The sequence below is a fragment of the Novosphingobium nitrogenifigens DSM 19370 genome (assembly GCF_000192575.1).
Classification (GTDB): Bacteria; Pseudomonadota; Alphaproteobacteria; order Sphingomonadales; family Sphingomonadaceae; genus Novosphingobium; species Novosphingobium nitrogenifigens.
The window spans coordinates 1,096,051-1,153,721 of sequence record NZ_GL876926.1 but is presented as its reverse complement, the minus strand read 5'-3'; the positions used below and the strand labels follow the sequence as shown (position 1 = coordinate 1,153,721).

General features: G+C 64.0%; 49 protein-coding genes and 1 tRNA gene (1 of these 50 running past the window's edge). 32 read left to right on the top strand and 18 right to left on the bottom strand.

What is annotated here, in order from left to right; all coding sequences use genetic code 11:
• Together Y88_RS05490 and Y88_RS05485 are read left to right on the top strand one after the other, a co-directional pair.
• Positions 1-732: the final stretch of an ABC transporter permease gene (locus Y88_RS05490; RefSeq protein ID WP_008067024.1), read on the top strand. It extends 1,014 nt beyond the left edge of the window; the window shows 732 of its 1,746 coding nt (coding positions 1,015-1,746); its start codon lies beyond the left edge, outside the window; its stop codon occupies positions 730-732.
• A gap of 44 nt (positions 733-776) precedes the next feature.
• Positions 777-2,078 carry an ABC transporter ATP-binding protein gene (locus Y88_RS05485; protein ID WP_008067022.1) on the top strand — a complete coding sequence of 434 codons (1,302 nt, stop codon included), beginning with the start codon at positions 777-779 and terminating at the stop codon, positions 2,076-2,078.
• Here Y88_RS05485 and Y88_RS05480 read toward each other — a convergent pair.
• Positions 2,056-2,640: a methyltransferase family protein gene (locus Y88_RS05480; protein WP_008067015.1), complete on the bottom strand. Its 585-nt coding sequence runs from the start codon at positions 2,638-2,640 to the stop codon at positions 2,056-2,058. The two genes, Y88_RS05485 and Y88_RS05480, sit on opposite strands and share 23 nt — an antisense overlap.
• A gap of 106 nt (positions 2,641-2,746) precedes the next feature.
• Here Y88_RS05480 and Y88_RS05475 point away from each other — a divergent pair, with 106 nt between their 5' ends.
• The gene (locus Y88_RS05475) at positions 2,747-2,989 is read left to right on the top strand and encodes a hypothetical protein (protein WP_008067013.1); all 243 of its coding nucleotides are present in this window, start codon (positions 2,747-2,749) and stop codon (positions 2,987-2,989) included.
• A 7-nt stretch (positions 2,990-2,996) separates the two neighbouring features.
• Here the strand turns inward: Y88_RS05475 and Y88_RS05470 are convergent, their stop codons facing one another.
• From Y88_RS05470 to kdpF, 6 genes are all read right to left on the bottom strand, one after another.
• On the bottom strand, positions 2,997-3,689 hold the full coding sequence (locus Y88_RS05470; protein ID WP_008067012.1) for a response regulator: 693 nt from the start codon (positions 3,687-3,689) through the stop codon (positions 2,997-2,999).
• Entirely contained in the window at positions 3,686-6,394 is a 2,709-nt protein-coding gene (locus Y88_RS05465) for a sensor histidine kinase (RefSeq protein ID WP_008067011.1), read from the bottom strand. The genes Y88_RS05470 and Y88_RS05465 overlap by 4 nt, the downstream gene beginning before the upstream one ends.
• On the bottom strand, positions 6,391-6,972 hold the full coding sequence (kdpC, locus tag Y88_RS05460; protein WP_008067009.1) for a potassium-transporting ATPase subunit KdpC: 582 nt from the start codon (positions 6,970-6,972) through the stop codon (positions 6,391-6,393). Before kdpC ends, Y88_RS05465 begins: the two co-directional genes overlap by 4 nt.
• A gap of 35 nt (positions 6,973-7,007) precedes the next feature.
• The gene (gene kdpB / locus Y88_RS05455; RefSeq protein WP_008067007.1) at positions 7,008-9,014 is read right to left on the bottom strand and encodes a potassium-transporting ATPase subunit KdpB; all 2,007 of its coding nucleotides are present in this window, start codon (positions 9,012-9,014) and stop codon (positions 7,008-7,010) included.
• Positions 9,015-9,077: 63 nt separating this feature from the next.
• On the bottom strand, positions 9,078-10,781 hold the full coding sequence (kdpA, locus tag Y88_RS05450) for a potassium-transporting ATPase subunit KdpA (protein ID WP_026167017.1): 1,704 nt from the start codon (positions 10,779-10,781) through the stop codon (positions 9,078-9,080).
• A gap of 28 nt (positions 10,782-10,809) precedes the next feature.
• Complete coding sequence (gene kdpF / locus Y88_RS05445; RefSeq protein ID WP_018075953.1) at positions 10,810-10,899, bottom strand: K(+)-transporting ATPase subunit F; 90 nt, start codon at positions 10,897-10,899, stop codon at positions 10,810-10,812.
• A gap of 421 nt (positions 10,900-11,320) precedes the next feature.
• Between kdpF and Y88_RS05440 the strand changes: the two genes are divergently transcribed.
• Genes Y88_RS05440 through Y88_RS05425 form a run of 4 tightly spaced genes read left to right on the top strand, consistent with a single transcriptional unit; the run spans position 11,321 to position 15,742 of the window.
• The gene (locus Y88_RS05440; RefSeq protein WP_008067005.1) at positions 11,321-12,259 is read left to right on the top strand and encodes a 5'-methylthioadenosine/S-adenosylhomocysteine nucleosidase; all 939 of its coding nucleotides are present in this window, start codon (positions 11,321-11,323) and stop codon (positions 12,257-12,259) included.
• Between the two features lie 17 nt (positions 12,260-12,276).
• Positions 12,277-13,590: a guanine deaminase gene (gene guaD / locus Y88_RS05435; protein ID WP_008067004.1), complete on the top strand. Its 1,314-nt coding sequence runs from the start codon at positions 12,277-12,279 to the stop codon at positions 13,588-13,590.
• Between the two features lie 3 nt (positions 13,591-13,593).
• Positions 13,594-14,610 carry an adenosine deaminase gene (locus Y88_RS05430; RefSeq protein ID WP_008067003.1) on the top strand — a complete coding sequence of 339 codons (1,017 nt, stop codon included), beginning with the start codon at positions 13,594-13,596 and terminating at the stop codon, positions 14,608-14,610.
• The gene (locus tag Y88_RS05425; RefSeq protein ID WP_008067002.1) at positions 14,597-15,742 is read left to right on the top strand and encodes a nucleoside hydrolase; all 1,146 of its coding nucleotides are present in this window, start codon (positions 14,597-14,599) and stop codon (positions 15,740-15,742) included. The genes Y88_RS05430 and Y88_RS05425 overlap by 14 nt, the downstream gene beginning before the upstream one ends.
• Here the strand turns inward: Y88_RS05425 and Y88_RS05420 are convergent.
• Positions 15,739-16,662, bottom strand: coding sequence for a LysR family transcriptional regulator (locus Y88_RS05420; protein WP_008067001.1), 924 nt, complete (start codon positions 16,660-16,662; stop codon positions 15,739-15,741). The genes Y88_RS05425 and Y88_RS05420 overlap by 4 nt on opposite strands.
• A gap of 190 nt (positions 16,663-16,852) precedes the next feature.
• Between Y88_RS05420 and Y88_RS05415 the strand changes: the two genes are divergently transcribed.
• The 5 genes from Y88_RS05415 to Y88_RS05395 all read left to right on the top strand — a co-directional run bounded on the left by Y88_RS05415 (position 16,853) and on the right by Y88_RS05395 (position 23,508).
• Entirely contained in the window at positions 16,853-17,950 is a 1,098-nt protein-coding gene (locus Y88_RS05415) for a purine nucleoside permease (protein ID WP_232280926.1), read from the top strand.
• The gene (locus Y88_RS05410) at positions 17,947-19,347 is read left to right on the top strand and encodes an 8-oxoguanine deaminase (RefSeq protein WP_018075954.1); all 1,401 of its coding nucleotides are present in this window, start codon (positions 17,947-17,949) and stop codon (positions 19,345-19,347) included. The genes Y88_RS05415 and Y88_RS05410 overlap by 4 nt, the downstream gene beginning before the upstream one ends.
• A 52-nt stretch (positions 19,348-19,399) precedes the next feature.
• Positions 19,400-21,292: an ABC-F family ATP-binding cassette domain-containing protein gene (locus Y88_RS05405; RefSeq protein ID WP_008066997.1), complete on the top strand. Its 1,893-nt coding sequence runs from the start codon at positions 19,400-19,402 to the stop codon at positions 21,290-21,292.
• Positions 21,293-21,356: 64 nt separating this feature from the next.
• A complete protein-coding gene (locus Y88_RS05400; RefSeq protein WP_008066996.1) occupies positions 21,357-22,289 on the top strand; it encodes a hydroxymethylglutaryl-CoA lyase in 933 nt (310 codons plus the stop codon).
• Positions 22,290-22,305: 16 nt separating this feature from the next.
• Positions 22,306-23,508, top strand: a complete 1,203-nt coding sequence (locus tag Y88_RS05395; protein WP_026167019.1) for a CaiB/BaiF CoA transferase family protein — start codon at positions 22,306-22,308, stop codon at positions 23,506-23,508.
• Between the two features lie 10 nt (positions 23,509-23,518).
• Here the strand turns inward: Y88_RS05395 and Y88_RS05390 are convergent, their stop codons facing one another.
• Together Y88_RS05390 and Y88_RS05385 are read right to left on the bottom strand one after the other, a co-directional pair.
• On the bottom strand, positions 23,519-23,944 hold the full coding sequence (locus Y88_RS05390; RefSeq protein WP_232280925.1) for a MarR family winged helix-turn-helix transcriptional regulator: 426 nt from the start codon (positions 23,942-23,944) through the stop codon (positions 23,519-23,521).
• A gap of 190 nt (positions 23,945-24,134) precedes the next feature.
• Positions 24,135-25,856 (bottom strand): monovalent cation:proton antiporter-2 (CPA2) family protein, encoded by a 1,722-nt coding sequence (locus Y88_RS05385; protein ID WP_008066991.1) that lies wholly within the window; start codon positions 25,854-25,856, stop codon positions 24,135-24,137.
• Between the two features lie 271 nt (positions 25,857-26,127).
• Here Y88_RS05385 and Y88_RS05380 point away from each other — a divergent pair, with 271 nt between their 5' ends.
• The 7 genes from Y88_RS05380 (at position 26,128) to trhO (ending at position 37,452) form a co-directional block, all read left to right on the top strand.
• Entirely contained in the window at positions 26,128-26,427 is a 300-nt protein-coding gene (locus tag Y88_RS05380) for a hypothetical protein (RefSeq protein WP_008066989.1), read from the top strand.
• A gap of 98 nt (positions 26,428-26,525) precedes the next feature.
• On the top strand, positions 26,526-27,266 hold the full coding sequence (locus tag Y88_RS05375; protein WP_018075956.1) for a hypothetical protein: 741 nt from the start codon (positions 26,526-26,528) through the stop codon (positions 27,264-27,266).
• A gap of 252 nt (positions 27,267-27,518) precedes the next feature.
• Complete coding sequence (locus Y88_RS05370) at positions 27,519-28,727, top strand: efflux RND transporter periplasmic adaptor subunit (protein ID WP_008066981.1); 1,209 nt, start codon at positions 27,519-27,521, stop codon at positions 28,725-28,727.
• A complete protein-coding gene (locus tag Y88_RS05365) occupies positions 28,724-31,870 on the top strand; it encodes an efflux RND transporter permease subunit (protein ID WP_008066980.1) in 3,147 nt (1,048 codons plus the stop codon). Before Y88_RS05370 ends, Y88_RS05365 begins: the two co-directional genes overlap by 4 nt.
• Positions 31,867-35,085 carry an efflux RND transporter permease subunit gene (locus Y88_RS05360; RefSeq protein ID WP_008066979.1) on the top strand — a complete coding sequence of 1,073 codons (3,219 nt, stop codon included), beginning with the start codon at positions 31,867-31,869 and terminating at the stop codon, positions 35,083-35,085. The genes Y88_RS05365 and Y88_RS05360 overlap by 4 nt, the downstream gene beginning before the upstream one ends.
• A 41-nt stretch (positions 35,086-35,126) precedes the next feature.
• The gene (locus tag Y88_RS05355; RefSeq protein ID WP_018075957.1) at positions 35,127-36,569 is read left to right on the top strand and encodes an efflux transporter outer membrane subunit; all 1,443 of its coding nucleotides are present in this window, start codon (positions 35,127-35,129) and stop codon (positions 36,567-36,569) included.
• 46 nt (positions 36,570-36,615) lie between these two features.
• Entirely contained in the window at positions 36,616-37,452 is an 837-nt protein-coding gene (gene trhO / locus Y88_RS05350) for an oxygen-dependent tRNA uridine(34) hydroxylase TrhO (protein ID WP_008066977.1), read from the top strand.
• Positions 37,453-37,500: 48 nt separating this feature from the next.
• On the opposite strand, the gene Y88_RS05345 is transcribed toward trhO, so the two are convergent.
• Positions 37,501-37,577: transfer RNA gene (locus Y88_RS05345), tRNA-Arg, on the bottom strand.
• Between the two features lie 155 nt (positions 37,578-37,732).
• Here Y88_RS05345 and ggt point away from each other — a divergent pair.
• On the top strand, positions 37,733-39,502 hold the full coding sequence (gene ggt, locus Y88_RS05340; protein ID WP_157132585.1) for a gamma-glutamyltransferase: 1,770 nt from the start codon (positions 37,733-37,735) through the stop codon (positions 39,500-39,502).
• Positions 39,503-39,508: 6 nt separating this feature from the next.
• Here the strand turns inward: ggt and Y88_RS05335 are convergent, their stop codons facing one another.
• From Y88_RS05335 to Y88_RS05325, 3 genes are read right to left on the bottom strand one after another with little or no spacing between them, the layout of a single operon-like run.
• Positions 39,509-40,429, bottom strand: coding sequence for a LysR substrate-binding domain-containing protein (locus Y88_RS05335; RefSeq protein WP_008066973.1), 921 nt, complete (start codon positions 40,427-40,429; stop codon positions 39,509-39,511).
• Between the two features lie 16 nt (positions 40,430-40,445).
• Positions 40,446-41,216, bottom strand: coding sequence for a class II aldolase/adducin family protein (locus Y88_RS05330; RefSeq protein WP_008066972.1), 771 nt, complete (start codon positions 41,214-41,216; stop codon positions 40,446-40,448).
• The gene (locus Y88_RS05325) at positions 41,213-42,349 is read right to left on the bottom strand and encodes a TauD/TfdA family dioxygenase (RefSeq protein WP_008066971.1); all 1,137 of its coding nucleotides are present in this window, start codon (positions 42,347-42,349) and stop codon (positions 41,213-41,215) included. Before Y88_RS05325 ends, Y88_RS05330 begins: the two co-directional genes overlap by 4 nt.
• A gap of 164 nt (positions 42,350-42,513) precedes the next feature.
• Here Y88_RS05325 and Y88_RS05320 point away from each other — a divergent pair, with 164 nt between their 5' ends.
• Entirely contained in the window at positions 42,514-43,317 is an 804-nt protein-coding gene (locus Y88_RS05320) for a queuosine precursor transporter (protein ID WP_008066967.1), read from the top strand.
• A 28-nt stretch (positions 43,318-43,345) separates the two neighbouring features.
• Here Y88_RS05320 and Y88_RS05315 read toward each other — a convergent pair whose 3' ends face one another.
• The gene (locus Y88_RS05315) at positions 43,346-43,525 is read right to left on the bottom strand and encodes a PspC domain-containing protein (protein ID WP_018075959.1); all 180 of its coding nucleotides are present in this window, start codon (positions 43,523-43,525) and stop codon (positions 43,346-43,348) included.
• 32 nt (positions 43,526-43,557) lie between these two features.
• Entirely contained in the window at positions 43,558-43,683 is a 126-nt protein-coding gene (locus Y88_RS19705; RefSeq protein ID WP_008066964.1) for a hypothetical protein, read from the bottom strand.
• Between the two features lie 358 nt (positions 43,684-44,041).
• Between Y88_RS19705 and rimP the strand changes: the two genes are divergently transcribed.
• The 11 genes from rimP to pnp all read left to right on the top strand — a co-directional run bounded on the left by rimP (position 44,042) and on the right by pnp (position 55,799).
• Entirely contained in the window at positions 44,042-44,602 is a 561-nt protein-coding gene (gene rimP / locus Y88_RS05310) for a ribosome maturation protein RimP (protein WP_018075960.1), read from the top strand.
• Positions 44,603-44,605: 3 nt separating this feature from the next.
• On the top strand, positions 44,606-46,261 hold the full coding sequence (gene nusA / locus Y88_RS05305) for a transcription termination factor NusA (RefSeq protein WP_008066960.1): 1,656 nt from the start codon (positions 44,606-44,608) through the stop codon (positions 46,259-46,261).
• A gap of 40 nt (positions 46,262-46,301) precedes the next feature.
• Positions 46,302-47,033, top strand: a complete 732-nt coding sequence (locus Y88_RS05300) for a DUF448 domain-containing protein (protein ID WP_018075961.1) — start codon at positions 46,302-46,304, stop codon at positions 47,031-47,033.
• Positions 47,034-47,038: 5 nt separating this feature from the next.
• Positions 47,039-49,678 (top strand): translation initiation factor IF-2, encoded by a 2,640-nt coding sequence (gene infB / locus Y88_RS05295; RefSeq protein WP_026167021.1) that lies wholly within the window; start codon positions 47,039-47,041, stop codon positions 49,676-49,678.
• A gap of 121 nt (positions 49,679-49,799) precedes the next feature.
• Complete coding sequence (gene rbfA / locus Y88_RS05290) at positions 49,800-50,201, top strand: 30S ribosome-binding factor RbfA (protein WP_008066953.1); 402 nt, start codon at positions 49,800-49,802, stop codon at positions 50,199-50,201.
• A 15-nt stretch (positions 50,202-50,216) separates the two neighbouring features.
• Positions 50,217-50,834, top strand: a complete 618-nt coding sequence (locus Y88_RS05285) for a thymidine kinase (RefSeq protein ID WP_008066950.1) — start codon at positions 50,217-50,219, stop codon at positions 50,832-50,834.
• Entirely contained in the window at positions 50,831-51,385 is a 555-nt protein-coding gene (locus Y88_RS05280) for a GNAT family N-acetyltransferase (RefSeq protein ID WP_008066949.1), read from the top strand. The genes Y88_RS05285 and Y88_RS05280 overlap by 4 nt, the downstream gene beginning before the upstream one ends.
• Positions 51,382-52,098: a site-2 protease family protein gene (locus Y88_RS05275; RefSeq protein WP_008066946.1), complete on the top strand. Its 717-nt coding sequence runs from the start codon at positions 51,382-51,384 to the stop codon at positions 52,096-52,098. The genes Y88_RS05280 and Y88_RS05275 overlap by 4 nt, the downstream gene beginning before the upstream one ends.
• 4 nt (positions 52,099-52,102) lie before the next feature.
• Entirely contained in the window at positions 52,103-53,017 is a 915-nt protein-coding gene (gene truB / locus Y88_RS05270) for a tRNA pseudouridine(55) synthase TruB (RefSeq protein ID WP_008066943.1), read from the top strand.
• Positions 53,018-53,022: 5 nt separating this feature from the next.
• Entirely contained in the window at positions 53,023-53,292 is a 270-nt protein-coding gene (gene rpsO / locus Y88_RS05265; protein WP_008066941.1) for a 30S ribosomal protein S15, read from the top strand.
• A 215-nt stretch (positions 53,293-53,507) separates the two neighbouring features.
• Positions 53,508-55,799, top strand: a complete 2,292-nt coding sequence (gene pnp, locus Y88_RS05260) for a polyribonucleotide nucleotidyltransferase (protein WP_008066937.1) — start codon at positions 53,508-53,510, stop codon at positions 55,797-55,799.
• 127 nt (positions 55,800-55,926) lie between these two features.
• Here pnp and Y88_RS05255 read toward each other — a convergent pair whose 3' ends face one another.
• Both Y88_RS05255 and Y88_RS05250 read right to left on the bottom strand, forming a co-directional pair.
• Complete coding sequence (locus tag Y88_RS05255; RefSeq protein WP_008066936.1) at positions 55,927-57,105, bottom strand: GGDEF domain-containing protein; 1,179 nt, start codon at positions 57,103-57,105, stop codon at positions 55,927-55,929.
• Positions 57,106-57,197: 92 nt separating this feature from the next.
• On the bottom strand, positions 57,198-57,671 hold a 474-nt coding region (locus tag Y88_RS05250), incomplete at its 5' end, for a GcrA family cell cycle regulator (protein WP_232280924.1).

Below are 57,671 nucleotides of genomic sequence, written 5' to 3'. Positions count from 1 at the left end.
AAGGTGTGGCAGGCTCTGGTCATCGTCGCCGCGACCGCCGCGCTGGTCCTGCTGTCGCGCTATATCATGCGTTCGCTGATGTGGGGTGACGTGCTGACGGCGGTCCTGCTGGCGGGGCTCACCATGATCCGCGTCATGGTCCTGATCGCGCTGGCAAGCCTTGTCTGGGTGCCGGTCGGGGTGTGGATCGGCCTGCGTCCGGTCTGGGCCGAACGGTTGCAGCCGCTGGCGCAGTTCCTTGCCGCGTTCCCCGCCAACGTCCTGTTCCCCTTTGCGGTCATGGCGATCGTTCGGTTCGATCTGGCGCCCGATGTCTGGTTGTCGCCGCTGATGATCCTTGGCACCCAATGGTACATCCTGTTCAACGTCATTGCCGGGGCAAGCGCCATTCCGACCGACTTGCGCGAGGCGGCGTGGATGTTCCGGGTGCGCGGCTGGCAATGGTGGCGTCAGGTCGCCTTGCCGGGCATTTTCCCCTATTACGTGACCGGGGCCCTGACCGCGAGCGGGGGATCGTGGAATGCCTCGATCGTCGCCGAAGCGGTGGACTGGGGGAACCGCCATCTCGTCGCGCGTGGTCTCGGCAGCTTTATTGCCGAGGCGACGACGGCGGGCGACTATCCCCGCGTCGCGCTGGGCATCGGGGTGATGAGCCTGTTCGTGCTGGGGTTCAACCGGCTGCTCTGGCGTCCGCTCTATGCCTATGCCGACCGGCGCCTGCGTCTGTCGTGATCCCCTCCTTTCTCCTTTCGCATTCCGACCGAGGATAAATCGCCATGGCCGAAGCCGCCAAGCCCATGCTGGTCGAAGTCAAGGGACTGCGCCACTATTACTCAGGCCAGGACCATCTCGTGCTCGACGATGTGAACCTGACGCTGGCGCAGGACGAGATCGTCGGCCTGCTCGGTCGTTCGGGCTCTGGCAAGTCCACGTTGCTGCGTTCGATCGCCGGGCTGATCCGACCGAGCGAAGGCATCGCGCGGCTGGTGCCGGGGCCGGATGTGCCCGATCCGACAGTGGCGATGGTGTTCCAGACCTTTGCCCTGTTCCCTTGGCTGACTGTACTCGAAAACGTGGAGATCGGGCTCGAAGCCTTGCGCGTTCCCGCCGATGAGGCGCGCAGCCGGTCGCTGGCGGCGATCGACCTTATCGGGCTCGACGGCTTTGAAAACGCCTATCCCAAGGAGCTTTCGGGCGGGATGCGCCAGCGGGTCGGGCTGGCGCGCGCGCTGGTGGTCAATCCTTCGCTCCTGCTGATGGACGAGCCATTCTCTGCGCTCGACGTGCTGACTGCCGAAACGCTGCGCACCGACTTGCTCGATCTGTGGTCGGAGGGGCGTGTCGCGATCAAGTCGATCCTGATCGTCACGCACAATATCGAGGAAGCGGTGCTGATGTGCGACCGCATCCTGGTGTTCTCGTCCAATCCGGGGCGGGTCGTCGCCGAGATCAAGGTCGATCTGCCCCAGCCGCGCGACCGGCTCGATCCCGCGTTCCGCGCCTTGGTCGACGACATCTATGCCCGCATGACTGCGCGGACCGAAATCACCGCGCCGATGCGGGCCGACGGACTGTTCCCCGGCACCGGCATCGCGATGGTCCTGCCGCGCGTTTCGACCAACTCGATCGCGGGGCTGATCGAGGAAGTCGACGGCACGCCGTTCGAAGGCAAGGCGAGCATGGCCGATCTTGCCGACTCGCTTCAGCTGGAGGCGGACGAATTGTTCCCGATGGCCGAAACGCTGCAATTGTTGCGCTTTGCCGAATTGCGTGGAGCCGAACTGGTCCTGACGCCGACGGCCCGCCGTTATGCGCAGAGCGACGTCGACCAGCGCAAGGCTCTCTTCGCGCAAGCCCTGACGCAGCATGTGCCGCTGGTCCAGCATATCCGCCGCGTGCTCGACGAACGCGCCAGCCACGAGGCGCCCGCGCGCCGGTTCCGCGACGAACTCGAAGATTACATGAGCGAGGACTACGCCGACGAGACCTTGCGCACGGTCACGCTCTGGGGCCGTTATGCCGAGATTTTCAGTTTCGACGAGGAAGCCGACCGCTTCAGCCTCGAAGACGCGGAATGAAGGCAGGCGTCGTCGTGCGATAGCGGCGATAGGCTTCGCCATAGCGGGCGAGAAGGCGGCCTTCCTCAATCCGGCTGCCGATCACGAGATAAAGGCTGCCCCATAGCGCGGTGGCCAGTGACAGTTCGTCGATGACCCGGCCCCACAGCAGCAGCAGGGCAGCGCTGTAGAGCGGGTGGCGGATATAGCGATGAAGCCCGGCGATGACGAGCGGCTGGTCCTCGTCCTCTTCGCCGCGCAACTGGGCCCAGCCAAGGAAAGGCCCGATGCGATAGGCCGCAAGGCCGGAGAGGAGCAGCACTGCGCCAAGGACGGTCATGCCAAGTTGAACGGCATGGACCGGCGCGGGCAGGGGCAGCATGTGGGCTCCGCGCCCGAGCCATGCCCCCAGTCCCATGACAGCTGCGACCTCGACAAGGGCGAGAGCATTGAAGACAAGGCGATGGGCCCGCCCGAACAGGCGCCCGAGACCCGTCCTGACCCCTGCGCCTGCCGTCCCGCTGTGCAGAACGGCAAAGAGCAGCCAGGCGGCCGCATAGGCAAGGTGGGCAAGGATCGACATGACCTGAGACTATCCGTTTCGAGTGTTGTCGGCAAAAGGATCCGCGCTCAAAAGGAAGATGCGCACCACTGGCCGCGCCTGCGTGCTTGGGATAGCATCGCCTGCGATGGTGGGTCTCGTTCTTATCGCCTTGTTCTGGCTGATGCGCCTTGCCGCGCTGGTCATTGCTCTCATGACGGGTGTTGCCTTGGCGCGCGGCCATGCGCGGCGGACCGCTCTTTTGGGAACGCTCGCGACGTTTCTGGTGCTCGGCTACGGGGTTTATCGCGCACACATGGCCTTGACCGACTGGTACTGCGCAACCGACCGCCATCCCGACGCCTGCCGCAGTTTGCTGGGCCGGGACTAGCCGACCTTCACTTCTCGGTCTGGCCTTCGAGGCGGTAACCGACACCGGGTTCGTTGCGCAGCAATTTGGGCACCGCGGGGTCGGCTTCCAGTTTTCGGCGGATACCTCGGGCCGTGACGCGCAGGTATTCGACGTCGTGTTCGTGGCCGGGGCCCCAGACGGCGCGCAAGAGTTGTGCATGGGTGATGACGCGGCCGGGATGGCGCGCCAGTTCGACCAGCATCGCGTATTCCTTGGGCGTCAGGTGGACGTCCTCTCCGGCGCGGGTGATCCGCCGGGCAGAGAGGTCGATTTCGACGTCGCCCAGAACGACCTTTTCCGAAAGGCTGGTCGCGGCAAGGCGATGGCGCAGCGCGGTGCGAAGGCGCGCGCGCAGTTCCTCGCTGTCGAAGGGTTTCATGACATAGTCGTCGGCGCCAAGGTCGAGCGCGGTGACTTTCTGGTCGGTGTCCTCGCGCGCGGACACGATGATGAGAGCCGCGCCCGTGGCCTTGATCAGGGGAACGAGTTCCAGTCCGTCGCGGTCGGGCAGGCCCAGGTCGAGGAGGACCGCATCGGGCTTGTCGATGGATAGCGCCGCCATGGCCGCGCGTGCATCGGCGGCCTCGATCACCGCATGACCGGCGCGGACAAGGGCCGTCTGGAGCAGGCGGCGGATGGCCGCATCGTCCTCGACCACCAGAACGCGGGTCGGGCTCATTGGGGATCTCCGGTTATCAGATGCGCTTCGTCGAAGCGGATGGTGAAGCAGGCGCCGGGATGATCGGCGCGATTGGCGGCGCTGATCCTGAGGCCCATCGCCATGCAGAACCCGCGCACGATGGCAAGGCCAAGGCCGGTGCCGCCCTTGCGGTCGGACCCTTCGATCCGGGCGAACGTCTCGAAAATCCGGTCCTCGCTTCCGGGGGGAAGGCCGGGACCTTCGTCCATGACCATCAGGGCAAGGGCGCCGGGTTCGCGGCGGGCGGCAATGGTGATGGGGCTGTCGGGATTGCCGTATTTGGCGGCATTGTCGATGAGGTTGATCAGGCACTGGTGAAAGAGCTGCGGATCGACCACGACGAACGGCAGGTCGGGCGAGACTTCCATGCGGATCGGATGGCGCACGAGTTGCCCGCGCAAGTCGTGGACCGCGCCGGTGATGGCATCGGCCAGATCGACCGGCTCATGCGTTCCGGTCAGCGCGCCTGCCTCGATCCGGGCCATGTCGAGCAGATTGGCGACGAAACGGCGCAGGCGATCGGCTTCGGCGCGGGCAGAGCCGAGCTGTTCGGCCTGTGTCGCATCGGCCGGGGCAATTGCGGCCAGGTTGCCGATGATCGCGGTCAGCGGCGTGCGCAAGTCATGGCTGACCGAGGACAGCAGCGCGGTCCGCAGCCGATCCTGTTCGCGCAGCTTGGCAACGCTGGTCATTTCGGTTTCGAGCGCGATGCGTTCGAGGGCAAGCCCTGCCTGATCGAGCAGGCTGGAGAGCAGTGGCATCTGATCGGTGCGGACGGGGGCACCGGTATCCTCGCGCGCGACGCCAAGCACGCCGAGCACGCGCCCACCGGCAGAAATGGGTGAGAACATCCATTCGCAGGCGGTCAGGGTATCGGACCCGCGTCCCGCCCGGCGGTCGTTGTCATAGGCCCATCGCGCGGCCGCCCGGTCGAGCGTTTCCAGGCGGTCGTCGGGGGGATTGGCGGCCCGCACGACCAGTGCCGCTTCTTCGGGCAGCATGAACACGGCGCGCACGTCGAGCAGGCGCGCGACTTCGGCGCAGAGCACTTGCCCGAGTTCGGTTTCGTCCGCGATTCCCGTTACTTGCCGGGCGAAACCCGCAAGCGCGCTGTTTTGTGCGGCGCTGAGACGCGCGAGCAAGGCATGGTCGCGCACGCGCGAGGCCATCTGGCTGACGAGAACGGCGATCCCGAGCAGGACCATGACCGTGATCAGGTTTTGGGGATCGGAGATGGTGAAGGTGTAGAGCGGCGGGATGAAAAAGAAATTGTAGGCAAGCGAAGAGGCAAGGCCGGTGACGAGCCCAGTGCGCAAGCCGAAACGGGTCGCCGCGACCAGCACCGGCAAGAGATAGAGCAGCGCGATATTGGTGATGTTGCCGAGCCCGGCGATCGAATGGCCGACCATGGTGACGAGCGCGACCAGAACCAGCGAAACGGCATAACCGGTCGGAGATCCCCACCGGTTGGGGCCGATCCGTTGCGCGGAGGCTTGTCGTGCCAGCGGCGGTTCTTCCTCCAGCGCAAGGACCTGAATCGCGACGTTCGAGCTGTTGCGCACCATGTAGTCGACGACCGAGCCGTGGCGCCATTCATGCCAGCGCGAGCGCGGTGCCTTGCCGAGGATAAGCTGGGTTGCGCGGGCTTCGTCGAGAAAGGTGACAAGGCCATCATAGACGGTCTCGGCGGGAATGGCGGCGGTCTGTCCGCCCAGATGCTGTGCCAGTTCGAGCGTCCCGGCAAGCTGGCGCGCCTCGGCGTCGGAATAGGCAAGATCGCGCGCGGTCTCGACATGGACTGCGCTCCACGGCGCGCCGAGGGCGTCGGCCATGCGCTTGGCCGCGCGCACGAGCTGGATCGCGCCGGGATGTTCGGAGACGGCGACCACCAGTCGTTCTCCCGCAGCCCATTTCCCGGCAAGGGCATGGGCGCGGACGTGATCGAGCATTTGCGCGTCGATGGCCTGTGCCGCCCGGCGCAGGGCCAGTTCGCGTAAAGCCGACAGATTGGATTTGGAAAAGAAATGCGCGAGCGCCCGGCTGGCTTCCTCGGGCACATAGACTTTGCCGTCGCGCAGCCGCTCGATCAACTCGTCGGGGGGAAGATCGACGATTTCGATCTCGGCCTGTTCGAGCACGCGGTCGGGCAGGGTTTCGCGCACACGAACCCGCGTGAACGAGGCAACGACATCGTTCAGGCTTTCCAGATGCTGGATATTGAGAGTCGAGTGGACGTCGATCCCGGCATCGAGGATTTCCTCGACATCCTGATACCGTTTGTCATGGCGGCTGCCGGGGGCATTGGTGTGCGCGAGTTCGTCGACCAGGACCAGCGCGGGACGACGCGCGAGCACGGCGTCGATGTCGAGTTCCTCGAGATGGCGGCCATGATGGACGATCATCTTGCGCGGGATCATCTCGAACCCGGCGGTGCGGGCGACAGTGTCCATTCGGCCATGGGTTTCGACAAGGCCGATGACGACATCGATGCCCGACTGGCGCAGGGCGACCGCGTCGTCGAGCATTTCGCAAGTCTTGCCGACCCCCGGCGCGGCGCCGAGAAAGACTTTCAGTCTTCCGCGACGGCCTTCGCCGGGGCCTTTGTCGGCGCCGTCCGTGGTTCCGTTGCCGAGCGCGAGCGTGCGCAGCAGCGCGTCGGGGTCGGGGCGGGGCGGTTCGTTCATCGCGCGCTATTTGCGCCTTTGCCCGTGGCCCTGTCGAGCGCGAGATTGAGGCTGAGTACGTTGACGTGCGGTTCGCCCAGAAATCCGGCAAGCGGCAACTGCGTCGCGCGATCGACCATGGCCGAGACTTGCGCTGCGGGCAGGTGACGGGCCGCGGCGACGCGATCGACCTGCCAATGCGCGGCCTGCGGGCTGATGTCGGGGTCGAGCCCGGAGGCCGAGGTCGTGAGCATGTCGACCGGGGCGCCGGGATTGGCTTTCACATCGGCGGCGACGCGATCGACCAGAGCCTTGGCCGTGGGCGCAAGGTTCGATCCGCTCGACGCGGTCGGATCATAGCCCTTGCCAGCGGCCGACGGGCGGGGGTGGAAATAGCCGTCCCCGCCAAAGCCCTGCGCGATCAGTTCGGACCCGATCACGGCATGGCCCTGATGGACGAGCGAGCCGTTGGCCTGATGCGGGAACAGCGCCTGGGCGATGCCGGTGACGGCGGCCGGATAGGCAAGGCCGGTCAGGGCAAAGAAGAGCCCGGTCATGACGATGGCGGGGCGGGTGGAGGAAAGAACATCGTTGAGCATGGGAGAAAATCCCCGAATTCGGTCAGATGCGTTTGTCAGGCGAGGTGAAGACCCGACACGACAAGGTCGATGGCCTTGATCCCGATGAAGGGAGCAAGAAGGCCGCCTGCGCCATAGATCGCGAGATTGCGGGCAAGCAGCGCGCCTGCGCCGATCGGACGGAAGGTGACGCCCCGCAAGGCAAGCGGGACCAGCACGGGAATGATCAGCGCGTTGAAGATGATCGCCGACAGGATCGCGCTTTGCGGGCTGGCGAGGTGCATGACGTTGAGCGCGGCAAGGCCGGGATAGAGCACCACGAACATGGCCGGGATGATCGCGAAGTATTTGGCAACGTCGTTGGCGACCGAGAACGTGGTGAGCGCGCCGCGTGTCATCAGCAACTGCTTGCCCAGACCCACGATCTCGATCAGCTTGGTCGGATCGCTGTCGAGATCGACCATGTTGCCCGCTTCGCGTGCGGCCTGCGTCCCGGTGTTCATGGCAACGCCGACGTCGGCTTGCGCCAGGGCAGGGGCGTCGTTGGTGCCATCGCCGCACATCGCGACGAGGCGGCCGCCCTGTTGCTCGGCGCGGATCAGGGCGAGCTTGTCTTCAGGCGTGGCTTCAGCAAGGAAGTCATCGACCCCCGCCTCGGCAGCGATCGCAGCGGCAGTCAGCGGATTGTCGCCGGTGATCATGACCGTACGGATGCCCATGCGGCGCAGTTCGACGAAGCGTTCGCGCACCCCGGCCTTGATCACGTCCTTCAACGCGACGACGCCGAGCAGGCGACCGTTTTCGGCAACGCCGAGCGGGGTTTGCCCGAGCCGTGCGATTTCCTCGGCATTGCGGCGCAGTTCGGCCTTGGCGGCTTCGGTCGCGCCGGGATTGGCGCGAATGATGGAATCGATGGCGCCTTTCTGGATCAGGCGATCGGCGGTCTGGAGGCCGGAAAGGCGCGTCTGTGCGGTGAAGGGGATGATTTCGGCCCCTTCGGGAAGCGCGGCGGAAAGGCCGTGGCGTTCGCGGGCAAGCGTCACGATGCTGCGGCCTTCGGGCGTTTCGTCGGCAAGGCTGGCATGAAGCGCGGCATTGGCAAGGTCGGTCGTCGTGACCCCGAGCAGGGGACGGAACTCGCAGGCGGCGCGGTCGCCGACCGTGATCGTGCCGGTCTTGTCGAGCAGGAGGACGTCGACGTCGCCTGCCGCTTCGACGGCACGCCCCGATTTGGCGAGCACGTTGAAGCGCACGAGGCGATCCATCCCGGCAATGCCGATGGCTGAGAGAAGGGCCGCGATGGTCGTCGGGATCAGCGTGATGAGCAGCGCGGCAAGGACCGCGACGGCAATCCCGCCCCCGGCATAGGCGGCAAAGGCCGGGATCGTCGAAACCGCGATCAGGAAAATGATGGTGAGACCCACGAGCAGGATGGTGAGCGCGATCTCGTTCGGGGTCTTTTGCCGCTGCGCCCCTTCGACAAGGGCGATCATGCGGTCGAGGAAGCCCTGGCCCGGTTCCTGGGTCACGCGGACCCGGATCTGGTCGGAAATGACCCGCGTCCCGGCGGTGACGGCGCTGCGGTCGCCGCCGGCCTCGCGAATGACGGGCGCCGATTCCCCGGTAATGGCCGCTTCGTTGACCGAGGCGACCCCGGCGACGACTTCCCCGTCGGCGGGGATGAGGTCCCCGGTTTCAACAAGGACTTCGTCGTCCTTTTGCAGGCTGCTTGCCGGGACGAGTTCATAGGAACCGCCCGTGCCCTGAAGCCGCTTGCCGGTCAGTTCGCTGCGCGTTGCGCGCAGGCTGGCGGCCTGTGCCCGCCCGCGCCCTTCGGCAAGGGCTTCGGCAAAAGTGCCGAACAGCACGGTCAGCCAGAGCCAGACGATAAGCTGAAGCTGGAAGCCGATCGAGAGATGGCCTTCCCCGAGGAACAGCAGCAGGGTCAGCAGCACCGCGACGGTGGCGGTGGTGAACATGACCGGATTGCGGATCAACTCGCGCGGGTCGAGCTTGCGGAAAGCCTCGCCGATCGCCGGGACGACCAGCGTCGGCGAAAACATCGAGGTGGGAGATGACGCGGAAGACATGAGGTTCGTGCCCCTGAAATGTCTGATGTGCGAATGTCAGAAAGTGGTTCCGGCCAGCATCGCGACCTGTTCGGCGATCGGGCCGAGCGCGAGAGCGGGCAGGAACGTGAGGCCTCCGACGATCAGGATGATCCCGACGAGCAGGCCGATCCACAGCGCCCCGGTGGTGGGGAACGATCCGGCGGTTTCGGGCGTGTATTTCTTCTGTGCGAGAGAGCCCGCAATGGCGAGGACGGGCACCATCATGAAGAACCGCCCGACCCACATCGCAATGGCCAGCAAGCCGTTGTAGAAGGGCGTATTGGCCGAGATCCCGCCGAAGGCCGAACCATTGTTTCCGGTCGCGGAGGTGAAGGCGTAGAGGATTTCGGAAAATCCGTGCGGCCCCTTGTTGAGCGGTCCGGCGAGCCCTGCGGGAAGGACGGCGGCAAGCGCGGTGCCGCCAAGGATGCACAGCGGGAGGACGACGATCGCCAGAACGGCGAGCTTGACTTCGCGACCCTCGATTTTCTTGCCCACGTATTCAGGCGTGCGCCCGACCATCAGGCCGGCGATGAAGACCGCAAGCAGGGCGAAGAGGAGGAAGCCGTAGATCCCCGAGCCGACTCCGCCGACGACGATTTCGCCCAATTCGATGTTGAACATCGGGATCATCCCCCCCAGCGGCATGAAGCTGTCGTGCATGGCATTGACTGCGCCGCAACTGGCCGCCGTGGTGACGACGGCAAAGAGCGCGCTTGCCGCCGTGCCGAAACGGGTTTCCTTGCCCTCCATGTTGGCGCCGGGAAGACCGGCGTGGTGGAGCAGGGGATTGCCTGCCGCTTCCTGCCAATAGGTCACCGCGACCCCGGCAAGGAACAGGACCATCATGGCCGAAAGGATCGCCCAACCCTGTCGCGTGTCGCCCACGGCCTTGCCGAAGCACCAGGTGAGACCGACCCCGATGGCGAAGATCGAGAGCATTTCGAGCAGGTTGACGATTGCCGTCGGGTTTTCGAAAGGATGCGCGGAATTGACGTTGAAGAAGCCGCCACCGTTGGTGCCGAGCATCTTGATCGCTTCCTGGCTGGCGACCGGACCGACGACGAGCGTCTGGTGCGCGCCTTCCAGCGTGGTCGCGTCGATGGTGCTGGCAAAAGTCTGGGGAACGCCCCCGGCGACAAGGACCAGCGCATAGACGGCGGCGATCGGCAAGAGCAGGTAAAGCGTCACGCGCGTCAGGTCGGCCCAGAAATTGCCGACGAACTGCGTCTGGCGCCGTGCGAAACCGCGAAAGAGCGCAAAGGCGACGGCAATGCCGGTCGCTGCCGACAGGAAGTTGTGTGGCACCAGCGCCAGCATCTGCGACAGGTTCGACAGCGTGCTTTCCCCGGCATAGGCCTGCCAGTTGGTATTGGTGACGAAGCTGACCGCCGTGTTCATGGCAAGATCGCCTGACAGGCCGGGGAGACCGCGCGGATTGAGCGGCAGCACGGCCTGAAGGCGCAGGATGGCGTATGTCGCAAGCGCGGTCGCCACCTGGAACAGCAGCATGGCGACGGCATATTGCCGCCATGTCTGTTCGCGCGTCGGATCGATTCCCGACAGGCGGTAAAAGGCGCGCTCGACCGGGCCGAGCACGCGGTGGAGCGGTGTCCGGCGACCTTCGTAAAGCGCGAAGAGCCAGAGGCCGATGGGTTTGGCGAGCGCAAGAGTGATCGCCGTGAAGACGAGGATCAGCGCCCAGCCGGACAAGGTCATGCCCGCAGTCATGAGTGGTTCCTTTCGATCAGAACTTTTCAGGCCGCATGAGCACGGCGACGAGGTAGCCGAGCAGGGCAAGAGCAGTCAGCCCGGCGAGCACGAGGGAGGGAGACATCAAGGCACTCTCCTGTCACGACGCGTCGCACAGACGCATGAAGCCCAAAGTCAGGAACGAAAGGCCGGCAAGCATGGCCAGCCATACAAGGTCTATCATGGCAACGGGTTCTCTCGCATATGCGAATTGGTCCGGTGACCCGCCGTCGCAACGGGCAGGACGAGTGCGCGACGACGACGGGTCGAAAAGTGCCCTGCGTCCTTTGGGCGTAAAGGTTCCACGGCGAAGGTGGCAGCCTGCATAAGGGAAGCGTAAAGTCGGCCTGCGCGAGCGCCTGTCCGACCACATTGCCGGGTGCTCGATTTTTTGCGACAAAGCGTTCACTTCATTGCATTGGATCGAACGGTCCGGTGCGGGCATGGTGGCCGGGCGGACATATCCGCCAATGGCCAGGCGGCCGTCCATAGAGGGGAAATCGTCGATGATCCGTCGTCTGGCCTGCGTGTTTGCAGGCCTTGTTCTGACCGTGCCGGGCACGGCGTCGGCTGCCGATGCAAAGCTCGATAAGATCGCGCGGACGGTCGTGATGACTGCGTTTTCGCCCGAATATGCCGCACTCGAAGGCAGTGTGGAGGATCGCCGCTCTTGGACGATCAACGGCATGACGCTGCTGACCGGGAAACTCGCCGGAAAGCCGGTGGTGCTGATGCAGAGCGGCGTCAGCGAGGTCAACGCGGCCATGAACACGCAAATGGTGGTCGATCGTTTTGCAGTGCGGCGTATCGTCTTTTCGGGCATCGCCGGGGGTGTCGATCCGTCGCTGTCGATCGGCGACGTCGTGGTGCCCGAGCAATGGGGCCAGTATCTCGAGGCCTCGTTCGCCCGTGCGACGTCCAAGGGGTGGCAGCCTCCCGAGACGTTTCCCGGGGCGCCCGCCAATTGGCAGTTCATCTATCCGCGCGGGACCACGGTGACGCGCGCCGATGCCCCGCCGCAGCGGTTCTTCACGATGGCCGCCGACCCCGCGCTGGTCGCGCTTGCGCGCAAGGTGGTTCCCGCGATCAAGCTTTCTGCCTGTGCGGAAGCGGTCGATCGGGAGGCAAAGGCATCCCCATTGTGCCTGCCCGCCGCGCCGCGCGTGGTCGTGGGCGGGACCGGGGTTACGGCGGGGATCTATGCCGACAACGCCGAATTCCGGCAGTATCTGGCGTCAGCATGGCATGCCCGCGTGCTCGACATGGAAAGCGCGGCAGTCATTCAGGTCGCCTATGCCAATTCGGTTCCGGCCATCGTTTTTCGCAGCCTGTCCGATCTTGCCGGAGGCGATGCCGACGCCAACCGCATGAACACGTTCATGCACCTTGCCTCGATCAATTCGGCCAAAGTGGTGCGCGCCTATCTGGCCGCGTTGCCGGACTGAAAACGGATATTTCATACGTGACGATTCAAGTTTTTCGCGGGGAAATCCTCTCGGTCGCGCGCGATCCCGCGCTTGATCCGGAGGCTGCCCTCCATCATGCCGACGGCCTGCTGGTGGTCGAGGACGGGATCATCGTCGACCGGGGCGATCATGCCGATCTTGCCGAACGTTACGCCGGGGTGCCGGTCGAGCGGATCGAGGGGCTGATCGTCCCCGGTTTCATCGATGCCCATGTCCATTATCCGCAGATGGACCGCATCGCGGCCCATGGCGAACAACTGCTCGACTGGCTCGAACGCCACATCTTTCCGGCCGAGGCTGCTTTTGCCGATCCGGGCCATGCCCATGCGGTGGCCGGGCCCTTTCTCGACGAATTGCTCCGCCACGGCACGACCAGTGCGCTGGTCTTTGCGACGGTTCATGCCCATTCGGTCGATGCCCTCTTCGAAGCGGCCCTTGCCCGCAACATGCGCATCCATGCGGGCAAGGTGCTGATGGATCTCGGCCCGCCGGACCTTTGCGACACGGCGCAGGCCGCACGCGAGGAAAGCGAGGCCCTGATCCGGGCGTGGCGCGGGCGAGGGCGGCTTGGCTATGCAGTCACGCCCCGGTTCGCGCTGACGTCTTCGGACGAGCAACTGGCGGTTGCGGGCGACTTGCTCGCACGGCACCCCGATGTGCTGCTGCACACGCATCTTTCCGAAAACGTTCGCGAATGCGCCGAAGTCGCGGCGCGCTTTCCCGAGGCGAGCGATTATCTCGATGCTTACGACCGTTTCGGCCTGGTCGGCGCCCGATCGGTCTTTGCGCACGGCATCCACTTGTCCGACCGTGAATGCGCGCGCCTTGCCGAGACCGGCGCAGGCATCGCGGTTTGCCCGTCGTCCAATCTGTTCCTGGGATCGGGGTTCTTCGATTTTGCGCGCGCCGGGGCCCATGGCGTGCGGTTGGGGCTGGGGAGCGACATTGGCGCTGGAACGTCGTTCTCGGTGCTTCATACCTCCGGCCTTGCCTATCAGGCGGGACTTGCGGGTGGTTATCGGCTCGATCCTTTCCGCGCCTTGTGGCTGGCAACCGCAGGCGGGGCAGAACTCCTGCATGTCGGGGACAAGGTCGGGGCGCTGGCGATCGGTCAGGAAGCCGATTTCGTCGTTCTCGATTCCGGGGCAACGTCCCTGCTCGCGCGGCGCACGGCGGGGGCGCCTCTTGCCGAACGCCTTTTCGCGCTGCAGGTGCTGGGCGACGACCGGGCGGTGTCACGGACTTATGTCATGGGACGCCGCGCGTGGGATCGCGACAGTGCGCGGTTCGAATTCTTTGGGGGAGCATGACGCATGGGCGTTGACCTGGATGCCTTCATCACCGGCCTGCCCAAGGCCGAACTTCATCTGCATATCGAAGGCAGTCTTGAACCCGAACTGATGTTCGCGCTGGCCGGGCGCAATGGCCTGTCGCTGCCTTATGCCGATGTCGAGGCCGTGCGTGCGGCCTATGCCTTTTCCAATCTTCAGGATTTCCTCGACATCTATTACGCCGGGGCGGCGGTGCTGTTGACCCGGCAGGATTTCCACGATCTTGCCATGGCCTATTTCGACCGGGCGGTTGCCGATGGCGTCGTCCATGCCGAAATCATGTTCGATCCGCAGACCCATACCGCGCGTGGCGTGCCGTTTGCTTTCGTCATCGAAGGGCTGCTTTCGGCGATGGCCGAGGCACAGGAACGGCATGGCATCACCAGTGCCCTCATCATGAGTTTCCTGCGCCATCTCTCCGAGGAAGAGGCTTTCGCGACGCTCGCCGAGGCCGAATCCTGGCTCGACCGGATCGCGGCCGTGGGCCTTGATTCCTCCGAAGTTGGCCATCCACCCGAAAAGTTCGCTCGGGTCTTTGCCGCTGCCGCCGCCAAGGGGTTGAAGCGCGTCGCCCATGCCGGAGAGGAAGGCCCGCCCGCCTATGTCCATGCGGCGCTCGATGTCCTTCATGTCGATCGCATCGACCACGGCAACCGCGCACTGGAAGACGCGGATCTCGTCGAGCGGCTGGTCGGGGAAGGGATGACGCTGACCGTCTGCCCGCTTTCCAACCTGAAGCTCTGTGTCGTCGATACGCTGGATCATCATCCGATCGACCGGATGCTCGCGCTCGGCCTGCATGCCACGGTCAATTCCGACGATCCTGCGTATTTCGGCGGCTATGTCGCGGACAATTATCGTGCGATTGCCCGCGCACGCGGGCTTTCGCGCGCGGACCTTGCCCAATTGGCGCGCAACAGCCTGACCGGATCGTTCCTTCCGGCCGATGCGGTTGCGGCCCATCTCGATCGACTGGAGGCTTTCGTTGCCACGCATTGACCGCCTGTTTTCCGTTGCCGCGCTGACCGTCGGACTGTTGCTCGGCACGACGGCCCATGCAGAAACGGGGCACGCTACCGCAACCCATGCCGCAGCGGCCAAGCGCAAGGTCATCATCGACGACGACGGCTTTGCCCTGATGCAGGCGATGCTGGTCGAATCCGGGGATGTCGACGTGCTCGGCCTGACCAGCGTTTCGGGCGATCTCTGGGCCAATCGCGTGACCGCCATGGATCTGCGCGGGCTCGAACTTGCGGGACGGTCGGACATTCCGGTCAGTGCGGGCGCGACGTTCCCGCTCGTCAATACCGAGGCGCAGACCGAACGCTGGGAAGCGCTTTACGGTAAGCTGACATGGAAAGGCGCGTGGATGAAGAACTGGGTCGAGCCGACCCAGCAGGCGACGCCGCCCTATTACGGCCCCAACGATCCGGTCACGCTGGCCTGGGGCGATCCCGCGCACAAGCCGACCGGGGAACTGGCGGCCAATTTCCTCATCCGCATGGTGCACAAGTATCCGGGCGAAGTGACGATCGTCGCCTGTGGTCCGATGACCAATCTGGCGCTCGCCCAACGGCTCGACCCGCAGTTTGCCTCACTGGCGAAAGAGCTGGTCTACATGGGCGGCAGCTTTAACCCCCGGCAAGTGCTCGACAATCGCTCGGCCGCTGATTTCGCGCGCGAATTCACCAATTCCCCGCGTCGTGAATTCAACATCCGCTTCGATCCCGAGGCGGCGAGCATCGTCTCTCGCGCGCCGTGGCGCCATATCACCGTCGTTCCGGCCGACCCCTCGACCGCCACGCAGCAGACGCCCGAACTCATCGAGCGGCTGGCAAAGGTCGCGAGCCCGGATCTTGCCCGGCTGATCCGCAGCCTGCCGACCGGCTTTCCGATGTGGGACGAAATCGCCGCCGCGGTTTTCCTCGACCCCACATTGGTCAAGCAGCACGAGCGGCTTTACGTCGATTACGAGACTCAGTTCGGGCCGAGTTATGGCGACACGCTGTCCTGGCGCGAGCATTATCAGCCTGGCTTGGGCGAACAGCCTGCCGATGTCATCGAAACGGTCGATGTGCCCCGGATGGAAGCCCTGATCGAACGCCTGATGGCACGCAGCCGGAAACCTTAATTTTCCAGCGAAGCGGGGAAGCCCAGTGCGGGAAACCCCGCTTCCAGTTCGCCGAGCACGATTGCTGCGGCATAGGACGGGGTGCGGGCCGATGCCGTGCACAACGCCAGCGTCATCGGGCGCAGCACGGAATCGGTAATCCGGGTGAATTGCAAAAGTCCCTGCTGGACTTCGCTGGCAACGTCGAGAGACGTCAGCACGCCGACGCCGATCCCCTGCTGCACCAGCGAAGCGATCATCTGGATATTGTCCGACGTGGCCTTGCGGTCGAGTGTGATGCCGCAGGCGCCTTCGAGAATCTCGATCTGCTGACTGACCGCAAGCGGGCGGCTGGGGACGACCACCGGCGAACCGGCGCAGACGGAAAAGCGCGCTTCACTCATGCGGCCGATCGAATGCCCGGGCGGCGTCACGAAACCCAGCACGACATCGACGAAGGACCGCACGGTCAGGTCGCGGAACGACTGCGGCTCGAACATGATGCCGAGATCAACTTCGCCATCGGCGACGAGACGGCGGACGGTATCGTTGCCTTGCACGCGCAAGCCGACAGTGATCCCGGGATAGCGTGTCTGGATCGCGTGGATGACGGCCGGGATCTGTCCCTTGGCCAGCGCATCGATGACCGCGATCTCGACATGACCGCGTTTCAACCCACGCAAGTCCTCAATCTGGGCCATGACATCGGCAAGGTTCTTTTGCCAGCGCCCCCCGGCCGCCATCAGCACTTCACCCGCCGCCGTCAGCCGCAGGCCCGTCGGCAGGCGTTCGAACAGCGGCATTCCGAGATCGGCTTCGACGTTCAGGATCTGGCGGTCGATCGCGGAGGCCGAGACATTGAGTTCGTCGGCGGCGCGCCGGATCGAACCGTGGCGGCCGACGGCAATAAAGTACCTCAGGAAACGGGAAAACGCCGGCATCGACTGCTCACATTTTTCGAACGGACTGTATAGTTCATTGCGTTTGCTCGCTCTGCGTCAACCCCTTAGCTTCGGTAAACAGGAAATTGGCAGAAGGGGGCTTCAGCAGATTTTCGTGATCCCGGCTTTCCGGCGGGGCGGTTTATCCCCTCTCCCGTCCCACCGGAAATCTGTCTATCGACCGGATATAATGGTATTCTTCTCTCGCTCCGCACTTGTCGCTGCTGCCGCTTCGCTCTCCCTCGTCTTTGCGGCACTATCCCTTGCAGCGCAGGCGGACGATTGCGCACCCGCCGGGCCGTGTTCACACCCACTGCCTGTGCGGGTCGTAATCGTCACCATGTTCGAGATCGGCAAGGACAGCGGTGATACCGCAGGCGAGTTCCAGACGTGGAAGGAACGACGCCACCTCGACACCCGCATTCCTTTCCCGCAAGGTTATCACGACCTTTTCTATAATCCCGACAGCGGGATACTCGGCATTGTTACCGGCGTCGGATCGATCCGGTCGTCGGCGGCGATCATGGCTTTGGGGCTCGATCCCCGCTTTGATCTTCGCCATGCCTATTGGCTGGTGGCCGGGATTGCCGGGATCGATCCCCAAAACGCCTCGATCGGTTCTGCCGCATGGGCGCGCTATGCGGTCGACGGCGATCTGGCGCACGAAATCGACGCGCGCGAAATTCCCTCCGACTGGCCCGACGGGCTCTTTCCCCTCGACAGCAAGGGGCCGCTTGATGGCACGTCGCGTACGCCCGACCATGGCGAGGTCTTTGCGCTCAATCCCGCTCTTGCCGACTGGGCGTTCCGGCTGACCCGCAATGTCGTGCTCGACGACAATGCCGCTGTTGCCGCCGTGCGGGCCCGTTACGTCGGTTTCCCGGCGGCGCAGCGCCCGCCGTTCGTGCTCGAAGGCGATAATCTGTCAGCGATGCGGTTCTGGCACGGCAGCTTGATGAACCGTTGGGCCAACGACTGGGTGCGCCGGTGGACCGGGGGCAAGGGTGAATTCGTGACCTCGGCCATGGAGGAAAGCGGCACCATGCAGGCGCTGGACTATCTGACCCATGCCGGGAAAGCGGACCGGGATCGCGTCATGGTCCTGCGCGCGGGCAGCAATTACACGCTGCCGCCGCCCGGAACCGATGCCGCGCACAGTCTGGCGCAGGAAAACCTCGGCTATTCGGGCCTCGGGGTGGGAATCGAAAATCTCTATCGCGTCGGATCGGTAGTGATCGACCGCCTGCTGGCCGATTGGCCCCATACCGAAAAGGAAATTCCGCGATGAATGTTCGGCAGGGGAGCGCCCAGCCAGCCGGTGCCCCGCCTCTGACGCTTGTCGTCAATGTGCGTGTCCTGGTCACCATGGACGATGCGCGTCGCGAGATTGCCGAAGGCGCGTTCGCTTTTTCCGCCGGTGAAGTGACGGCGGTCGGAACGAGCGCGGACCTGTCGCCTCTGCGTGAAGGGGCTGCATCGGTGATCGATGCGCGCGGCTGCGTGGTGACGCCCGGCCTCGTCAACACGCATCACCATTTGTACCAGACTTTGACTCGGGCCTTGCCGGGGGCGACCGATGTGTCGCTGTTCGGCTGGCTCAAGCGGCTCTATCCGATCTGGGCGCGCTATCGTCCCGAAGACGTCTTCGCCGCCACCCAGTTGGGGCTGGCGGAACTTGCCCTGTCGGGATGCACGCTCAGCTCCGATCATCTTTATCTCTTTCCCAACGGCGTCGTGCTGGAAGACACGATCGCTGCGGCCGAGGCGGTCGGCATGCGTTTCCATCCGACGCGCGGGGCGATGTCGGTCGGGGAAAGCGCAGGGGGATTGCCGCCCGATAGCCTGGTCGAGCGCGAGGAGGCGATCCTTGCCGATTGCGTCCGGGTGATCGACCGTTTTCACGATCCCCGTCCGGGCGCCATGGTCCGGGTCGGGGTGGCGCCGTGTTCGCCCTTTTCGGTCAGTGAAGGGCTGATGCGCGATGCTGCCTTGCTGGCACGGGACAAGGGCGTGATGTTGCACACCCACCTTGCCGAAGACCGTGACGATGTTGCCTACAGCCTCGAACGCTTCGGTTGCCGTCCGGGCGAATATGCCGAGCGGCTGGGGTGGACCGGCACCGATGTCTGGCATGCCCATTGCGTTCAGCTCGATGCGGCGGAAATCGCCTTGTTCGCGCGGACCGGCACGGGCATTGCCCATTGCCCCTGTTCGAATTGCCGTCTCGGTTCGGGGGTCGCGCCGGTGCGTGCGATGCTCGACGGTGGCGCTCGGGTCGGGCTGGGTGTCGACGGGTCCGCATCGAGCGATGCCGGACACATTCTCCATGAAGCGCGGCAGGCGATGCTGTTGCAACGTGTCGTCGGCGGGGCCGAGGCGATGGATACCCGCACAGCGCTGTATCTTGCCACGCGCGGGGGCGCCGAAATCCTCGGGCGGCCCGATTGTGGGCAAATTTCGGTCGGGAAACGCGCCGATTTCGCGATCTGGGACGTCGAAACGATCGCTTCGCTCGGGTCGTGGGATCCTGTCGCGGCCCTGGTTCTGGCGCCGCCCGCCGGAGTTCGCGATCTTTATGTCGAAGGCCGTGCGGTCGTGCGGGAAGGGCATCTGGCGCGTGTGAGCGGAGATACGGTTCGCCATGCGGCGCGCAAATCCCTCTCGCGCCTGATGGCCGAAAGCTGAAAGGGGCGTGCAAGGCATTGGGTTTCGCTCGTCCGCCTGCTAGGCGGCACCCATGCTGACGATTTCGGATCTTACCGTGCGCCTTGGCGGGCGCGACATCATCTCGGGCGCGAGTGCGGCCATTCCCCCGCGCGGCAAGGTCGGGCTGGTCGGGCGCAACGGCGCGGGCAAGTCGACGCTGGTCAAGACCATAATCGGCGAACTCGAACCCGATACCGGCAGCGTGGACATGCCGCGTGGATGTCGTCTGGGCTATATCGCGCAGGAAGCGCCCAACGGTAGCGCGACGCCGTTCGAGACGGTGCTTGCCGCCGATGTCGAACGGACCCGGTTGATGGCGGAGGCCGAAACCGAGACCGATCCTCACCGGCTCGGTGACATTCATGAGCGCCTGATCGCGATCGATGCTTATGCGGCGCCGTCGCGGGCGGCGCGCATTCTGGTCGGGCTCGGTTTCGATGAAACGATGCAGGGGCAGCCGCTCGATTCCTTTTCCGGTGGCTGGAAAATGCGCGTGGCATTGGCCTCGCTGCTGTTTTCCCAGCCTGACGTCCTGCTGCTCGACGAACCGTCGAACCACTTGGACCTCGAAGCGACACTGTGGCTGGAAAACTTCCTCAAGTCCTATCCGGCCACGCTGATCGTCATCAGCCACGAACGTGACCTCCTCAACAATGTGGTCGATCACATCCTGCATCTTCAGGGTGGCAAGCTGACGCTCTATCCGGGCGGCTATGACGCGTTCGAGCGCCAGCGGGCCGAACGCGCGGCACAGGCCGCTGCCTTTGCCGCCGCGCAGGAAGCGCAACGGGCAAAGCTTGCCGAATATGTCGCCCGCAACAGCGCGCGTGCCTCGACCGCCCGACAGGCGCAATCGCGCGCCAAGATGCTGGCGAAAATGCAGCCGATTGCCGCTGTCAGCGAAGACCCCAGCCTGAGCTTTGCTTTCCCCGATCCGGAAGAATTGCGTCCGCCGCTCATCACACTCGACATGGCGGCGGTCGGGTATGGCGACAAGCCGGTGCTGCGGCGGCTGAACTTGCGCATCGATCCCGATGACCGGCTCGCGCTGCTCGGTCGCAACGGCAACGGCAAGACGACGCTCGCGCGCTTGCTCGCCGCGCAACTGCCGGTGATGGAAGGGGCGATGAACACCAGCCCCAAGATGCGCATCGGCTATTTCACGCAGTATCAGGTGGAAGAGTTGTCGGGCGATGCGAGCCCCCTCGAACACATGACGCGCGCCATGCCGGGCGCCACTCCGCAGGCTGTACGCGGGCAATTGGGCCGCTTCGGATTTTCCGGGGAACGCGCCACCGCCGAAATCCGCACTTTGTCGGGGGGCGAACGCGCGCGTCTGGCGCTGGCCCTGGTGACGCGCGATGCGCCGCATCTGCTGATCCTCGACGAACCGACCAACCACCTCGACGTCGATGCGCGCGAGGCGCTGGTTCAGGCGCTCGCGACCTGGAGCGGAACGGTCATCCTGATCAGCCACGACCGGCACATGGTGGAACTGGCGGCCGACCGGCTTGTCCTTGTCGATGAAGGCACTGCGCGGCCTTTCGATGGTGCGATCGAGGATTACATCGATTTCGTGCTGGGGCGGAATCAGCCCAAGGACGAGAACTCGGCCAAGGCGAAAGGCGGGGCCAAGGCCGACCGGCGCGCCAGTGCCCAACTGCGCGAGCAATTGCGCGGGCTGAAGAAGAAAGTGACCGATGCCGAGGCCAAGATGGCCCGGCTTCAGGCCGAGATCAGCGCGTTCGATCAGGCCATGTTCGAACCGTCGAGCGCCAAGGGCGATCTTGCCAAGCTGACCATGGGCGAACTCTCGCGCCGTCGGGGCATGGCTTCGACCGCTCTTGAAGAGACCGAGGCGCTCTGGCTCGAAGCCAGCGAGGCTTACGAAACCGCGATGGAAACCGGGCAGATGCCCGGATAACCTCGGGTCAAAAGGTGAAATGGCGTCTGGGCAAGGCGTGCGAGCGACTTTATGGACCGCGTCCATGACGGCCACGGCTTCCCCATTCGCCCCCGCGCGCATCGAAATCGTCGAGGTATCCCCGCGCGACGGTCTGCAGAATGAAAAGACGCCGGTTTCGACCGCCGACAAGCTGGCCTTGATCGATCGGGCGCTGGCCGCGGGGGTGCGCCGGATCGAGGCGACCAGCTTCGTCAATCCGCGTGCCGTGCCGCAGATGGCCGATGCCGACGCGGTGGCAGCGGGCCTGCCCGAGCGGGATGACGTCACTTACATCGGTCTCGTCCTCAATCTGCGGGGCGCCGAACGGGCGCTGGCAACCGGACGCATCGACCAGCTGGGCGCGGTTGCGGTTGCAAGCGATGCTTTCGGGATCGCCAATCAGGGGATGTCGAGCGCGGATTCTGTCGCATCGGCCCGCGCGATCATCGACGCCGCCAAGGCTGCGGGAAAATCGGCGCAGGCAACGATCGCCGTCGCCTTTGGCTGTCCGTTCAGCGGCGAAGTGTCCGACGACATCGTGCTGGAAGCCGTGGCGGGACTGATCGCGGCCTCACCGTGCGAGATTGCTCTCGCCGACACCATCGGCGTTGCCGATCCCGCGCGGGTGGCGCGCCTTGTCGCGGCGACGCGTGCTCTTGCGGGCGCGATACCGGTGCGGGTGCATTTCCACAACACGCGCGGAACCGGGCTTGCCAATGTCTGGGCAGCGATCGGAGCGGGGGCCAGTGTGGTCGACGCTGCGATTGGTGGTCTTGGCGGATGTCCGTTCGCACCGGGGGCAGCGGGAAATGTCGCAACCGAGGACGTCGTCTACATGCTCGAACGGGCGGGCGTGCGCACGGGGCTCGATCTCGACGCGCTGATCGCGGCCAATCGCTGGCTGGCGCCGGTGGTGGACAAGGCCTTGCCCGCGATGGTCGCGCGCGCTCCGCACTTTCCACGCGATAAAGCGTAAGTAAGGGATTGATTGTGTGACGGAATCTTCCATTCCCCAAACCGCTTTGGGTGACTTGCGCGTCGTCGAGATGGGGCAGTTGATCGCGGGCCCTTTCTGCGGGCAGCTCTTGGGCGATATGGGCGCCGATATCATCAAGATCGAGCCGCCCGGCGCAGGTGATCCCATGCGCGAATGGGGCAGCGGCACCGACAAGGTGTGGTGGGAAGTGATCGCGCGCAACAAGCGGTCGGTCAGCGTCAATCTGCGCGTGCCCGAAGGACAGGCACTCGCCCGGCGCCTGATTGCGCAAGCCGATGTTCTGATCGAGAATTTCCGTCCCGGAACGCTCGAGAAATGGGGGCTCGGGCCCGATCGCCTGCTTGCCGAACAGCCTGGCCTCATCATCGCGCGCATGTCGGGATATGGGCAGACGGGCCCTTATGCCGATCGCGCCGGGTTCGGCGGCATCGGCGAAGCGATGGGCGGTTGGCGCTATATTGTCGGTGAGCCGGATCGTCCGCCCAGCCGCATGGGCGTGTCGATCGGCGACACATTGACCGCGACGTATGGCTGCATGGGCATTCTGGCCGCGCTGCACGTTCGCAACCGCACCGGGCAGGGGCAGGTGATCGACGCTGCGCTTTATGAAAGCGTGCTTCAGGTCATGGAATCGCTGGTGCCCGAATACGACCGTGCCGGGATCATCCGCGAACGCGCGGGATCGATTCTGAAAGGCATTGCGCCCTCGAATGTCTATCGCTGCAAGGACGGCGAATTCATGATCGGCGCGAACAAGGATTCGCTCTGGCAGCGGCTGGCCGAAGCGATGGGGCGGCCCGAGCTGGCGCAGGACCCGCGTTTTGCGACCCATGTCGCGCGCGGAACCAACCAGGCCGAGATCGACGCCTTGATCGAGGATTGGACCAGGACGCTGACCATTGCCGAAGTCGAGGCGAAAATGATCGAGGCGGCCATTCCCGCCGGGCGAGTCTATCGCGCGCCCGACATGCTGGAAGATCCGCATTTCGCCGCGCGCGAGGCGATCGTCACGGTTCCGACCGAGCGTTTCGGTGATCTGCGCATGCAGGGGACGTTCCCGAAATTCTCCGTCACACCGGGCAGCGTCCGCCGCCCGGCGCCCGCGCGTCCCGGACAGGACAATGCGCAAGTGCTGGGCGAGTTGCTGGGCCTTGGCGCTCAGGAACTCGCGGAACTGGAAAAGGCGGGGGTGATCTGACGGCACGGGATCAGGCGACCTTTTCCAGCATTCCGGCAAGCTGGATGCGTTCGTCGCTGTCGAGGCGGGATTCCATCGTGTGGTGGATGGCGGTGGAATAGGCCGGCCACATCGCTGCGCGCTGTTCGCGTCCGGCAGGGGTGAGATCGACGATCTGCCCGCGCGCATCGCCGGGGCACGGCATGATCGTGACCAGGCCTGCGCGTTCCATGCGTGAGAGCAGGCGGGACAGATTGTACTGTTCGATGCCGAGATAGGCTTGAAGATCGCGTGGGCGACCCGGGCCGCGCCGGTCGATGGCGGCGAGGATGTCGTACCATTCGAGCGGGGGAAGCCCGGCGCGCTTCAACTCGCGGCGTGCCGCGCGCATGGCGCGAGCACCTGCGTCGAGCAGGCGGTCCCAGGCAAGCAGAGTGATGGCGGCGGGCTTTGTCATGCCCATGATGATGCGTCGGGAGGGCGCAGGCAGCAATTCCGGCCGATGCCGGTGCATGCGTTAACCATTCGGCAGGAAGGCGTATCGATGCCGCGGCATGGTTCCGATCCATGTCGGTGCATCGAAAATTCATGCAGGGACATCCATTTTTGAATGCTCCTGCATGAACTTTTGATGCCGTTGCATTGGGTTATGCGCCGATGCCTTCCTCGATCTCGGTGAAAATGCGGTCGTACGCGGCCAGAATGTCACCCGTTTCAATCTGCGCGTCGAGGCGTTCGCGATCACGGCTGCGGAACCGCGCTTCGGCGCGCTTGATCGCTTCCTGGCTCATGCCCGAGCTTTCGAGCGCGCAGCGGGCAAGGGCGATGGCCGATTCCATCGTTTCGCGGATGACTTTGGTGGCGGGCGTCGGCTTCAGCTGGATCAACGCGCGGCGATCAAAGACGCGGACGTGGATGGCGGCCTTGGGAAAGGCGGCGTGGACCGCATGGATAAGATCGCTGTCGATCTGATCCCCGTCGAGGCAGAACACGATCAGTTCGGCGTCCGCGGCCCCTGCCTGACGCAGCACGTCGAGCCGGGTTCCGTCTCCGAAATAGACTTTCGCGCCAAAGGTTGCCGCCGTGTCGATCATGCCGATATCGCGATCGATCAGCGTGACGGCAATTCCCCCGGCGAGCAGCATCTGGCCCACGGCCTGTCCGAACCGGCCATACCCCACGATCAGTGCATTGGCGCAATCGCCGCTCGGACCTTCGCGCTCCTGTGCGGGGCCGGCGGGGACTTCGCGGAACCGGCGGGTCGCCTTCATCAGGAAAGGCGTCGTTGCCATCGACAGTGTGACCACCGCACCGAACAGGCTTGCGGCCTGAGGCGCGATCAGCATGGCCTGAGAGGCCTGCGCAAAGAGCACGAAGCCGAATTCGCCCCCTTGGCTGAGCAGAAGACCAAGCGCGAGGGCATTGCGCCAACCCATCCCGGCGAGTTTCCCGACCAGAAAGATGACACAGGCTTTCACCGCGATCACCAGCAGGGCCATGGCGATGACGAAAAGCGGATCGCGCTCGATGGCGGTGAGATCGAGCATCATGCCGACCGAGAGGAAGAACAGGCCGAGCAGAATCGATCGGAAAGGTTCCACATCGGCTTCGAGTTCGTGGCGATAAGGCGTGTCGGCCAGCATCACCCCGGCAATGAAGGCGCCCAGTGCACTCGAAAGCCCGAGCATTTCCATCATTGCGGCCGCAGCCAGAACAGTGAACAGCGCCGCGACCACGAACATCTCGCGCTCGGCGAGATTGCCGATCAGACGGAACAGCGGCCGAATGAGGTAGCGTCCGGCCAGGACCAGCGTCACGATCGCGCCGACGGTCTCGAGGCCCCGGATCCAGCCGGGCTCTCCACCTGCTGTCGTCGGATTGCGGCTCAAGGTCGCAATGATCGTGATCATCGGGATGATCGACAGATCCTGAAACAGCAGGATGGCAAAGGCGCGCTCGCCAAAGCGGGTCTTCATTCGCCCCGACGATTGCAGCATCGGCAGGACCTGCGCGGTCGAGGACAAGGCAAGCGGCAATCCCAGCGCAAGCGCGGCAGCCGTTGAAAAATCGGTGGTGAAGTGGAGCGCGGCGGCAAGGGCAAGGCCGCAGAGCGCCACTTGCGCAAGGCCCACGGCAAAGATGTCCTTGCGCATGCGCCACAACCGCGTGGGATCGAGTTCCAGCCCGACCAGGAACAGCAGCAGGGTGATGCCGAGTTCGGCGATCCCCATTTTCTGTTCCGCTTCGCCGACAAGGTCGAGAACCTGCGGCCCGACGACAACGCCCGCGAGCAGATAGCCCAGCGTCGCCCCGAGGCCGAGACGACGGAAAACCAGCACGAAGGCAAGCGCAAAGCCCAAAAGCAGCACGCCGTCATGAAGAAGCGGTGTGGGCTGGCTGGCGTGCAGGGTCTCTCTCCTCTGTTATGGTTTCGCGTTGTGCCGGGGCTGGATGGTTTCGTGCGGCGTTCAATCCCTTATGCGGATTTCGTGCTGCCTGATTTGTCCCTGTCGAGGGCGATCGCGTCAAGTTGACGCGCGGGTCAACCCGGCAGATTGCTTACAATATTGACATCGTTGTAGGTAGGCGCGAAGCAAGGGGACGGCTCGCCATGGCAGAGCCATGATACGGGAGAATTCGATGTCGGTTGCAGGAACCTATGAAATCGTCACCAAGACCCCGATGGGGGATCAGAAATCGGTTCTGACCATCGAGGCCAGCGGTGACAGCTTTACCGGCAGCAATGTGGGGCAGATGGGCTCGATGGATATTTCTGACGGCAAGATCGACGGAAATGTCCTCACCTGGTCGAGCCAGCTGACAGTTCCCATGCCGATGAAGCTCGATTGCAAGGCGACCGTCGATGGCGATGCCATTGCCGGGGCGGTGACGGCGGGCATGTTCGGCAGCTTTGCGCTGAGCGGCACGCGTATCGGCTGAAATACGGACCTCGCGGCAAGAGTCCCTTAACCGTAATTTCGACCTGTCATGCGGCTCGGGCTGCGCCTTTGCGCGAATCAGGGGGATTCGCGCAGGGCATGACCGGGGTTGGCATGATGACGGGGGATGCGGGCATTTCGACAAAGGGCGGATCGCGTCGTCTTGTCGGTCGGATTGCGATCGATGCGATCAAGTTTGCCTCGGTTCTTGTCGGTGCGGGCCTCCTGCTGCGTACGGGTGCTGCGGTGCAGGCTGTTTCGGCGATCAGCGGACCTCCTGTTCACGATGCGGTTCCAGCGATGCCTTCACGCCGGATTTCCATGCCGATTGTGGAGCGCATTGCGGGGCCGGTGCCTGCGCGCCTGCGGATGATCGCGAGTGGTGCGCATGTCGGTGAAAATCGGGCAGGACGGCGTCACAGGGCGTTCGGCACGGAAACAGGTGGCGCGGCTCCTGTTTTGCCCGAGGGGCAGGCGTCGCTGGCGTCCGTTCCTATCCTCGCCGGAACCACGGGGTTCGGCCATGAGGCTCCGATTGCCAGTGTTCCCGGCCTGATCGTTTCAGGGCAGGCTGTTCCCGTTCCTACCGCTCCGGCAACTGCCGGGCTGGCTGCCGCGTCGGTTGCGCCGATGGCGGGCCTGCATGCGCGAGCTGTGACCCATACCGATGTCGCCGAGGCGATGCGCCAGCCCGCGTCGGCCTGGGATTATTACGAGCCGCTGCCCAACGAGGTCGAGCCGGCGGCGGGGCGAGGGGCTCCTCCGGCGTCTTCGGCTCCGGTTGCAGGCGCGGAATCGCAGGCAGACATCGACACGGTCTTGCCCAAACCGGCCTTCTGATACGATTTGATGCAAACCTGACGGCAGAGAACGGCTTCGGCGACAATTTAGTATTTTCGTTGCGACCGCTTTGCGCGCTAGGAGAGCATGGCGGTCGTTCTCCCGTGCCGCTCTTTGGATCGTCCTTGTCGGGGATGGGCTGAAGAGCCTCGCACCCGGCGCGGCCAGTGCTCTGGCTGGTGCACGTGGGGGACGCCATCGCCGTGTTCATGGAGGTTTGCCCTGTCGAGTTTCGTCGAAGCTGAAGGCGGTGTGCGCCGATCGCGGCCGCGCTGGCTGGTCTATGTGCTGGTGATTGCCGGGCTGCTTGCTGTCGCTCTGGTTGCGCGCTGGCTGGCGACCGGAGGGGCGGCCAAGAATGCGAAGGCCGGGCGCCCGCCCGCTGCCGTTGCGGTCGCGAGCGTGGAAGTGGGCGACATGCCCGAAACGGTGAACGAGATCGGCACGGTCACACCGATCGATACCGCCACCGTCCACAGCCAGCTTTCGGGCTACGTCATGGGCATCCTGTTCAAGGAAGGCCAGATGGTGACGCAAGGACAGCCGATCGTGCAGGTCGATCAGCGGCCTTATGATCTGGCACTGGCGCAGGCTCAGGGCACTCTCGCCAAGGATTCCTCGACGCTGGTTTCGGCCAAGCTCGACCTCAAGCGGTATCAAACGCTTTCGCTGCAGGATTCGGTCGCGCGCCAGACGCTCGACACCCAGCGCGCCACCGTCGGGCAGCTCGAAGGCACGATCGCGGCCGATCGCGCGGCCGTCGGTACCGCACGCCTCAATATCCAGTACAGCACGATCAAGGCTCCGTTCACCGGCCGCATCGGTTTGAAGCAAGTGAGCGTGGGCAGTTATGTCACGCCCAGCGATACCAGCGGCGTTGCAGTCGTCACGCGTATCGATCCCATCGACGTGGTCTTTTCACTGCCCCAGGCCGACCTTGCCAGCGTCCAGCGCAAGGCGGGAACCGCGCAAGGGCTTCCGGTCACCATTCTCGATCAGGATAACAAGACTGTCCTTGCCCACGGCAAGTTTTCGACTTTCGACAACCAGATCGACACGACCACCGGCACCGTCAAGGCCAAGGCGCGGGTCGCCAATCCCGCGACTGCCGGAGCCACGGGCGAGAAAGCGCCGCTCTTGTTCCCCAACCAGTTCGTCAACGTGACGATGCTGGTCGATACGCTGCATCAGGTGACGATCGTGCCGGTTTCGGCCTTGCGTCACGGTGCGCAAGGGGACTTTGTCTTCGTCGTGCAGCCGGACAAGACCGTGAAGATCCGCGTTGTCCGCATGGGGCCGAGCGATGGCGTCCACACCGCGATCCTGTCGGGGCTGAGCAAGGGGGAAACGGTCGTTTCCGAAGGCGCGGACGGTCTCGATGACGGATCGGCCGTTCGCCTGCCCGAAGGAAAGGGCAAGGGCGGCAGCCATCGCAAGCAGGGCGGAGCCGACGCGCAGTGAGCGACAGCGAGATCGCGGGCGAAAGTCCGGCGGAAGGGGCTCTGCCGGGCGGACCGTCCCGTCCTTTCATCCTGCGACCGGTGGCGACCACGCTGCTGATGGTAGCCCTGTTGTTGGCGGGACTGATCGCCTGGGGCCAATTGCCGCTCTCGGCTCTGCCGCAAGTCGATTATCCGACGATTCAGGTCCGGACCGTCTATCCCGGCGCCAGCCCTGACGTCATTGCGCTGACCGTCACCAGTCCGCTCGAACGGCAGTTCGGGCAGATGCCGGGGCTGGCGCGGATGACGTCGAATTCCTCGTCGGGGGCATCGGTCGTCACGTTGCAGTTCACGCTCGGCGTCTCGCTCGATGTTGCCGAACAGGAAGTGCAGCAGTCGATCAATGCCGCCAACTCGCTGTTGCCGTCCGACCTGCCGACCCCGCCGGTCTATGCCAAGGTCAATCCGGCTGACGCGCCGATCATCACCATCGGCGTCAGTTCGAAGACGCGTTCGCTCGGTGAAGTCGAAGGCATTGTCGAGCGCCAGTTTTCCAACAAGATCGCGCAGGTTTCCGGTGTCGGCCTCGTCACCCTGTCGGGTGGTCAGCGTCCCGCCGTGCGGATCGTCGCCAATGTCCAGGCGCTCGCCAATCACGGGCTGAGCCTCGAGACCATTCGCAACGCGATCAGCAATGCCAATTCCAACATGGCCAAGGGCAGCTTCGACGGCGAAACCAAGAGCTGGACCATCGATGCCAACGATCAGCTCGGCAGCGCGACCGATTACCGCTCGCTGGTCGTCGCCTGGAGCAACAATGCGCCCGTTCACCTCTCCGACATTGCCAGTGTCGAGGACGGGGTCGAAAACGTGCGTACCGGCAGCTGGATGAACCGCCAGCCCGCCGTCATCATCGATGTTCAGCGTCAGCCCGGCGCCAATGTCATCTCGACAGTGGATTCGATCAAGGGGACGCTGCCCGATCTCGAGGCGCAGCTGCCTGCCGACATCAAGGTCACTGTCCTGACTGACCGGACCGAAGGCATTCGTGCCTCGGTCTCGGACGTGCAGTTCGAACTGGTGCTGGCGGTCCTGCTGGTCGTTCTGGTGATTTTCCTGTTCCTGGGATCGATGCGCGCAACGATGATCGCGGCGATCTCGGTTCCGCTCAGCCTCGTCGGGGCCTTCGCCGCAATGTGGGCGCTGGGCTTCTCGATCAACAACCTGACGCTGATGGCCTTGACGATCGCCTCGGGTTTCGTGGTCGATGATGCCATCGTCGTGATCGAGAACATCGCGCGCCATATCGAGACGGGGATGAAACCCTTCGACGCCGCGCTCAAAGGCGCAAGCGAGATCGGTTTCACGATCATCTCCCTGACCGTCAGCCTTGTCGCGGTGTTGATCCCGCTCTTGTTCATGGGCGACGTCGTCGGGCGCCTGTTCCGCGAATTCGCGATCAGCCTTGCGGTGACCATCGTCCTGTCGGCGGTGGTGGCCCTGACTGTCGTGCCGATGCTGGCTGCGCGCATGTTGCGTCCCGAGCATGAGGAACGACGCTTCGCCGTCGTCGATGGCGTGATGCATGGTTTCGACAAGCTCGCCCATGCCTATGGCCGGGCGCTCGGCTGGGTCATGCAACGCTCGCGCCTGACGCTCACGGTCTTTGCCGCGAGCCTCGTTCTGGCCGGCGTGCTGTTCTGGGTGATCCCCAAGAACCTGTTCCCGGTTCAGGATACCGGACAGATCCGTGCCACCGTCGTCGCCAGCCCCGATGTCAGCTATACCCATATGGCCGCCTTGCAGCAGCAGGTCGCGGATGCCCTGTTGCAAAGCTCGGCCGTCGCGTCGCTGTCGTCGAATGTCGGGGTCGATGGCGTCAATACCGCGCTCAATCAGGGGCGCATGGTCATCAATCTCAAGCCGATCGAGGAGCGCGCGACACAGGCAAAGGTGATTGCCGACCTGACCGAACGGGCCGCCAAAATCGCCGGGGTCCGGCTCTATTTCCAGCCGGTGCAGGACCTGACCATCGATACCGAAACCGGGCTCACGCCTTACCGGTTCGCCTTGCAGGGCGCCGATCAGGATGTCGTCGATCAATGGGCGCGGCGCCTTGCCGATCAATTGAAATCCGATGCCACGCTGGCCGACGTCAACACCGCTGGTCTGGGGCAGGGGCGGGCGGTCATCGTCGATATCGACCGCGATGCCGCCGCACGTCTGGGCATTTCCGCGCTGACTGTCGACAATGCTTTGTACGACGCTTTTGGTCAGCGCATCATTTCGACAATATATACGCAGTCGAGCCAGAACCGCGTCATCCTCTCGGCCTCGCCGAAAATGCTCGCCGATCCTTCGGCCCTCAGCCAGCTTTACATTCCCCTGCCTTCAGGGTCGCAGGTTCCGCTCGGAACCGTGGCGCGGGTACGGGAAGGCTGGGTTCCGCTCGTGCTTGCGCGGCAGAACCAGTTCCCGGCGGCCTCGATCGGTTTCGATCTGGCTTCCGGCGTTTCGCTCGGGCGCGCGGTGACGTCGATCGAGACGGCGGAAAAGGCCATTGGCCTGCCTACGTCGGTCACGACTGACTTTTCGGGGGCGGCATCGGCCTTCCGTTCGGCGCTGTCGAACGAGGCCGTGCTCGTGCTTGCTGCGATCATCGTCGTCTACATCGTGCTGGGCGTTCTTTACGAAAGCTTCGTCCATCCGGTCACCATCCTCTCGACTTTGCCCTCGGCGGGGGTCGGGGCGCTGATCGTGCTGGCGACGACGTCTTATGGGCTGGGCGTCATCGGCATCATCGGCATCGTTCTCTTGATCGGGATCGTGAAGAAAAACGCGATCATGATGATCGACTTTGCCATCGTGGCCATGCGTGAAGAGGGGCATGATCCCGAAACGGCGATCCGTGAAGCGGCGCTTTTGCGTTTTCGCCCGATCATGATGACGACGTTTGCCGCGCTTTTTGCCGCAGTCCCGATGATTTTCGGCCAGGGCATGGGTCATGAGCTACGCCAGCCGCTCGGTCTTGCCATTGCCGGGGGTCTGATCCTCAGCCAGGTGCTGACCCTGTTCACGACGCCGGTAATCTTCCTCGCCTTCGAACGCATGCGCGAACGCCGCATGGGCAAGAGCACCGGGGCGGAGCTGGCGCAGGCGTGAATATCTCGGGCCCCTTCATCCGGCGACCTGTCGGCACCATTCTCCTGACCATCGGGGTGGCGCTGGCGGGGATCGCCGCCTTTCTGAAACTGCCGGTCGCACCGCTGCCCAAGGTCGATATTCCAACGATCATGGTGCAGGCCTCGCTGCCCGGTGCGAGCCCGGCGACGATGGCGAGCACCGTCGCCAGCCCGCTCGAACGCCGACTACAGACGATCGCCGGGGTCAACGAAATCACCTCGCGCTCGACGCTCGGGCAGGCACAGGTCATCATGCAATTCGACCTGTCGCGCGACATCGACGGTGCCGCTCGCGATGTGCAGGCTGCGATCGCCGCGTCGCGCGCCGACTTGCCGAGCACGCTCAAGGCGCAGCCGACTTATCGCAAGATGAACCCGGCCGACGCGCCGATCCTCATTTTGACGCTGACCAGCGCCACGCGTAGCCCGGCGCAGATCTATGACGCAGTCTCCAACATCGTCGAACAGCGCCTGTTGCAGGTGGACGGCGTTGGCAATGTCGAATTGGGTGGGGCGGCGTTGCCGTCGGTCCGTGTCGAGATCAATCCGTTGCAGCTCGCACGCACGGGGATTGCGCTCGAAGACGTGCGCACGGCTCTGCAGTCAGCCAGCGCCAATCGTCCGCGCGGCGTCATCGAAGGGATCACGACCGGCGATTCCGGGCGCGCGTGGCAAGTCTATTCGAACGAGCCGTGGATCAAGGCCGCCGATTTCGCACCGCTGATCATCGCATGGCGCAATGGTGCGCCGGTTCATCTGTCCGATGTCGCCAAAGTCGTCGACGGCCCCGAGGACATTCGCACCATGGGGCTGTTCAATGGCAAGAAGTCGGTGCCGATCATCGTCACGCGCCAGCCCGATGCCAATATCGTCGCGACGGTCGATGCCCTCAAAGCCCAATTGCCCGCGCTTCAGGCGCAGCTTCCCGGCGATATCAAGCTGGCAGTCGCGACCGACCGCACGGTCACGATCCGCGCTTCGCTGGTCGAAGTCGAATTCACCCTGCTGATTTCGACGCTGCTGGTGGTTCTTGTCGTCAGCCTGTTCCTGCAAAGCTGGCGCGCGACGCTCATTCCGGCAGCAGCGGTGATCGTCTCACTGCTCGGCACGGTCGGGGTCATGTATCTCTCGGGCTTTCTGCTCGACAATCTCTCGCTCATGGCTCTGACCGTCGCGACCGGGTTCGTTGTCGATGACGCCATCGTTGTGGTCGAAAACATTGCACGCCATGTCGAAGAAGGGATGAAGCCTTTTCCGGCGGCCCTGCGCGGGGCCAAGGAAGTCGGTTTCACGGTTCTTTCGATTTCAGTCAGCCTGGTTGCGGTTTTCATTCCGCTCGTTTTCATGGGCGGCATTCTCGGGCGGCTCCTGCGCGAATTTGCCCTGACGATGACGACGGCGGTAGGGATCAGCCTGATCGCCTCGCTGACAGTGACACCGATGCTGGCCTCGCGCGTGCTCGTGCCCGAAGAGGACAACAAGCCTGCCGATCCCTTCAGTCGGGCGCTGTTCAATGGATCGCGACGCCTGTTTGACTGGATGCAGCGCAGCTATGCGCGGCAACTCGACTGGGCGCTCCGGCATCGTGGGCCGGTTCTCTTGCTGTTGCTTGGCGCGGTGGTGCTCAACGTCTATTGCATCGCCATTGCGCCCAAGGGGTTCCTGCCGCAGCAGGATACAGGCAGCATGATCGGCGGGCTCCGCGTCGATCAATCGCTGTCCTTCAACCAGTTGTCGGCAAAAATGACCCGGATCGAGGGCATTGTCCGCTCTGACCCGGCCGTCGATACCGTCGTTGCCTTCGCCGGTGGCGGGCGCGCGGGGTCCGGCTTCATGTTCGTGACGCTGAAGGCACGGGACCAGCGGGTTTCCGTCGATGAAGTCATTCAGCGCCTCCGCCCGCGTCTTGGGAAGGTGCGCGGGGTCAGTCTGTTCCTCAACCCGGTACAGGATCTTCAGGTCGGCGGACGCCAGACGACCAGCATGTACCAATATGTGCTGCATGCCGAAACGCCCGACCAGCTTGCCGATGCGGGCGACCGGCTCGTTCGCGCGCTCAAGGCAAAACCCAACGCAATTTCCGACGTGGACATCGACCAGCAGGATGCCGGGGCCAGCGCCTATGTGGTCGTCGATCGCGACCGTGCGAGCAGTCTGGGCGTACCGGTGACGACGATCGACAACACGCTCTACGATGCCTTTGGTCAGCGGCAGGTCGCCAATATCTATCAGGGTCTTAACCAGTATCACGTGGTGATGGAGGCGGACCCCGCCTTTGCAGGAAAACCCGAGGCGTTGCAGGGGCTCTACCTGCCGGTCGGCGGCAGCATCGCAGTGGCGCGGAGCGCGACCTCGTCCAATGCCTCGCTCGGCAACAATGCCGCCATCGGCAGCGCGGTCAGCACGTCGGCGTCCTCGCTGGTGCCGCTGTCTACCGTGGCCCATTGGGTCTCGGCCTCGACCAATGCAGCGGTCAGCCATTCGGACGGCGAACCTTCGGCAACGGTTTCCTTCAATCTCCCGGCCGGGGCCTCGCTGGGGCAGGCATCGCAAGTGATTGCCCAGACCCAGGCTGCCCTGCGCCTGCCGGCGACGGTTCACGGCGATTTCGGCGGCACGGCCAAGGTGTTCCAGCAATCGACTGCGACGATCCCGCTGTTGATCGTGGCCGCGATCTTCGCGATCTATATCGTGCTCGGCATTCTCTATGAAAGCGCGATCCACCCCTTGACGGTGCTGTCCACGCTTCCCTCGGCCGGGCTGGGGGCGATCCTTGCCCTGATCGTGACCGGCGGCGAATTCGACATCATTGCGCTTATCGGGGTCATCCTGTTGATCGGGATCGTCAAGAAGAACGCGATCCTGATCATCGACTTTGCCATCGATGCCGAACGCTCGCTCGGGATGAGCCCGTTTGATGCGATCCGCGAGGCGAGCCTTCTGCGCTTCCGACCGATCCTCATGACCACGCTTGCCGCGGCACTGGGTGCCTTGCCGCTGGCGATCGGGTTCGGAGACGGGGCCGAGCTGCGCCGTCCGCTCGGGATCGCCATTGTCGGTGGCCTGCTGGTCAGCCAGGTGCTGACGCTTCTGACCACGCCTGTCGTCTATCTCGCGCTCGACAAGTGGCGTCGTCGCTCTCCCCATGAATATCTGCTGGCCCGGCACGGGGCGGCGGATCGGGCGGAGGCGTGATCGTCATGTGTCGATGTTCCCCCTGTGGATGCCGTAACCCGATGCCTTACCGTTTGCGCTCCGTGCTTGCCCTTTCGGCCCTTTCCGCTCTTGTCGGCGGTTGCTCGATGGCTCCGACTTACCATGTGCCGACCAGTGTGACGCCGACGCCGACGTTCAAGGCCGATCCCGGCTGGGCAGTCGCCCAACCGTCGGACGACGCGGCAAAGGGGGCCTGGTGGACGCTGTTCGGCGACGACACGCTCAATGGGCTTGAAGCGCGCGTGCTCGTCACCAACCAGAACCTTGCCTATTATCGTGCCGCCTATGCACAGGCACTGGCAACGGTGCGGGTGGATCGGGCGGCCTTGCTGCCCACCGCCAGCGGCAGCGCCGGGGTGACGCATCAGGATACCTTTGCCAGCGGGTCGAAAGCCGTGAGCACGTTTTCCGTGACCGGAAGTGCGAGCTGGGTTCCCGACCTCTGGGGCAATCTCACCAACACGACCCGCGCCGCCCGGGCTCAGGCCGAGGCCTCTGCCGCAGAACTCGCCAATGCCACGCTTTCGGCGCAGGGCACGCTGGCGTCCGACTATTTTGCCTTGCGCGGGATCGATGCGCAGGCGGTCATGCTCGATGCGACGATCGTTTCTTATCGCCGCTCGCTCGAGGTCACGCGCAACAAGTTTGCCGCCGGGACTGTCAGCAGCGCGGACGTCGACACCGCGCGGACGACGCTCGCCAATGCCGAGGCCAGCCGTCGCGATCTCGATCGCCAACGCGCCGCCTATGAAGCCGCGATCGCGGTGCTTGTGGGCGAAAATCCTTCGACATTCTCTCTGGCGCAGGTGACCTGGCATCCGGTGGTGCCGGACGTGCCGGGGATCGTTCCTTCGGCGGTTCTGGAACGGCGGCCCGACATTGCCAATGCCGAACGCCTTGTCGCGGCGGCCAATGCCAATATCGGCGTGGCGAAGGCCGCGTTCTTCCCGACAGTCACGCTGACGGCTTCGGGCGGATCGCAGTCGAGCACGATCGGATCGTTGTTCGGTGCTTCGACCTCGCTGTGGTCGCTTGGAGCCAGTGCGGCGGAAACGCTGATCGACTGGGGCGCTCGTTCGGCCAAGGTCCGTGGTGCCCGTGCGGCCTATGACGCGTCGGTCGCGACCTATCGCCAGACAGTCCTCAATGCCTTTCAGGAAGTCGAAAGCGACCTGGCTGCTGTCGGCGCATATCGGGCGGAGGACGCCCAATATGCGACGGCGTCCCAATCGGCCGATCGCGCCGAGACGGTGACGCGCAATCAGTATCAGGCCGGTACGGTCGATTTTACGAGCGTCACCCAGGCACAGGCGACGGCCTATACCGCGCGGGTCAATCTCATTTTGAACACCGTCTATCGCCAGACGACCGCTGTCGCGCTGATCCAGGCGATCGGTGGGCAATGGACGGGTTCGGTCGATCTTCACCCCACGCTGCCTGCGCCCCAACCCTCTGTGCGCTGACCCTCACCGCTTTGCGCGGGCGGTGGTTTGGCGCTAGGGGGCGTGAATGATCACCGTTGCTGCGCTCTATCAGTTCACGCCCTTTGTCGATCCCCTTGCGCTGCGAGCGCCTCTTCTGGCCTTGTGCGAGGAGCAGGGGATCAAGGGAACCCTGTTGCTGGCCGGGGAAGGGATCAACGGTACCATCGCGGGCAGCGGGCAGGGCATTGCCGCGGTTCTCGACCACATCCGTGCCTTGCCGGGATGTGCCGAACTCGACGTCAAGTTCTCGACTGCCCCGACCATGCCGTTCGGGCGCATGAAAGTGCGGATGAAGCGCGAAATCGTCACCATGGGCGTTCCGGGCATCGATCCTCTCGCCAGTGTCGGTGCGTATGTCGAGCCGCAGGACTGGAACGCCCTGATCGCCGATCCGGATACGATCGTGATCGACACGCGCAATCATTACGAAGTGGTGGCGGGGACTTTCCGGCGCGCCATTGATCCCCATACCCGCACCTTTCGCGAATTTCCCGAATGGTTCCGCCGCGAACGGGACGCGTTGCTGGGCAAAGGACGCCAGCCGAAAGTGGCGATGTTCTGCACCGGGGGGATCCGCTGCGAAAAATCGACCGCTTTCCTGAAAGGGGAAGGGGTCGACGAGGTCTATCACCTCAAGGGCGGGATCCTGAATTATCTTGAAAAGGTGCCGGCCGAGGACAGCCTGTGGGAAGGCGAATGCTTCGTCTTCGACGAACGGGTCGCGCTGGGGCACGGATTGGCGCAAGGCCATCATGTCGCGTGTGTAGCATGTGGCGCGCCGGTCGGGGAAGCGGATCAGGCTTCGCCGCTTTATCTTCCGGGGACAAGCTGCCCGTTGTGCGCAGACCATCCCGAGGGCTGAACCTGATTGTCAGGATTGACCATCATCGTTCTGAAAAATATGAAAATTTGGCGCGCCCTACAGGATTCGAACCTGTGACCACCAGCTTAGAAGGCAGGTGCTCTATCCAGCTGAGCTAAGGGCGCGCGCGCATTGCGCCATAATCGGCGGCGGGGTTGGTTGCAAATGCTCTTCAAGGATTTGGCACCCTTGTTGGGAAAGCAACCGGGGGCTTCTTTGCAGTGCAGCCCGGATCGGTCATGTCTCGGCCCGATCATGCGGGAGAGACGGGATAATGGGTGTGAACGGATATCGGGCAAGGCATCGTCGGGCGGGCCTGATGGCGGCCGGGATGCTGGCGTTGACGGCACTCGGCGGCGTCGGGATGGGCGGGGCTAACGCGCAAGCGGGTGACGCCGATCCCGGACACGACACGTTCGATGCCTATCGTGGGGACCGTTCCACCGGTTGGCTGGGCCAGACCCGCTCGGAAGTGTTGGCGCGTAACGGCATGGTTGCGACGAGCCAGCCGCTTGCCGCCGAAGCCGGGCTCGAAGTGCTCCATGCCGGAGGCAACGCTTTCGACGCGGCGGTGGCTACGGCGGCGGCTATCAATGTCGTCGAGCCCGAAGCGACCGGCATGGGCGGTGACATGTTCATGATCGCCTGGGTCGCCAAGGAACATCGCTTGGTCGCGCTCGATGCGTCTGGCCGGGCCCCGCTTGCCGCGACCGCCGCGCACTATCGCAAGGCATTCGGCAAGGACATGCCCGAGGAAGGGATCCAGTCGGCAGTGGTCCCGGGGGCCGTCGATGGCTGGGCGACCTTGCTCGACCGATACGGCAAGCTCGGGTTCCGGGAAGTTCTCAATCCCGCGATTCGTCTCGCCGATCAGGGTTTTCCGGTCAGCCAGCGGATCGGCACGGAATGGGCGATGAGCACCGACACGCTTTCGAAAGACAGCGACACCGCCGCGATCTATCTCAACCACGGCAAGGCGTGGGGCTGGGGCGACATCTTCCGCAATCCCGATCTGGCCAAGGCGTTCCGTCTTTTGCAACAGGGCGGACGCGACGCGTTCTACAAGGGGCCGATTGCGCAGGCGATCGTCGCCAAGTCGAAAGCGTCCGGCGGCCTTTTTTCCATGGCTGATTTCGCCGGGATCCATGCGCGCTGGGTCGAGCCGATCAGCACTACCTTCCATGGCTATACCATTCATGAAATGCCGCCGAGCACGCAGGGTTTTGCCGTGCTCGAAATGATGAACATGATCGAGCAGTGCCCGGCGCGGTTGGGATTGGCGCCCGATCGGATCAATCCGAAGTCGGCCGATTTCTGGCATCTGATGGTCGAGGCCAAGAAGATCGCCTATGCCGATTTGCGCAAGTACAACGGCGATCCCGATTTCGCGCCGGTCCCGGTCGCCCGGCTGATTTCCAAGGACTACGCGGCGCAGCAATGCGCGAAGATCGACATGAAAAAGGCTGCGGCGCTCGATCCGTCCGAAGAGCCGCTCGGGGGCACGGCCTATATGACCACGGCAGATGCCGAGGGGAATGTCGTCTCGTTCATCTATTCGATCTACAATTTCTTTGGGTCGGGTGTGACGGTTCCGGGTTATGGCTTTCTGCTCAACGACCGGGCGGCTGCATTCAGCCTGCGTCCCGACAGCCCCAATGTGATCGCGCCGGGCAAGCGGCCGTTCTATACGCTGGTCCCCGGTTTCGTGACGAAGGACGGCAAGCCCTTCCTCTCGTTCGGGGTCATGTACGGCGATCAGCAGGCACAGGGGCAGGCACAGGTTTTGGTCAATATGCTGGCTTTTGGCGCCAATCCCCAAGCGGCGGGCGATGCCGCGCGGTTCGCCCATGCGCAGCGAACCAATCGCCTGCAACTTGAAAGCGGGCTGTTCGATGCGGTCGGTGCCGATCTCAAGGCGCGCGGGCACGATGTCCATTCGGCCAACGGGTTCGACATGGGCGGGTATCAGGCAATCATGATCGATCCGGTGACCGGGGCCTATCGTGGAGCCTCCGACCCGCGCAAGGACGGGCAGGCGATCGGCTATTGAGCGGGATCAGGCGACAGGCGACATGTCGGCGACTTGCCTGCGCAGCCAGTCGATGAAGCGGGCGACGGCCGTGTTCCCCGTGCTGCGAGCCGGAACGACAAGGTAATAGGCGCCGTCTTCGGGGATGACCGGCGGCAGGCCGACGGGACGCAGGCGCCGGTCGGTGACAAGGTCGCCGGTTACCGAAAGCCATCCGAGCATCACGCCCTGACCTGCCATGGCGGCTTGTGTTGCCTGCACGTAATTGTTGAAGCGCAAGTCGCCGCTGCTGCGCTTGCGCGTGAGACCTGCCTTGGCGAGATAGCCGTTCCAGCTGCGCCAGGACGCATCGTCGACATCGACATGGATCAACGGCACCTGATCGAGGCGATCCGGGGCCAGTGATGCGCCGTCCAGGAAATCGGGTGCGGCGACCGGATCGATGCGTTCCTGGAACAGGGGGATGACCTCTCCATCGCGCCAGCGCCCGTGGCCATAGCGGAACATCACGTCGGCATGGGGCGCGTCGGGGGCGGCATCGTGGGGCGTCGTCATTACGCTGACGCCGATGTCGGGGGCCTCGACGCCAAAGGACGACAGGCGCACCATCAGCCAATAGGTCGCAAATCCGATCGAGCATGAAACCCGTAGCGAGCGGTCGCGCTCTGCCTGGAGCCTGCCGATCTGCGCAATCGCATCGGCAATCATGCCGAGCCCGTCACGGGTCGCGATCAGCAGGACTTCGCCTTCCTCAGTGAGGGTGAGCGGGCGGCGATTGCGGTGAAGGAGCGGTGCGCCGATCCATTGTTCGAGATCGCGCAGGGACTTGCTGATCGCGGGTTGCGACACGTTGAGCGTGCGCGCGGCAAGCGACAGGCTGCGATGACGCGCGATCGCTTCGAAAACGGTCAGCAGCCGGAGCGGCGGCAATTGCCGGGACTGGGTCATTGCCGCCGCTTGCGCTTCAGTCGCGATACGAGGGATCGTCGGCGTCGAGGCACGACTTGAGATAGTCGAAATGGGCAAAGGCCATGCCGCGATAGGCGTCCCAGCCGGTTGCAGTGCGTTCGGCCACTGCGTCGGTCATGACGGACAACGGCTTGCCCGTCGCATAGGCCCGGAGCAGCGTTTCGGCCGCCTTTTCGAAGAAATAAAGGTGCTCGAACGCCTCTGCGACGGTCTCGGCAGTCACCGTGACGCCGTGGTTGGCCATGACGAGATGCGGTGCGGTTGCGAGAAGTCCGGCAATGCGAATGCCTTCCTCCTCCTGATCGGCGATGCCCCCGCATTCGAGATCGACTGCGTAACGCCCGAAGAAGCGGGCGGTATTCTGGTCGATCGGCAAGAGACGCGGGTCCGAGAGCGTCGTCAGGGTCGTTGCCGCGATCGGATGGCAATGCAGGATGACCCGGGCTTCGGGTACCCGGCGATGGGCATTGCCGTGGATGCACCAGGCGGAGGCATCGGGGGCGTCGGGGCGTTGCATGACATCGCCGTCGTCTGCATCGAGCGCCTGCAGGTCGCTTGCCCGGACGGTCGCGAAATGCTGCCACTTGCGGTTCATCAGGAACCGGCGGCCATCCGTGCTCAGCGTCGCGCTGAAATGATTGCCGACCGATTCGTGCCACCCGAACCGGGCGGCGAGGCGGAATGCGGCGGCCAGATCGATCCGCAAGGCCGCTTCATCGATGGGCAGGGCCAGGGGAGCAGCGGGGAGGGGGCTTTGCGCATTCATGCCTTGAACCGTCCTTCACCCGAAAGAATGCGCCACATGCTACGCAGTTCGCCGCGGTCGGTATAGGTGCCGCGCAAATGGCGTTCCCCGCTTTCGGCAACAAAGGCGGCGCGGGCATGCACGATCCGGTGATTATCGAACACGATGCATTCCCCGGCGTTCAGGCGAAACCGCATGAGAAAGCGTTCGTCCTGCAGCAGTTTTCCAAAGCGGCAGAAGGCCGGGTAATAGCGGTCGAGAAAGCGCTGATCGTGGTCGAAGACATCGGCCATGTGCTGGCTGATGGTGACGCCGGAAATGTCGCCCTGGTCATCGAGTTCGATCACCCGCTGACGTGCGCGCATGTCATAGCGGTCGTGTTCGTTGTAAAAGGGCACGGTCGTTTCGCACAGCAGGCGGAAATCGTCCGGGTGCGTCCGGCGAAGTTCGGCCGCGACCGCAGCGCCGTCGACGAAGAGGCTTTCCCCGCCTTCGACCGAATTGCGACGGCAATGCAGGAACTGGACGCCAGGCGGCAGGTCTTCGGCCGGGACATCGGTGTGCAGTTCCAGTGCCTTGGCTGTATAGGCCAGATTGTCGGGATCGACGTGGAGGCGAACGTCGAAATAGAGCCCGAAAAAGGTGGGGCGGGGAAATCCGATCAGGCTTGCTGTTTGGGGGAGCGCCTCGTCGCTGTTGGGAACGCCGGTGACGATCGCTATGCCCTCGGTCAGCAAGGCATGGACCCAGCTCTTCAAGGCGGCGCGGTCGGAGCGGATAGCGTCGAACGCAAAGCGCGCCATGGCCGGATAATGATCGGATAACCAATGACGCCGGGGCAGGATGGCCGGATCGTGGCGCGGGCGCGCATCGGCATGGGCGGCAAGCCATGACAAGGCATAGGTCGAGCGGTGGCCGGACCCGGCCCACGTCACATGGAGGGCATTGCCGTCGCACTCGACTTGCGCGGGGTGCGGGGCCTGGGCTTCGGCGAAGATGTCAAAGACCCGCTCGCGTGTTTCCGGATCGAACGAACTTGCGCAATTGTCGCGCAGCCAATGGTAATTGAAATAGGCAAGACGCCCGTCGTCGAGTGTGACGTCGAGGCCATTGTCGTGCAGCACGACGGGATCGAGAAAGAGGCTGGCGGACATCGGGGATTTCCCTGCGGCAAAAGGCGGTTTCTGCCCGTCATGGTATCGGGCGGGAGTGCCTGCTCAAGCCGTGAAAAGATCATCCCGTCATAACCATATGGTTATGAAAGTGCGCCCGAAAAGGTATCTTTGACGGGCGGGCGATCCGGGGTAGCCTTGGCGTCATGAACGATCCCCAGCTTTCCCGATCAACGCTTTCCCGCATCGACGGCACTGCCGGTGCGCGCCGGCATTTCCGCTATTTCGACTACATGATGGCTTCCTTCGTCGGCATTCTGCTGCTGTCGAACCTGATTGGTGCGGCCAAGTTGTCGCGTGTCGGCGGAGTCGAATTCGGGGCGGGGATCCTGTTTTTTCCCGTCTCTTATGTGCTGGGCGACGTCCTGACCGAAGTCTACGGCTACGCCAACGCCCGCCGCTGCGTCTGGATGGGCTTTTTCGCGATGGTGTTCATGGCGGTGATGAGCTTTGTCGTCGTGGCCATGCCTCCGTCGCCGGACTGGGGCTGCGCGTCGAGCGGGGACGCCCTGTTTGCCGAAGTGGTTGGCCGGACTTCCAAGGGGGCGGTCTGCCAGACGACGTATGTCTCGGTCTTTGGCAGCACGTGGCGCATCGTGCTGGCGTCGCTCATTGCGTTTTGGGCGGGTGAATTCGTCAATTCCTTCGTGCTCGCGCGGATGAAGGTGATGACGCAAGGGCGCCATCTGTGGACGCGGACCGTCGGTTCGACCGTGTTCGGGCAGGCGGTCGACAGCGTCCTCTTCTATCCGATCGCGTTCCTGGGCACATGGAGCCATGCGGCCGTGCTGACCGTCATGGTGACCAACTGGGCGATGAAAGTGGGTTGGGAAATCCTGCTCACGCCGTTCACCTATTGGATCGTCGGGTTTCTCAAGCGGCACGAGGGGGTCGATGTCTTCGATACCGACATCGACTTTTCCCCGTTTGCCCAGACCGACGCGGTTTGACGGCGCACGCCCCGACCCATCCGCAGGATCAGTCCGCGATCAGGGCAATGGCAATATAAAGCAGGATCGCCGAGCCGAACCCGGCGAGCGTGCCGATCACGAAGCCGAGGCGTACCAGCATCGGGTCGATGTCGAAATGGGCGGCGATTCCCGCACAGACGCCCATGATCTTGCCATTGGCGCGGTCGAGGCGGAAACGGTTGCTCATGGTCCGATGATCCTTGTCGAAAGCAGGCATGATCAGGCGACGTAGCGGGTGGCGGTCGTGCCGCCGGTGGTTTCGGCCGCAACCGGAACGACAACGGTCGTCGCGATCAGGGAAAAGGACAGCGCAAGCGCGAACGAAAGGATGGAAAGAGTCTTCATGGTTCGGATACCCCTGTTTTGATGCAATGATGGTCGTCCGGCCATTCCGGCGCTCACTTTCGCATCAACTGCCGGATGATTTGCACGGGGTGTGCCAAACTGCGGAAACGCCGGAATTGAGCGCTTTCTTGTGTCTCGGCATCGAGGATGAGCGGGAGTTTTCGCCAAGGATTCGGAAAAATCGCCGATATTTGGTTGGTGCGAATTTGGTTTCGTTCCTGCTGGGCCCTTGCCTTTTGTCCGGGGCTGCACTACATGGCGGTCAATCCCGACATTGTGAAAGCAACGTCAGGCTGGTGTCAGGAGGCACCGGCGCCAAACTGCTTTGGTCGTGTCGGAAGTGCTGCAAGGAGTTCGAATGGCAGATATCGCGCGGATTATCGAGGTTGTGGAGCCTGAGGCGAAAGCGCTGGGCTTTGATCTCGTGCGCGTTGCGCTGTTCGGAAAGACTGAAGTCGGCGACGAAGAGCATACGCTCCAGGTCATGGCCGAGCGGCCCGAAACCGGGCAGCTGCTGATCGAGGATTGCGCCGAGCTTTCACGCCGGATTTCCGACCGGATGGACCAGTTGGAAGAGGCGGGCGAGGATCTTATCGAAGATGCCTATCGTCTCGAAGTCAGTTCTCCGGGAATCGATCGCCCGCTGACCCGGCCCAAGGATTTTGCCGGGTGGGTCGGGCATGAAGCTCGCATCGAGCTCAAGGATCTGATCGATCGTCGCAAGCGCTATCGTGGCGAGCTGGTCGGTTTCGATCCTGCAACGAACACCATTTCGATCGAGGAGGACGCTGTGGTATATGCCGTGCCGTTCGACCTTGTCGCTCATGCCAAGCTCGTCCTGACGGACAAGCTGATTGCCGCTTCCCGCCCGATCGACATGACCGGCGCGGATGACATCGTCGAGGAACAGGAAGACTAAGTCATGGCCAGTGCGATTTCCGCCAACCGCGCCGAGCTTCTCGCGATCGCCAATGCGGTCGCCAGCGAGAAGATGATCGACAAGTCGATCGTCATCGAGGCGATGGAAGAAGCGATCCAGAAGTCGGCGCGCAATCGCTATGGTGCCGAAAACGACATTCGTGCCAAGCTTGACCCGCGTTCGGGCGACCTGCGTCTGTGGCGCGTCGTCGAAGTCGTCGAACACGTCGAGGACTACTTCAAGCAGGTCGATCTCAAGCAGGCTGAAAAGCTGCAGCCCGGCGCCAAGATCGGTGACTTCATCGTCGATCCGCTGCCGCCGGTCGACCTTGGTCGTATCGATGCGCAGTCGGCCAAGCAGGTGATCTTCCAGAAGGTCCGCGACGCCGAGCGCGAGCGTCAGTATGACGAATTCAAGGATCGCGCGGGTGAAATCATCACCGGCGTGATCAAGTCGGTCGAATTCGGCCACGTGATCGTCAATCTCGGCCGCGCGGAAGGCGTCATTCGCCGCGATCAGCAGATCCCGCGCGAAGTGCCTCGTGTCGGTGAGCGCGTGCGTGCGCTGATCCTGCGTGTCGAGCGTACCAACCGCGGTCCGCAGATTTTCCTCAGCCGCGCACACCCCGATTTCATGAAGCGCCTGTTCGCTCAGGAAGTGCCCGAAATCTACGACGGCATCATCGAGATCAAGGCTGCGGCCCGCGATCCCGGCAGCCGCGCCAAGATCGGCGTGATCAGCCGTGACAGCTCGATCGATCCGGTCGGTGCCTGCGTTGGTATGAAGGGCAGCCGCGTTCAGGCCGTCGTTCAGGAGCTGCAGGGCGAAAAGATCGACATCATCCCCTGGAGCGAAGACACCGCGACGTTCGTCGTCAACGCGCTGCAGCCCGCAACGGTCAGCCGCGTCGTCATCGACGAAGAGGAAAGCCGGATCGAAGTCGTCGTTCCTGACGATCAGCTCTCGCTCGCCATCGGACGCCGTGGTCAGAACGTGCGTCTGGCCTCGTCGCTCACCGGCTCTGCCATCGACATCATGACCGAAGCGGAAGCTTCGGAAAAGCGTCAGAAGGAATTCACCGAGCGCTCGAAGACGTTCGAGGAAGAACTCGACGTCGACGAAACTCTCTCGCAGCTGCTGGTTGCCGAAGGGTTCAGCGAACTCGAGGAAGTCGGCTATATCGACATCGCCGAACTGGCGACGATCGAAGGGTTCGACGAAGAACTGGCGACCGAGTTGCAGAACCGCGCACTCGAAGCACTTGAACGTCGCGAGGAAGGTCAGCGTCAGGAGCGTCGCGCTCTTGGTGTGGAAGACGCCCTTGCCGACCTGCCGCACCTGACCGAAGCGATGCTGGTCACACTGGGCAAGGCAGGCATCAAGACGCTCGACGATCTCGCAGACCTTGCGACCGACGAACTCATCGCCCGCAAGCGTGGTGGCGAACAGCGCCGTCGCGGCGGTAATGACCGTCGCGATCGTTCGGAACGCTCCGAAGACAAGGGCGGCGTGCTCGGCGAATACGGCCTGAACGAAGAACAGGGCAACGAGATCATCATGGCGGCCCGCGCGCACTGGTTCGATGACGAACCGGAAGTCGAAGCCGTCGAAGTTGAACCCATTTCCGAGGAGGCCGCCGATGCGGAATCCTCGCAATGAGCCGCTAACCCCCAAAAATAGGGGTTCTTCCCGTGGGCCGATGCGGTCCACGGGTGCCCCGGCCGTGGCAAAACGGACCGCCGGCCGGAGCAACGATGCTTCGGACGGGCCGGAGCGTCGTTGCATTCTGAGCGGGCGGCACGAGTCGCGCGACACGATGATTCGTCTGGCGATCTCGCCGGACGGTGATGTCCTTCCCGATGTGTTGGCGCGTGCGCCGGGACGGGGGGCATGGATCGATGTCAGCCGGGCCGAGCTTGACGAGGCTGTTGCCAAGGGCAAGCTCAAAGGCGCGTTGGCGCGGGCGTTCAAAGGCGCCCCGCTGACTATTCCCACCGATCTTGGCGCGCGGATTGAATCCGCGCTGACAAAGGCGCTGGCCGACCGGCTTGGCGTCGAACTGCGCTCGGGCACGATGGTGCTGGGCACGGAGAAGATCGCGACCGCCGCGCGCAGCGGGGCGGTGGTGTTCCTGGCTCATGCCGCCGATGCGGCGGGCGATGGCGCTTCCAAGCTGGCCCAGGCCTGGCGAGTGGGCGAGATGGCCGAGGGTACAGGACTTAAAGGTATCATCTTGCCGCTGGACCGGGCGGCGCTGTCTGTGGCATTGGGCCGCGACAACGTCGTTCACCTGGCGCTGACCGATGCCGGGGCCGCTACTCGAGTGGCCTCCCTCCTTGGGCGCCTCAAGCATTTCCTCGGGTGCGATACCGCCGATGATGCGGCTGCATCGACTGCAGCCAACGACGCAATTGATACGAAGGGCGAATGAGTTCGATGAGCGATAGCGACAAGAAGCCGACACTGGGCCGCAGGCCGTTGGGTCTGAAGACCTCGGTGGAGGCTGGAGAGGTCAAGCAGACCTTCAGCCACGGTCGCACCAACAAGGTGGTGGTCGAGGTGAAGCGGCGCAAGATCATGCCGCGTCCCGGCGAAACCGCTGCGCCCGAAGCTCCTGCTGCGGCAGTGCCAGAGCGCCCGGTGCAGCAGCAGCGTCCGACTCCGCCCGTCGCGCGTCCGACTCCGCCCCCGCCCCCGCCAGTTTCGCCTTCCGCTTCGCGCGAAACGCGTCAGGAACTGCAGGCTCGCCTGCTGCGCGAGGCCGAAGAGGCTCGTCTTGTCTCGCTTGAGGCAGCGAACCGTCGCGAACAGGAAGAACGCCTGCGTCAGGTCGAAGAGGCCAAGCGTCGCGTCGAGGAACAGCAGCGCCGGGTGGAGCAGGAAGCTGCCGCAGCCATCGTCGAAGTCGAGGTCAGCAAGCCCGTCGAAGCCCCGGTCGCCGCTGAACCTACTCCCGCGCCGGTTGCCGTACCTGCACCTGCACCCGCGGCGGTCGCGCCCGCAGCTCCCGTTGCCGCGCCGGTCACCGCCAAGGCTCCCGAAGCGCCTGCGGCTCGCCCGGCCCAGGCTGCAGCGCCTGCTCCGCGCAAGTTTACGCCGGTCGCTCCGGTCAAGCGTCCCGAGCCGGCCGCAAAGAAGCCTGCTCATGCACCGCGTGACAAGAATGCCAATGACCGTCGTCAGGCGGGCAAGCTGACCGTCACCCGCGCGCTCAACGAGGATGAAGGCGCTCGCGCCCGTTCGCTCGCCGCGCTCAAGCGTGCGCGTGAAAAGGAACGCCGTGCGCAGTTCGCCGGGCAGCAGCACCATCGTGAAAAGCAGGTCCGCGACGTGATCGTGCCCGAGGCGATCACGGTTCAGGATCTGGCCAACCGCATGGCGGAAAAGGCGGCCGACCTCGTCAAGGCGCTGTTCAAGATGGGGATGATGGTCACCATCAACCAGACCATCGACCAGGACACCGCCGAACTGCTGGTCACCGAATTCGGTCACAACATCCAGCGCGTCAATGATAGCGACGTCGACATCGACACCGCTTCCGACGTCGATGCGGATGCGACGCTCAAGCCGCGCGCGCCGGTCGTGACCATCATGGGGCACGTCGACCACGGCAAGACCAGCCTGCTCGACGCGCTGCGCGGAACCGACGTGGTCCGCGGCGAAGCCGGCGGCATCACGCAGCATATTGGTGCGTACCAGATCAAGACCAAGGGCGGTGACTACATCACCTTCCTCGACACGCCGGGCCACGAGGCTTTCACCGAAATGCGCATGCGCGGTGCCAATGTCACCGACATCGTCATTCTGGTGGTTGCTGCCGACGACGGACTCATGCCGCAGACGGTTGAAGCCATCAACCACACCAAGGCTGCCGGTGTGCCGATGATCGTGGCGATCACCAAGTCGGACAAGCCCGAAGCCAATCCGCAGAAGATCCGCGAACGCCTGCTCGAACACGAAGTCATCGTCGAAGAAATGTCGGGCGATGTGCAGGACGTCGAAGTGTCTGCCAAGACCGGCATGGGTCTCGACACGCTGATCGAGAAGATTCTGCTTCAGGCCGAACTGCTCGAACTCAAGGCGAACCCGGACCGCGCCGCCGAGGCGACCGTGATTGAAGCCAAGCTCGACAAGGGCAAGGGACCGCTTGCGACCGTCCTCGTCCGTCGCGGCACGCTCAAGGTCGGCGACATCTTTGTCGTGGGCACCCAGTCGGGCCGCGTTCGCGCCATGCTAGACGACAAGGGTCGTCAGGTGAAGGCAGCAGGTCCCTCGCTTCCGGTCGAAGTGCTCGGGATCGGTGGTGTGCCGATGGCCGGTGACACCCTGACCGTGGTCGAAAACGAAGGCCGCGCTCGCGAAGTTGCCGCCTATCGCCAGGAAAAGGCGACGGCCAAGCGCACGACTTCGGCGCCGACCAGCGTCGACACGATGTTCTCCGCGCTCAAGGCGAAGGAAAACGTCATCGAGTACCCGGTCGTCATCAAGGCGGACGTGCAGGGTTCGACCGAAGCCATCGTCAACGCGCTTACCCGCCTCTCGACCGACGAGATCAAGGTACGTGTGTTGAATTCGGGCGTTGGTGCGATCACCGAAGGCGATGTCACCCTGGCACAGGCAACGGGCGCGCCGATCATCGGCTTCAACGTCCGTCCCAATGCCAAGGCGCGTGAGTTGATCGAGCGCAACAAGGTGCGGCTGAAGTATCACGACGTGATCTATCAGCTGACCGACGAGATCGCCCGCGAAATGGCCGGGGAACTCGGACCGGAACGCATCGAAACCGTTGTCGGTCGCGCCGAGATCAAGGAAATCTTCCCCGCCGGGAAGAAGGACAAGGCCGCCGGTCTGCTCGTGCTCGAAGGTTATATCCGCAAGGGTCTCAACGCACGTCTTACCCGCAACGACGTCATCGTGTCGAAGACCACGATCGCCTCGCTGCGCCGGTTCAAGGACGACGTCGCCGAAGTTCGTGCGGGTCTCGAGTGCGGTGTGGTCCTTCAGGACACCAACGACATCAAGGCGGGCGATACGCTCGAAGTCTTTGAAGTCGAAGAACGCGCACGTACGCTGTAATCCGGCAACGGGGCTGGGGTGACCTGCTCCCTTCCGGTTCACAGGTCGGGCCCGGTGGTTTGTCCGCCGGGCCTGTCGTGTTGTTTGTCGGCTTCCATCTGATCGGGAAACCTTCATTATCATGGCTCGCCAACCCCAGACGCCTGAAACCCGCTCGGTCCGCCTGCTCAAGGTGGGGGAGCAGGTGCGCCACATCCTGTCCGAACTCCTTTCGCGCCAGCAGGTGCACGACGACGTGCTGAGCGCCCATACGGTGTCGGTGACCGAAGTGCGCATGTCGCCCGATTTGCGCCATGCGGCGGTTTTCGTGAAATCGCTGCTGGGTGCCGATGAAGAGATCGTGCTCAAGGCGTTGCGCACCAACACCGCGTTTTTCCAGAAGGAAGTCGCAGGGCGGCTGAAGCTGAAATACGCGGCCAAGATCCGCTTCCTGCCCGATGAGAGCTTTGACGAGGCAAACCGGATCGACGCGTTGTTGGCTGATCCGCGTGTGCTCCGCGACCTGGAAGACGAGCAGGACTGATCGGCTTTTCGCCCGATGGCCAAGCTTCACTTCTACTACGCCAGCATGAATGCGGGCAAATCGACGGCCTTGCTTCAGGCTGATTTCAATTATCGCGAGCGCGGAATGGCGACCATGCTGTGGACGGCGGCGATCGACGATCGTCCGCCGGCCGGTCGCGCAGAGGATCGGGGTGGGCAGGATCGCGGCGCGATCGCTATTTCGAGCCGGATCGGTATCGGCGCGCCCGCGCATCGGTTTTCGGAAACCACCGACCTGTGGGTTTCGATCGCCACCGCGCACGCTCTTGAACCGCTGGCGGCGGTGCTCGTCGATGAGGCGCAGTTCCTCAGTCCGGCGCAAGTCTGGCAACTGGCGCGCCTTGCCGACGAAGCTGGGCTGCCGGTGTTGTGCTATGGTCTGCGGACTGACTTCAGGGGCGCGCTGTTCCCCGGCTCTGCTGTACTGCTGGGCATCGCCGACAGGCTTGTTGAATTGCGGGCGGTCTGCCATTGCGGCGCCAAGGCGACGATGAACATGCGGACCGATGCCGATGGCGTTCCGGTCCGCGAAGGCGCCCAGACCGAAATCGGCGGCAACGACCGCTATCTGGCGCTTTGCCGCCGTCATTTCCGCGAGGCGCTTGGATTATGAGCGATACCGAACTTTACGTGCCGCTGGCCGAAGGTGATCTCGAACTCGTCCTTTTGACCGAAGCCCATCGCGAAGGTCTTCGTGCGGCTTGCGCGCAGGACAGCGATGTCTGGACGGTCTATCCCACCTGCTGGATCGGCGAGCATTTCGATCTCCAGTTCGACAAGCTGCTGACGGCCGCTCCGCACCGGCGTGCCTATGCGATCTGCCGTGGCGGCGAGGTCGTCGGGATGACCGCGTGGATCGACCAGGGGCAACCGGGCTGGTCGATCGAGATCGGCAACAGCTTCATCGCGCCGTCGCTGCGCGGCACCGGGTTCAATCGCCGGGTCAAGCAGTTGATGATCGATCACGCCTTTGCCTGCGGGCTGGAACGCGTGGGCTTCAAGGTGGACATGCTCAATGAACGCAGCCGTGCCGCTGTCGCCAAGCTCGGCGCGGTGGAGGAAGGCGTCCTTCGTCATGAGCGCAAGACCTGGACCGGGCGCGTGCGGGATACTGTCTCGTTCAGCATCCTGAGCGGTGAGTGGAAGGCGGCGCAAGGCGCATGAATTCCGCACTTTACGATGCGGCGACGATCATCTTGCCGATGATCTTCGCCATCGTGTTCCACGAAGTCGCGCATGGCCTGATGGCCCGTCGGCTCGGGGACCCGACCGCGTCGGTGATGGGGCGATTGAGCCTCAATCCCCTGCGTCATGTCGATCTCTTCGGCACGATCATCCTGCCCGGCGCCCTGCATCTGGCGGGATTGCCGGTCTTTGGATGGGCAAAGCCCGTTCCGGTCGATTACAACCGCCTGCGCAATCCCAAGCGTGACATGGCCTTTGTCGGCGCGGCAGGTCCGGCGACCAATTTCATCCTCGCCACGGTGAGCGCGATTGCGATCGGCCTGATTGCACGGGGGCTGTCGGGGCAGAGCCACATCGCGCCGGCCTTGGCCTTCGTGCTCGATAATCTTCAGAATTTCATTCTTATCAATGTATTCCTCGGGGTTTTTAACCTCCTTCCACTACCGCCTTTCGATGGCTCGCGGATCCTTCGCGGCATCTTGCCCTGGCCTCTGGCACGCTGGCTCGACCGGATCGAGCCTTACGGCATTCTGGTGTTCCTCACCCTGTTCGTCATTCTTCCGCAAGTGGTGCCTTCGCTCCATGTCGTCGACAATCTGATCGGTCCGCCGTCCAGCTGGATGCTCGCGCACCTCGGCCGTCTCGCTGCGGCCGTTGCCGGTGCGCCGATGACTGCCGCAAACGGAGGCTGATCCGATGGTCGATGGCTGGATCATTCTCGACAAGCCGCTGGGGCTTGGCTCGACCCAAGGTGTGGCGGCGGTCAAGCGCGTGCTGCGCCAGTGCGGGTACGGCAAGGTCAAGGTGGGGCACGGCGGCACGCTCGACCCCCTGGCGACGGGCGTTCTGCCCATCGCCATCGGCGAGGCGACCAAACTTGCCGGGCGCATGCTTGACGCCACCAAGACCTACGCGTTCACGGTCCGCTTCGGGCGACAGACCGACACGCTCGACCTTGAAGGAAAAGTCATTGCGACCAGCGACGTGCAGCCGACGCCCGGAGCGGTAGCGGCGGTCGTCGCGGAACGCTTCACCGGCCCCATCGAACAGGTCCCTCCGGCCTATTCGGCGATCCTGATCGACGGGCGGCGTGCCTATGATCGGGCGCGGGAGGGTGAAGAGGTCGAGATGAAGTCGCGGCAGGTCACGATCCTCCGCTGGGACGCGATCGAAGAAGGCGAGGAAGGGGGCGAATGCTTCGCCACGTTGACCGTGACGGTGTCGAAAGGGACCTATATCCGCAGCCTTGCGCGGGACATCGCACTGGCATTGGGAACGCGGGGCCACGTCACCATGTTGCGCCGCCTGAAAGCCGGTCCCTTTGGCATCGCTCAGGCGATTTCACTGGACAAATTGAACGAAACGGCTAATGGCGGCGACCTTGTGAACGTCATCTTGCCGCTGGAGGCAGGGCTGGTCGATATCCCGGCTCTTGACCTCAATCCCGAGCAGGCAAGGGCGGTCCGTCAGGGCCGCGTTCTTTCGGGGTTGCCCCAAACCGATGGGCTTTGGCTGGCGCGCTCGGGCACTGTGCCTGTCGCCTTGGTCGAACTTTCGGGCGGAACCATGAAGGTTTCGCGGGGTTTCAATCTTCCTGATGTCGCGGAGTGAAGAGAATGTCGGTTACCGCTGAAAAGAAGCAGGCCATTATCGTCGACAACGCCCGTGTGGCAGGTGACACCGGTTCGCCGGAAGTCCAGGTCGCGATCCTGACCGAACGCATCATCAACCTCACCGAACACTTCAAGTCCCATCACAAGGACAACCACTCGCGTCGCGGCCTGCTCCAGCTGGTCAACAAGCGTCGCAGCCTGCTCGACTACCTCAAGAAGAAGGACGTCGACCGTTACAACGCTCTGATCCAGAAGCTGGGTCTGCGTAAGTAAGCAGGCAGAAAGCGGCCCCATGTGGGCCGCTTTTTGTATCGGCCAAAGGCCTGTGCCCATTGGGGGGCTGCGGGCTTGGCCGAATGACTTTTGGGGGGTTTGACCGCAATCCGGCGGCGGCCCTTGGGGCGAAAAAAGCCTCGCACCGGACCGGGACGGTACCCCGGCAGTAAATCCCGTGCGGCAATAGGGCCGTGTGGGCTGAAGGAAACGCAATGTTCGACGTCAAGACCGTATCGCTGGAGTGGGGCGGAAAGACCCTCACTCTGGAAACCGGCCGTATCGCTCGCCAGGCTGACGGCGCGGTTCTCGCCACTTATGGCGAAACCGTGGTCCTCTGTGCGGTGACTGCCGCCAAGTCGGTGAAGGAAGGGCAGGACTTCTTCCCGCTGACCGTCCACTATCAGGAAAAGTTTTCGGCCGCCGGGCGCATCCCGGGTGGCTTCTTCAAGCGTGAACGCGGCGCCACCGAAAAGGAAACGCTGGTCTCGCGCCTGATCGACCGCCCCGTGCGGCCGCTGTTCCCTGAAGGTTTCTACAACGAAATCAACGTCATCGCTCAGGTCATGAGCTATGACGGCGAAACCGAACCCGATATCGTCGCGATGATCGCCGCTTCGGCTGCGCTGACCATCTCGGGCGTGCCGTTCCTCGGCCCTATCGGTGCGGCTCGCGTCGGCTTCAAGGACGGCGAATACCAGCTGAACCCGAACATGGCGCAAGTGGCTGAAGGTCGTCTCGACCTCGTCGTCGCTGCGACCGACACCGCGGTGATGATGGTCGAGTCCGAGGCCAAGGAACTGACCGAAGACGAAATGCTCGGCGCGGTCATGTTCGCTCACGCCGAAAGCCGCAAGGTCATCGGCGCGATCATCGAACTCGCCGAAAAGGCGGCGAAGGATCCGTGGGAAGTCGATCTCACTGACAACACCGCCGACATCAAGGCGAAGCTCAAGAGCATCGTGGGTGACGACATCGCGGCAGCTTACAAGCTGACCAACAAGTCGGAACGCGCCAACGCCCTCAACGCTGCACGCGACAAGGCCAAGGCTGCTTTCTCGGAAGAAAGCCCGCAGACCCAGATGGTCGCGATCAAGACCTTGAAGAAGGTCGAATCCGACATCGTCCGCACCGCCATCCTGAAGGATGGCCAGCGCATCGATGGTCGTACCGTCACGCAGGTTCGCCCGATCGAATCGATCGTCGGTTTCCTGCCGCGCACCCACGGTTCGGCGCTGTTCACGCGCGGTGAAACGCAGACCATCTGCACCACCACGCTCGGCACCAAGGACGCCGAGCAGATGATCGACGGCCTCGACGGCCTGACCTATCAGCGCTTCATGCTGCACTACAACTTCCCGCCCTATTCGGTCGGCGAAGTGGGTCGCTTCGGTGCGCCGGGTCGCCGTGAAATCGGTCACGGCAAGCTGGCATGGCGTGCGCTCAACCCCGTGCTGCCGAGCAAGGAAGACTTCCCCTACACCATCCGCGTTCTCTCGGACGTGACCGAATCGAACGGTTCGTCGTCGATGGCGACCGTGTGCGGCGGCTGCCTCTCGCTGATGGATGCGGGCGTTCCGATCCTGCGCCCCGTTTCGGGGATCGCCATGGGTCTGATCCTCGAAGGCGACGACTTCACTGTGCTGTCCGACATCCTGGGTGACGAAGATCACCTCGGCGACATGGACTTCAAGGTGGCCGGGACCAGCGAAGGCATCACCAGCCTGCAGATGGACATCAAGGTCGCGGGCATCACCGAGGAAATCTTCCGCACGGCTCTGGCTCAGGCCAAGGGCGGTCGCGCTCATATCCTCGGCGAAATGACCCGCGCTCTGGGCGAAGTCCGCACCGAACTGTCGGCCCATGCTCCGCGCATCGAAACGATCTCGATCGACAAGTCGAAGATCCGCGAAGTCATCGGTACCGGCGGCAAGGTGATCCGCGAGATCGTCGCCACCACCGGCGCGAAGGTCGACATCGACGACGAAGGCGTGATCAAGATCAGTTCGGCCGACGTTGCCCAGATCGAAGCTGCCAAGAAGTGGATTCTCGGCATCGTCGAGGAACCGGAAGTCGGCAAGGTCTACAACGGCAAGGTCGTCAACATCGTCGACTTCGGCGCTTTCGTGAACTTCATGGGCGGTCGTGACGGTCTCGTCCACGTCTCGGAAATGAAGAACGAGCGCGTGGAAAAGCCGACCGACGTCGTGAAGGAAGGCCAGGAAGTCAAGGTCAAGGTCCTCGAGATCGACAACCGCGGCAAGGTTCGCCTGTCGATGCGTCTGGTCGATCAGGAAACCGGTGCCGAGATCGAAGACACCCGCGCTCCGCGTGAGCCGCGCGAGCCCCGTGGGGATCGCGGTGGCGACCGTCGTGGCCCCAAGCCCGGCGACAAGGGTGATCGTGGTCCGCGCCGCAACGACCGTGGTCCGCGTCGTGAACGCTCGGACCGTGACGAAGGTCCGGCTCCCGATCACATGCCGGCCTTCCTCAAGTCGGACGACTGAGGCAGCGGCACTCACTCTTGCAGTGAGAGCATAAAAAGGAGGGGGCGGAGTGATCCGCCCCCTTTTTTTGCGTTCGGGTCGATGGTGGGCCTGATGTTCGGGGGAATGGGATGCGGGGAGAGGCCGCTCAGGCCGCTTCGCGTAGAGGCCTGGGGGCGGTTCGCCCGGCGATGACGATGCAGTTGCGGCCTGCATTCTTGGCTGCGTAGAGGGCATCGTCGGCGGCCTTGAGAGCCGCGCTGCGCGATTTGCAGGCAAAGACGTCGGCAATGCCGCCCGAGAACGTCACGCGTCCCAGCGGCATGTCGTTGACGCGATTGACGAGGCGTTTGTCCGCGAGTTCGGCGCGGGCGGCATCAAGCTTGGCCCAGGCTTCATCCACGCTGACGCCGCGCAGGAGCACGGCGAATTCCTCGCCGCCATGGCGGGCGACATGGCATTTGGCGAGACTGATCCGCCCGAGAACGTCGGCGACATAGCGGATCACCCTGTCGCCGGCGGGGTGGCCATGGACGTCGTTGATCCGCTTGAAATGATCAATGTCGCAGAACGCGACGCACAGCCCTTCACCGGCAAGCCGGGCCTCGCGCATTTCGCGTTCGAACATGCCGTCAAAGGCACGGCGATTGGGCAGGCCGGTCAGATGGTCGTGATTGGCGAGGCGCCGGGCTTCTTCGAGGCGCTGTTGCAGCCTGTCGATGCGCGCTTCGCTGGCGGCCAATTCACCTTCGACGGACCGGGTGTGATCGAGCATGCGGCGCGTGAGCGTGGTCAGGCGGGCGACGAGGTCGTCGCTTGCCTTCGCCTCTTGAAGATCGGCGACGTGTCCTTCGAGGGCCGCCGAATAGCTTCCGGCGGCATCGCGCGCTCCGGCCATGGTCTTGCCGACGTCGGCAAGCGTCAGTTCAAGTTTCCCGACCAGTTCGGCCATGGCTTCGGCCGTCGCATCGCGGGAATGGGTTGCGCTGGCCTCTTCGAGCCAGGCCAGCGTGACCGGTAGTCCCTTTTCGGTGCGTTCCAGAATGCGCTGGGTCAGGCGGGGATTGCCGCCCGTGACGCATTCGTAACCTACGGTCAGGGTGAAGGGCAGGATTTCGAGATCGTGGTCGATCAGGAAATCTGAGACTTGCGAGAGCAGGCGGCGCTTGGCCGGGAGCAAGTCGTAGCGCCCTTCGTTATCAGACGAGCGGGACGGTTGGGCCTGTGTCGACGGATGCTCGGGATTGCCGAGCCCGAGCCAGCGGCGCCAGCCTGACTGGCGAGGCGCTTCTGGCAGGGGTTCTTCGTTCCGGTCGTACTCAGTCATGTTCTCAAGGACGCCGCTTGCGCAGAGAACTTAACCAATCGGCGCCGCCAGTTACCGCATTCGTCATGCTGCACCGCGGCGCCGGAGTTCATTCAACGTACGCGCGGCCCGCCGAACGGCATCGGCGGGGGAGGGCGGCGATGTCCACGTGGCAACTGGGCCTGATAGGCGCGGCCGCAATGTTCGACGCAATAAGGGAACCCGGGGTTCACCTTTTCACCACAGAAATGGAAGTCGGGCTCACCCGGGTGCCCCACCGGCCAGCGGCAGATGCGGTCGTTAAGGTCGAGCAGGCTCGTCTTGTCGGCGATTTCCGGGCTGGGACGTGCGGGAACCAGGCGACGCGGCGGAGCGGGCGGGATCGGTGCCTGCTGTTCGCCGGGGCCCTGACGCAGGAACCCGCCGGGGCCGACCGACACGATGCGCGGTTGTGGCGCAGGTGCGGGCTCGGACGCCGCTGCGCTGGCCTGCGGGGCCGATGTGGTAGGGGGCGGGGCTGCCGGTGCGACAGGCTTGGGCGCCGGAGCGGCTGCGACCGGAGCGGCAGGCGGCGGCGGTGCTGCGGG

Coding starts and splice junctions, on each gene's coding strand:
- kdpF (WP_018075953.1), bottom strand. CDS start 10,899: ATGTCTCCCTCCCTCGTGCTCGCCGGGCTGACTGCTCTTGCCCTGCTC.
- Y88_RS05255 (WP_008066936.1), bottom strand. CDS start 57,105: ATGACTGAGTACGACCGGAACGAAGAACCCCTGCCAGAAGCGCCTCGC.
- Y88_RS05415 (WP_232280926.1), top strand. CDS start 16,853: ATGGTATTCTTCTCTCGCTCCGCACTTGTCGCTGCTGCCGCTTCGCTC.
- rpsO (WP_008066941.1), top strand. CDS start 53,023: ATGTCGGTTACCGCTGAAAAGAAGCAGGCCATTATCGTCGACAACGCC.
- Y88_RS05470 (WP_008067012.1), bottom strand. CDS start 3,689: ATGAGCCCGACCCGCGTTCTGGTGGTCGAGGACGATGCGGCCATCCGC.
- Y88_RS05465 (WP_008067011.1), bottom strand. CDS start 6,394: ATGAACGAACCGCCCCGCCCCGACCCCGACGCGCTGCTGCGCACGCTC.
- Y88_RS05300 (WP_018075961.1), top strand. CDS start 46,302: ATGCGGTCCACGGGTGCCCCGGCCGTGGCAAAACGGACCGCCGGCCGG.
- infB (WP_026167021.1), top strand. CDS start 47,039: ATGAGCGATAGCGACAAGAAGCCGACACTGGGCCGCAGGCCGTTGGGT.
- kdpB (WP_008067007.1), bottom strand. CDS start 9,014: ATGTTTTCGCCGACGCTGGTCGTCCCGGCGATCGGCGAGGCTTTCCGC.
- Y88_RS05280 (WP_008066949.1), top strand. CDS start 50,831: ATGAGCGATACCGAACTTTACGTGCCGCTGGCCGAAGGTGATCTCGAA.
- kdpA (WP_026167017.1), bottom strand. CDS start 10,781: ATGACCTTGTCCGGCTGGGCGCTGATCCTCGTCTTCACGGCGATCACT.
- Y88_RS05475 (WP_008067013.1), top strand. CDS start 2,747: ATGGTGGGTCTCGTTCTTATCGCCTTGTTCTGGCTGATGCGCCTTGCC.
- rbfA (WP_008066953.1), top strand. CDS start 49,800: ATGGCTCGCCAACCCCAGACGCCTGAAACCCGCTCGGTCCGCCTGCTC.
- trhO (WP_008066977.1), top strand. CDS start 36,616: ATGATCACCGTTGCTGCGCTCTATCAGTTCACGCCCTTTGTCGATCCC.
- Y88_RS05315 (WP_018075959.1), bottom strand. CDS start 43,525: ATGAGCAACCGTTTCCGCCTCGACCGCGCCAATGGCAAGATCATGGGC.
- Y88_RS05320 (WP_008066967.1), top strand. CDS start 42,514: ATGAACGATCCCCAGCTTTCCCGATCAACGCTTTCCCGCATCGACGGC.
- Y88_RS05355 (WP_018075957.1), top strand. CDS start 35,127: ATGCCTTACCGTTTGCGCTCCGTGCTTGCCCTTTCGGCCCTTTCCGCT.
- Y88_RS19705 (WP_008066964.1), bottom strand. CDS start 43,683: ATGAAGACTCTTTCCATCCTTTCGTTCGCGCTTGCGCTGTCCTTTTCC.
- pnp (WP_008066937.1), top strand. CDS start 53,508: ATGTTCGACGTCAAGACCGTATCGCTGGAGTGGGGCGGAAAGACCCTC.
- Y88_RS05285 (WP_008066950.1), top strand. CDS start 50,217: ATGGCCAAGCTTCACTTCTACTACGCCAGCATGAATGCGGGCAAATCG.
- Y88_RS05410 (WP_018075954.1), top strand. CDS start 17,947: ATGAATGTTCGGCAGGGGAGCGCCCAGCCAGCCGGTGCCCCGCCTCTG.
- Y88_RS05275 (WP_008066946.1), top strand. CDS start 51,382: ATGAATTCCGCACTTTACGATGCGGCGACGATCATCTTGCCGATGATC.
- Y88_RS05335 (WP_008066973.1), bottom strand. CDS start 40,429: ATGACCCAGTCCCGGCAATTGCCGCCGCTCCGGCTGCTGACCGTTTTC.
- Y88_RS05330 (WP_008066972.1), bottom strand. CDS start 41,216: ATGAATGCGCAAAGCCCCCTCCCCGCTGCTCCCCTGGCCCTGCCCATC.
- Y88_RS05430 (WP_008067003.1), top strand. CDS start 13,594: ATGGGCGTTGACCTGGATGCCTTCATCACCGGCCTGCCCAAGGCCGAA.
- Y88_RS05380 (WP_008066989.1), top strand. CDS start 26,128: ATGTCGGTTGCAGGAACCTATGAAATCGTCACCAAGACCCCGATGGGG.
- Y88_RS05325 (WP_008066971.1), bottom strand. CDS start 42,349: ATGTCCGCCAGCCTCTTTCTCGATCCCGTCGTGCTGCACGACAATGGC.
- rimP (WP_018075960.1), top strand. CDS start 44,042: ATGGCAGATATCGCGCGGATTATCGAGGTTGTGGAGCCTGAGGCGAAA.
- Y88_RS05400 (WP_008066996.1), top strand. CDS start 21,357: ATGACGGCCACGGCTTCCCCATTCGCCCCCGCGCGCATCGAAATCGTC.
- Y88_RS05390 (WP_232280925.1), bottom strand. CDS start 23,944: ATGACAAAGCCCGCCGCCATCACTCTGCTTGCCTGGGACCGCCTGCTC.
- kdpC (WP_008067009.1), bottom strand. CDS start 6,972: ATGCTCAACGATGTTCTTTCCTCCACCCGCCCCGCCATCGTCATGACC.
- Y88_RS05375 (WP_018075956.1), top strand. CDS start 26,526: ATGACCGGGGTTGGCATGATGACGGGGGATGCGGGCATTTCGACAAAG.
- nusA (WP_008066960.1), top strand. CDS start 44,606: ATGGCCAGTGCGATTTCCGCCAACCGCGCCGAGCTTCTCGCGATCGCC.
- Y88_RS05480 (WP_008067015.1), bottom strand. CDS start 2,640: ATGTCGATCCTTGCCCACCTTGCCTATGCGGCCGCCTGGCTGCTCTTT.
- Y88_RS05420 (WP_008067001.1), bottom strand. CDS start 16,662: ATGCCGGCGTTTTCCCGTTTCCTGAGGTACTTTATTGCCGTCGGCCGC.
- Y88_RS05405 (WP_008066997.1), top strand. CDS start 19,400: ATGCTGACGATTTCGGATCTTACCGTGCGCCTTGGCGGGCGCGACATC.
- truB (WP_008066943.1), top strand. CDS start 52,103: ATGGTCGATGGCTGGATCATTCTCGACAAGCCGCTGGGGCTTGGCTCG.
- Y88_RS05440 (WP_008067005.1), top strand. CDS start 11,321: ATGATCCGTCGTCTGGCCTGCGTGTTTGCAGGCCTTGTTCTGACCGTG.
- Y88_RS05485 (WP_008067022.1), top strand. CDS start 777: ATGGCCGAAGCCGCCAAGCCCATGCTGGTCGAAGTCAAGGGACTGCGC.